This is a genomic window from Cedecea sp. P7760, assembly GCF_013386425.1.
Classification (GTDB): domain Bacteria; phylum Pseudomonadota; class Gammaproteobacteria; order Enterobacterales; family Enterobacteriaceae; genus Cedecea; species Cedecea selenatireducens.
In genome coordinates this window covers 1-57671 of the sequence record NZ_JACARU010000065.1, presented here as the reverse complement: position 1 = coordinate 57671, position 57671 = coordinate 1, and the positions used below count along the sequence as shown (strand labels likewise).

Genomic DNA, 57671 nt, shown 5'->3' with positions numbered 1-57671 from the left:
CTTCAGCGCTGGACGCGCTTTAAAAGCCAGACGCTGATTGAGTTCACCCGCACGCTGACCGCCGCGGTGCGGAATATTCGTGGCCCGCAGATAAAAACTGCCCGAAATATCTTTGCGCTGCCGATTCTGGAGCCAGAGAGCGAGGCGTGGTTCGCCCAGAACATTGACGATTTTCTGGCTGCCTACGACTGGACGGTGCCGATGGCGATGCCGCTGATGGAGTCGGTGCCGCTGGAAGAGAGCAATAGCTGGCTGGAACGACTGATCAAGGCCGTGGCGGTGAAGCCTTCGGGAATGAATAAAACCATTTTTGAACTTCAGGCCCGCGACTGGAACCACAAAGCGCAGAAAGGCATAGCCGATAAACAGCTGGTGGAGTGGATGCAGCTGCTGCAGCTGAACGGCGTGAAGCATTATGGCTACTACCCGGATGACTTCATCAATAACCAGCCCGATATCTCGCACATCAGGCCTGAAATTTCCTCTTACTGGTACCCAAACAATGACTGATCGTCTTCTCTCCTTGCTGATTCTGGGCCTGGTCTTTGGGCTGCCGCTCGGCATGGCGGCGGTGTTTACCGGAAAAATCTTGCTCGACTTCGTGTTCTTCTGGCCGCTGTTCATGTCGGTGCTGTGGATGACCGGTGGGCTCTATTTCTGGTTCCGGCTGGAGCGCCACTGGCCGTGGGGCAAAGACGTGCCGCCGCCGCAGCTGGAAGGCAATCCGCTGATCTCTATCCTTATCCCTTGTTTTAACGAAGGCAAAAATGCCCGCGAAACGATAGAGGCCGCGCTGGCCCAGCGCTATAGCAATATCGAGGTTATCGCCATCAACGATGGATCGCGGGATAACACCGCTGAGATCCTGAACCAGCTTGCGCAGGAATACCCGAAGCTGCGGGTGATTCATCTGGCCGCAAATCAGGGCAAAGCTGTGGCGCTTAAAGCCGGTGCCGCCGCCGCGCGCGGGGATCTGCTGGTGTGTATTGACGGCGATGCGTTATTGGAGCGGGACACTGCGGCTTACCTTGTGATGCCGCTGATTCGGCACCCAAACGTGGGCGCCGTTACCGGAAATCCTCGAATCCGCACCCGCTCGAATCTGATTGGCCGTATCCAGGTCGGTGAATTCTCTTCGATTATCGGGCTGATTAAACGCACTCAGCGCATTTATGGCCGCGTATTTACCGTTTCCGGCGTGATTGCCGCCTTTCGCCGCCAGGCGCTGGCGGATGTGGGCTACTGGAGCCCGGATATGATCACCGAAGACATTGATATTAGCTGGAAGCTACAGCTGCATCACTGGACGCTCTATTTTGAGCCGCGCGCGCTTTGCTGGATCCTGATGCCCGAAACGCTCAAAGGGCTGTGGAAGCAGCGGTTGCGCTGGGCACAGGGCGGGGCAGAAGTTTTTCTGGTCAACCTGCGTCGGTTGTTCCGCTGGGAGCATCGCCGGATGTGGCCGCTGTTTATGGAGTACGTGCTTTCGACGGTGTGGGCCTTCGCCTACGCGATAACCATCCTGCTGTTTATTGCCAGCCACCTGGCTACGCTGCCCGCCAATCTGGTGGTTGAAACGCTCTTTCCGCCGGAGTTTACCGGGCTGCTGCTGGGGGTGATGTGCCTGATGCAGTTCCTGGTCAGCCTGTTCATCGAGCGGCGTTATGAAAAGCGGATAGCCGGATCGCTGTTCTGGATCGTCTGGTTCCCGCTGATGTACTGGATGATAGGCCTGTTAACCACCCTGGTGTCATTCCCGAAAGTAATGCTTAAACGCCGCCGCGCCCGCGCGCGCTGGGTAAGTCCTGACCGTGGAAAAGGAAGAATATGATGCAGACCAACACGCTGATATTGACCGAAGACCGACTGGGGCCGCGCCTGTTCGACGGCCTGTTAACCGCGATTGCCTGGGCCGGCTTTCTGTTCTTTGTGTGGAAAAATCTGCTGCTTCAGCTGATGCTGCTGCCCGGCCAGCGCGGGGAAATATTCGCGCAGTCGCTCAATTCCGTGCTGCTGTATTTGCTGATTGCGGGGATAAACGGCTGGCTGCTGATCCTCTGGTATCAGTACAGCCTGCGCCGGTACAGCGACCGATACCACGACGAGCATAGCCCGCTTCAGCTTAGCGAGCTGGCCCGCAGTTTTAACCTGTCGACGCAGCTCGTTTCGGAGATGAGCCAGTACAACCAGCTCACGGTTTATCACGATCAGATTGGGCAGATAATCAATCTTAAAAACAATCGGGCAGAGAGCGAGGCGGACTTCGCGGCAGAGGACCCTGTTTAGGCCTCGACGGGCGGGCGTATCATGCGCCCGTTTGCTTTTTAGCCTGCCGCCTCATGATATTGCCGATGATTGGCCCGAAGGCGACCAGAATAATAAAGCGGGTCATCTGCATCGACATCACAAAGGCGATGTCAATGTGCTTGCTGGAGGCGGCAATAATCGCTATGGAATCCGCGCCGCCGGGGCTCATCGCTAAATAAGCGGTGAGCGGGTCGATATCGGTAACTTTCACCAGCACCGCCGCCATCACCCCGCAAAGGGCAATCAGAATCACAATGCTGATCGCGATGCGGGGCAGTACCTGGGCGGCATGTTTTAGCAGCGGGCGGGTGAATTTCAGCCCAATACGCCAGCCGACAATGGTGTACGCGAGGACCAGCACCCACTGCGGCAGGGCTATCTCTATCCAGTTATTTTGTGAGAGCACCACGCCAGCCACCAGGGTTATCAGTAGCGCCCCGGCGGGGAGGCGTAGCAGTCTGGCCGCAATACAGCCGAAGGCGATAAGCCCGAAGGTTTCTGCCATCGCAACGTAAGAGCCGTGTGCAAAAAGATCTATCGCCGCCGATGTGGCAGGGACGTGCTCGCCTGAGACTTTCATCAGCACGGAAGCGACGCTTGCCACCATGATCACGCGCAGATATTGCATGGCGGCGACAAGCTGTGTGTCCGCGCCGTTGGCTTCGGCCATCAGCGTCATGGCCGTTGCGGCGCCGGGGCTTAATCCCCAGAACGCGGTGGTGCCTGGCAGGATACGCATGCGGGTTAATATCCAGCCGAGCAGCATACAGATAAAAATCACCGAAAAGACGCAGACGATAAACAGCAGCCAGTGAGCGCCAAAGGTGTCGGCGAGGCTGTGGGGCATTTTGCTGGCAATCATGCAGCCGATGATGCCTTGGGCGATGAGAAACAGCGTGCCGTTGGGCTGAATTCTGGCGCCGTTAAGGGAGATAACGATCCCGGCTATCATCGGCCCCAGCAGCAGGGCGGCAGGGATGTTCAGCCAGGTCAGCAGCCCCCCGCAAAGCGCGGTGGCAATAATCAGCGTGCTCCACTGCATACGCTGGGGTGACAGCAGGCGATTACCGTTGGGTTGAGCAGGATCTTGTTTCTTCATCGTTCCATAGCCGCCCGCAGCGCGGAAGAATATTCGGTTTAAGCTGGCTCGCGCCAGAGCCGTGGCTTAAACTCATGGGAAGTTACATTATGCGAGGGAGTCCTCGCATAACTCAGGATTCTAGAGGATGTCCTCGCATATCTCAATCGATGCATGCGATTAAATGTTAGCGGATGGAAACGAAATACTTTTATGACAAAACCAGCGCCCTTAACGCCCACACCGCCTAAACGCCTGCGTGGCCATCTCCGCGTGGCGGCTATCACCGAAGCGGCAACCCGGCTCTTCGCCGAAAAGGGCTTTGATGCCGTGACTATGACCGAGATCGCCGCCAGCTCCGGCACGGCTATCGGTTCGCTGTATCGGTTTTTCCCGAACAAAGAGTCGCTGGCCGATGCGTTGCTGCTGGAGTACACCCGCGAGGTGATTGACCGGCTGGAGGTGCTGGAGGCCAGCGTGACCGGGGTGGATATTCCGAAGGCGGCAGACCTGTTCACCCGCTTTGTGCTGTCGCTTCAGTCACAGCGCACCTTTGCCCTCAGGCTGGTGGAAGAGCGCGGCGAGCATCAAGCGGCCCGACTTCAGTTCAGGGATGCCATGCGTGGCGGGTTTTCCAGCGCGCTCCAGATTGTTATCCCTGGTTTATCCGCCGAACGAGCCGGCCTGATGACTATTGTGATTCTGCAAATGCTCAAAGGCGCGGCGGCGGCCAATCTTCAGAATGAAAAGGAGCGTAAGGCGGTGCTCGCCGAGGCGCAGGCGCTGCTGGTTTTATACCTTTCAACGGAACAGGTGAGGCTTAACTCACCTGCGGGCGAGGTATAGCGGCTAATCAATAAAAGAATGCCAATGAACGTTTGAACAGCTGCTTCGCTTCACTTCCGCCCATGCGTGTAGCTGAGTGCCACCTCAGCGCTGAATAATATCAACCCGGTGATTTTGCCCGTCATCAAGTAGCGGAATGTTGTCGTCCGGCAGCGTCACACCGTCAAGGGCAACCTGGTAATCTTCACCACCTCGAGTAATAGTTATCTCATACTTGCTTGATTTGTATTGGTAATTCATAAAAATAGACGGCCAGTGATGCGGCAGCCGAGCGTGAACAGTAAAGGTGGTGGCGTAACATGTAATCCCCAGTAGCTCCTCCGTAAGGAGCCGATATGCCCAGCCAGCGGAACCGGTATACCAGCTCCATCCCGCCCGCCCTGTATGTGGCTTGACGCTATAAACATCCGCGCTCATTACATAAGGTTCCGCTTTATATATGCCGACTGAGGCGGAGTTTCCTGTGTGATTTATCGGACTGATAAGCGACCACAGCCGCCAGGCTCGCTCTGCATTGCCCATTCTGGCAAACGCCATAACTGCCCAGATAGCTCCGTGCGTATATTGCCCGCCGTTTTCCCTCACGCCCGGCAGATAACCCTGGATATAGCCAGGGTTAGGCCCATGGCCGTCGAACGGCGGCGTTAACAGTTTAATCAACCCGGCATCTTCATCCACAAGGTACTTGTCCAGGGCCTGCATGGCTTGCTCGCTGCGTGCCGGACTGGCGGCTCCGGACAGCACCGACCAGCTCTGTGCGATAGCGTCAATTCGGCAGTCCTGTGAGGCTTTAGAGCCAAGAGGGGTGCCCTCGTCAAAATATCCTCGCCGGTACCATTCTCCGTCCCAGGCGGTGGCCTCAAGCTGTTGCTGCAAACGTAGCGCTTGCGTGCGGCACAGTGAAGCAATATCAGCGTCCCGACGCTGCTCTGCAAGGTCCGCGAAGCGCTGTAAAATGTCATACAGGAAGAACCCAAGCCAGACGCTTTCACCTCTGCCTTCAATGCCCACCAGGTTCATGCCGTCATTCCAGTCACCTGCGCCCATTAGCGGCAGGCCATGCGGGCCAAACCGCAGCCCGTGCTTAATGGCTTTTACGCAGTGCAACCACAGCGTTTCTTCGCAGGTGCTGGTCACAGGCCTATCGTACACGGACTCTTCGCCAGGCTGGAGCTGGCGGCCTTCCAGATAAGGGATGCGTTGTTCCAGCACGACGTTATCTCCCGTGGTTGTCACATAGTGGCAGACGGCCAAAGGGAGCCAGAGGTAATCATCCGAACAGCGTGTACGAACGCCGTTGCCGTGAGGAGGGTGCCACCAGTGCTGGACGTCGCCCTCGATAAACTGCCTCGAGGCACACAGTACGATTTGTTCGCGCAGCCGTTCCGGCGCAGCATGACTCAGAGCCAACGTATCCTGCAACTGATCGCGGAAACCAAATGCGCCGCCTGACTGGTAGTAACCGCTGCGCGCCATCAGGCGACAGGCTATGGTCTGGTACAGCAACCAGCCGTTGACCAGTAAATTAACGCCGCTGTCCGGGGTATGGACAACGATTTTATCGAGCACATTGTGCCAGTATCGGTGAACGTTGTTCAGCTCTTCCCGGGCCGTATCTTCATGCAAATAGCGGGTGAGTGTCGCCCGGGCCTGCGTTTGATCCTCGCCAATGCCCAGCACGAAAACAAATGTCTTCTGATCGCCATCGATTAACGTCGCTGCAGATTGCACCGCACCGCAAGGATCCAGGCCGGCACCGGTTTTATCAGACAGCCTGCGCATGTGCATTGCGGCGGGATTTTTCAGGGAGCCATTGCGGCCAATAAACTCGCGGCGATCGCCCGTTAGCGAGCAGTGTGGGCCGGTAACGGCAAAAAATGCGGTTCGTTCTGCACCATTACCGCCGTAAAAGTTATTTGCCATGATGCCGCAAACGCCCGCGAGGCCAGTCGGCTGGGTAACGATATGAAGAGCGGAGCGGGTGCGCGACTCGCCTAACGTCCACTCTACATAACCGGTGACGGAGAGTTTACGAGTGCGTCCTGAGTTGTTACTGAGCGTCAGGATTGCGAGCTTAACCGGGGCCTGCCCGGCGACCAGCACCGTGAGCTCACTGTCTATGCCTTTCTCGCGATGGGCAAATACGCTGTAGCCAAAACCATGGCGGGTCAGATAGTCTCCCTGGCCGCGTATCGGCAGTGGGGTCGGTGACCAGCACGCGCCGGTTTCTTCATCGCGTAGATAAAAAGCTTCGCCGCTGCGGTCGCTGACGGGATCGTTTTCCCACGGGGTCAGGCGATATTCATGCGCATTTTCATACCAGCTGTAGGCTTGCCCTGCCTCTGACAGCACGCTACCAAAGTCTCGGTTTGCCAATACGTTGGACCAGGGGGCGGGCGTAGGCGAATTTTCCCTGAGTACAATTTGGTACTCCCGGCCATCCTGAGAAAAACCACCGAACCCATTGAAATGAAGCAGTTGGCTGGTATCTGGTGACCATGGAGTATGCTGATTCACGCCGGGCGCCACATGCGGAATAAACGCCCTCGGGGCCGTTTTAACAATATGAATACGGCGATCGAGCTGCTCGTTAAGCTCGCCTGCGCGATCGTCCAGATACAGGTGCGCCACGCTCATAAGCAGCAGCTTGTCTTCTGCAGAAAGGTGCTCGGCATTACGGACAAAAATACCGCCCGACTTATCGAGCAGGCTGGCTTCGGAGCCGGCATAAATCAGGTCCATAATCTGATTTTGCAACACTTGCTGATAGCCACCGGGGCCGTCATTTAGAATAACCAGGTCTACTGCCAGTCCTTTTAGTCGCCAGTAGCGGTGGGCCTGAATAAGCGTGGTGATGGAGAGAATACTCTCCTCGCTGGTGACGTTGAGCAACACAATCGGCAGATCGCCAGAAATTGTCCACCCCCACAGGCCAGACTGACCGCGTCGGTTACGGCAGAGGATCTGGCCGTCAGCACGCAGTTCCGGGCAGGGGAAAAGCACGGCGCTGGCAAGACGGTTAAACAGTGCGGCATCATCTTCGTTGGCGTTAATTTGCCGTAATACTACCCGACTGTGGGACCACGCCAGCTCAAAAACACGGTCCGCAATACGGCGATCGCGATATTTTTCCAGGAGGGCCAGGCTTTGCTGACGGTTTTCGCTGATACCGTAGATGATATCAACGGTTACCTGCTGCCCTGGCTGCAGGATGATGGACTGCCGGATAGCCAGGATGGGATCAAGTACAGGCCCGGAGGTGTTGCTGAGAGGGCCGTTTTCTTCGGCAGCCAGGGCATTGGCTGCATCCCTGCCGCGCCCGAGGAATTTTGCCCTGTCGGTTTCAAACGAGGCGCTCTTGCGGCTGCCGCCATGCACCACCATCATGTGGAACAGGACCGGGCTTTTTTCGTTCTGAGAGCGCGGTCTGCGATGGCACAAAATGGCGTCCTGCGCGGGAATCAGCTCCGTTTGGATAAACAGATTGCTGAACGCAGGGTGTGCCAGGTCGCTGTCGGCAGGAGCCAATACCACTTCTGCGTAGGTCGTCAGCTCCAGGGTACGTGGCTGACGCCCCCGATGCTGCAGCGTGATCCTCCTTAATTCTATATTGTCTTCGGGTGACACAACCACCTGAGTCCGGACGCCAAGCGTACCGAGGGTTCGTTTAAATTCCGCGCCAGCATCGGTAAAGATCGCTTCATCACCGGCATATGCTTCGTCCATAGGCTGGCAGGTGTTACTCCATATCTCGCCGGTTTGCGGATCGCTGATATAACAGAACGTTCCCCAGCAGTCGCTTGTGCTATCGCTACGCCAGCGGGTAAGGGCGATGTCGTTCCAACGGCTGTAGCCTCCTCCCGCGGGGGTTATCATCAGGTGATAATGTCCGTTGGATAACAGCTGAACCTCGGGCGCAGGGCCCTCAGCCGCGGTGAAACAGCGGGGTTCATAGCGAACAGGCTTCACTCTGCCTTCGTGGGACTCAAAGTGGCGGCGCGGGCTGTAAAGATCGACTGAATCAGGTACCCGCTCCTGGAGGAGAAGGCTGGCAGAGCGAAAGGCGGGACTGGACATAAAGCGGTCCGCCATCGGGGCATCCAGCAGCACGTGAGCCAGCGCCTGAAACGCCATACCCTGGTGGTGTGCCATCCATGACTGCACCACGGCGTACAGCTGGCCGGTTGCCAGCCGGGACGCGGTATAGTCCAGCGCCTCATAGAAACCGTATTCTCCGCGGGCGCCGTTTTTTTCCAGTGCAGCCAGATTTTCGCAGGCTTTTTGCGGGGAAACCATCAGCGCCAGTAGCGTGGCGTAAGGGGCAATCACCATATCGTCTGCCAGCCCGCGACGCAGGCCCAGGCCGGGAACGCCAAACGCCTGATATTGATAGTTTTGTTGAACATCAAATGCATGGTAGCCGGACTCTGACACGCCCCAGGGCACGCCACGCTCTTTTCCCCAGTGGATCTGGCGCATCACTGCCGACTGGCTCATTTTTTCTAGCAGACTGCCGGACCAGCCCGGCATCACCAGATTGGGCATCAGATACTCAAACATTGAGCCGCTCCAGGACATCAACGCGGTATCGTTATCAATGGTGGTGAATAGCCTCCCGAGCGCATACCAGCTTTTAAGCGGGAGCTGGTTAGTGGCGATGGCAACAAAACTGGTCAGGCGAATTTCAGATGGCAGCAGGTCGTACTGGCTTTTATCCAGCGAATTACCGTCGCTGTTGTAGCCGATGCTGAGCTGATTGGTGACTTTGCTATAGAGGAAGGTAAAGTCCATTCGCGCATGCTCGCTCAGCCGCTGTTCAAGCTCGGTGATGATGTCCAGCCGCAGACGTGCCAGGGCGATAGCCGAGGCGGGGGGCGTGCCTTCACCGGCAAATTTCGCACGGGCAAGCCAGTTCAGAGACGGCAGCGTAGGGTCGCTATAACTCTGCGGTAACCAGGCCAGAAGATGTGACCATTCCTGGCAGTGTTGTACGAGCTGGCGCTTTAAATGTTCGAGCCAGCGGAGCACCAGCTTGTTGTCCTGATGATACGACGCAGACAGGTGATTGCTTTGACTGCGCATGTTTTTAAGCTCGGCTAACAGGCGCGCCGGTGGCAGTAAGGCCGCGCTCAGGCAGTGCTTACGCAGTAGTCTCAATTCAGTTGGGGCATGCTGGCCCCAGTGTTTTTCAAGAATTCCTAGCGTGTCGTCAAGCCCCGCCAGCAGCCGTGACGCATTTAATACAGGCATATCGCGCAGGGCGGAGAGTCCTTCACGCAGGGTCAGTAAGTGGCCTGCCATATTGCCGCTGTCTACGCTTGAAACATAGCGAGGATTGAGCGGGGCAAGGGTTTGGGTGTCATACCAGTTATACAAATGGCCGCGAAAATGCTCCATCTTATCCAGCGAGTCGAGGGTAAGGGTTATGCGCTGCAGAACATCCCCGGACGGTAGATAACCAAAATCCCAGGCGGTAAGGTTGGCCAGCAATGAGAGGCCAATATTGGTGGGTGAGGTGCGGTGTGCTACTCGCGGCTGTGGAATTTCCTGATAGTTGTCCGGCGGCAGCCAGTTTTCCTCCTCAGTGGCGAAGGTTTCAAAAAAGGCCCAGATTTCACGACTGGTCTGACGTAGCAGCAGCGTTTGTTCTTTATTTGCTGAAAATGCCTGGCGTACAGGCTGCCGGCTCATCCAGCTCAGAAGCAGCGGCGCGAGACACCAGGCAATGCTGAGCGGCAGCGAGATGACCGAGAGAGAGGGAGAAAAATGGGCCGTCAGCACCGTTAAGGCCACGCCGCTCGCCAGGTTTAGCCACATGGCACGGTAAAAGCGGATCGGGGAGATTTTTGACGGTTCATTGTCCGGGTTGAAACTGGCCCATTGGTTCAAATTGCGCTTGCTGAACCCCAGCCGCCACAGGGTGACTGCAATAGCGTACAGCGAGTACCCGGCCTCATGCGGTAGCGTGACGATACTTAGCCCGCTGCGGGAAAACCGCCTCTGTGCTCCGCCTGCGACCTGCAGCAGGTGCCGGCTTAAAGATCGTTGGGCCGGCTTGGCGATCAGATCCTGGCTAACGGCCAAAGCCGTTGGCAGTAGCCACGCCAGCGCCAGTACGCCCAGCCAGTACAGAGGATTGGGTACCCATAACAATGTGCAAAACAGCAACGCCAGAAACGAGGGGGCCACCAGGCTGCGGCGCAGGTTATCGAATAATTTCCAGTAAGAGAGGGCGGATAATTGGTTTTTATCGCGGGTGCCATCCGCTTTTTTAACATGGAGCTTCAGCCAGTTCAGCAATTGCCAGTCGCCGCGGATCCATCGGGTACGACGCATGACGTCCGACAGATAGTTATTCGGATACTGCTCATACAGCAACACTTCGCTCAGCAGCCCTGAACGGGCATAGCAGCCTTCCAGTAAATCATGGCTGAGTACCAGATTTTCGGGGCAGGTATTTTGTGTGGCTAGCACAAAAATATCGACGTCGTAAATGCCCTTGCCAACGAACGAACCCTCCCCGAACAGATCCTGGTAGATATCTGATGACATCATCGAATAAGGGTTATTACCCGGTATGCTGCTGCACATTGCGGCATAGCGCCCCTGGCCATTGCGAGGCATTTCTTCCGCCAGCCCAGGTTGTAAAATGCCGTAGCCTTTAACCACCCGCTGGCGCTGAGGATCATACTGCGGGCGGTTCAGCGGGTGACTCATCGTGGCGACCAGCTTATGCGCTGTGTCACGGGGCAGGAGTGTGTCGCTGTCCAGCGTAATGACATATTTGACGCTCTCCGGTAGCAGGTGGGCAGGCATACCGGCCATGCTGGAGAATTGTGCATCGGGGTGGCGTAACCAGCTGTTCAGCAACGCCAGCTTGCCTCGTTTGCGCTCATAGCCCATCCACACCTTTTGCTGCGGGTTCCACTCCGGCGCCCGGTGAAGCAAATAAAAGCGTGGGCGGCTGGCCGGATAGCGCCGGTTGAGATCCGCTATCTGTGAGCGAGCAAGCTCAAGGAAGGCTGCGTTTTCCGGCGAGTCTTCATGCGTCGAATCTGCAAAGTCGGTCAACAGGGCAAAGCAGAGGTTTTCGCTGGGATTACCGATCTGGCAAACCTCCAGGCTGGTCACGAGTTTGCTGATGCCTTGCCGACTGGTCAACAGGCAGGGAATAACGACCATGGTCGCCGAATCCGCAGGGATCCCGGCAGAATAATCCATTCGCGGTAGCGGCCGGGGCGTACGAAAGCGGGTAGTCATTTCACTGAGCAGGTCACTCATTACCTGGCTTACCGCGATGATAAGCGGTGCGGCCAGCGGTATCAGTAGCCAACCTGTTCCCTGTTCTGAGGTCTGGTACAAAATTTCGGCCACCGCCGCGGTGGTCAATAAACTCAGGCTGCCAAGCCACGAAAGCAGAGGGATTTGGGTGAAGCTATGCCGTAGGCGGATGAGGAGTGAGGTATCTGCAGACAGTTGTCTTTCAAGGTGCTGACGGCCTTCACCCACCAGATAGTAGCCAATATGATGGCCTGACATGTTGGCCGAAGCCTGGCGGGACAGGTCAAGTACAAGCTGAGCGACTTCCTGTTCGCTGAAACGGCTATCCCTGGCGAGGATCTCAACCACATGGCGATAATTGTCGCGGGTATCAAAATGCATCAGGGGATAGATAGCGGCGGGATCCTGGCGCAGGGTCTGTTCCACGATGCTCATGGTCTCGGCAAAATCCTCCCAGTTGGTTTCGCTGAGTAAACGCAAACCGGCAATACTGTTGCTGACAGAGAGCTGACTGGCGGCAAGCTGCTGATTAAAGTTATGGATCAAAATATCGGGAGTGACACCTTGTGCGGCAAGTCGTTGCTCAATCCAGCTCAGGGGCAGCGCCAGCATATTGCCGTGTCCCTGCAGGCGACGTACCAGCTCGGCGACAAAGGCGCTGCTCAGCGGCGGCTGGGAACGCGCCATGTCGGCAACAACCATGATCACGTCCGCAGGAGCATTCTCTGCACACTCGAAGATTTTGCTTACCCAACTGTCGGCCAGGTCGCGTTCCTGCTGAGCTTTTACCACATCGATACTTACCCGGCGGAGGTTCTCAATTAAGGCCAGCCTAAGCATGCCGGGTAACGCCCAGATCTCTCCAAGCGTAAGAGGCGTTTCCTGCTGGTAGGCGGTGATATAGCCGGTCAGGCTGGCTGTGTCCCAGCGCCCATCTCCGTGGGCAATGGCTTCGGCCGCGATATCATAAATACGCGGGCAATGATGCGGCGGAGCCAGCGCCGGTAGCCCTTTACCAAAGTTATTCGGCAGATGCTGGCGTACGATGCGGATCTGTTCCTCAATCAGATAGTAATTGTCCAGCAGCCACTCTCCGGCGGGCATTACGCTGGCTTTTTTCCCGGCATTTAGCAGATAGCAGTTTTGCGTAATGATTGTCTCATTGTCGCCAAGCCGTTTAAGCAGGTAGTAAGGCTGTCTGTCAGGAGATAACTTATGTGAACGGGCTAGCTTCTGCCCGTAGCGCTCCATTTGCGGCGTGGAAAAAAGTTCGGATTCAACCGTAGGGTCGTTGGCCGGGAACGGGACGAGGCCGGCTGCTGGTGGCTGGGCACGGGTGCGGCTAAGCCACGCCTTAGGATTCATTTTCATAGGTTTGCTCTGATGCGACGTAAACGCGCAGGAGCAGTTGCGAAATCAGTTCAGAAACGTTCTCTCAGGATGGGCGTGAGGCATCAGGGATTTTACAGCTGCTGTATCAATCTTTAAGTATAGAACACGAATTTTGTAATAAAACGAGCCTGAAGATCAGCGAGGCGCGACAAATAAGGACTTACATCCAGGGCAAAGCATGGCCTGCTTCAAACGAATTTTTGAACGGGGTTGCGTAGATTTAAAGCCGCATACAGGGCAGGTTACCGTAGCTGTTGACGCCCCCCCGGCGAGGAGCTTCATTGCGTAATCGATAAAAGACATGATGATCAACCTTTCAATGAATGTTTTCTATCCTACCACGTGTGATTAAAAAGTGCGCAGGCCATCGCATTGTCAATGGCCTGCCGTCACTTTACCAGCCGACGATCCGCTGCCAGACCTCGTGCCCCTGACCATCGTCGCTCAAAACCTGATATTGCAGATGCATAGCGGCGGTGGCACACGCGTGGTTGGGCAGAATACGTACCCGGCTGCCGACGGGGAAATTCTCGACGGTAAAGGCAGCGTTTGGCGGCAGGGCAATAATCCCGTGTTCCTGGTTGGTGGTGGTAACCAGCAGGTTTTCGTAGGGATCGCCGCTCAGGCTGCACACCAGCCCATAGCCGTAGTCCTGGCTTTGGCCTGCCGTACCCCTGTCACGGGAAAGCGCCATCCATCCGGCATCGATAAATACCCAGCCTTTTTCTTTATTGTGCCCGATAACCGTGGTGACGATGCTAATCGCAATATCCTCCAGGCGGCAGACGCCGACGTTTTTCATCACCAGGTCGAAGGTGGTAAACACCCCGGCTCTGACTTCGGTTATGCCGGAAAGATCGTCCGCAAAGTGGGCGGTCGGCGTCGCGCCAACGCTTAATATCGGGCAGGCGTAACCGTGTGCTCGTAGGCGGTCACCGGCGGTTTTGATCGCGGCGCATTCGGCTCTGGCGGCGGCTAAAATAGCTTCGTCGGTGCGGCAGCTATAGGATTCCCCGGCGTGAGCCAGCAGCCCGGTCAGCGTTGAACCACTTGCCTCAATTAGGCGGGCCAGCGTCAAAAGTTCGTCGCTGTGCGGCGGCAAACCGCCGCGATGACCGTCGCAGTCAACTTCAATAAATACCGAAAATTTGAGGCCATGCTCTTTGCCAAATGCGGCTATGGCGTCGGCCTGCGGCTCGCTGTCGAGCAGAATATGCAGGTTCACGCCTTTAGCCATCAGCGCCGCAACGCGAGCAAGTTTATGGGGGGCGATGCCGACGGCGTAGAGCAGATTGGTGTAGCCCGCGGCGGCAAATGCCTCAGCCTCGGCAAGCGTCGAAACCGTGGACGGAGAATCGCCTTGTGCAAGCAGATAGCTGGCGGCCTCAATAGAGCGCAGCGTTTTCAGATGCGGCCGGACCACGCTTCCTAAGGCGTGAATGCGGGAGTAAAGCCGCTCAATATTGCGCAGGTATTTGCTTTTCTCGATCAGCAAAAAAGGGGTATCAAGGGTGGTCATCCAGTTAGCGGGCATAGGGTGTCTCCTGTCGTGGGAAAGGCCATGTTGCCATCCGGCTGATTAGGTATAAATTAATATAAAAGCAATGAATGATTAGGTTTCAAGTTAATGATAAGCAGCGACGATCTCTCTTTCTTCCGCACCATCGCCACCCACAGCACGCTGGCCGCCGCCGCAAGGGCGCTGAACGTCACGCCGCCCTCGGTCACCCAGCGGCTTCGCGGGCTGGAGCGCAAGCTTGGCGTCGATCTTATTCTGCGCCCCTCGCGGCAGGTATCGCTCACCGATGAAGGCTCGCTGCTGCTAAGCCGGGCGGAGAAAATTCTTGCCGAGCTGGCTGGCCTGCAGTCGACGCTGGACGACAGGCGGCAGCAGGTAAGAGGCAAACTGCGCGTGCTGGCTCCGCTGGGGTTTGGCAACGATTATATTGCTCCACTGCTGGGGGAATATGCCGCGCAGCATGAAAACCTCGAAATAGAGCTGACGCTGTCCGATGACCCGCACTGGGCGACGCTGCACAAATGGGATCTGGTGATTTTCATCGGTGAGCTGCGCGACTCAAGTATGCACTGCATTAAGCTTGCGCCGAACCAACGCTTTATCTGCGCTTCCCCGGAATACCTGAACCGAAAAGGTACGCCGCTGACGCCGGAACAGCTTGTAGATCACGACTGTATTGCGCTGCGGGAAAACAGCGAAGACGTCACGCTGTGGCGTTTCTCCGGTCCACAAGGGGACTGCCCGCAGCGTATTTCGCCAAAGCTGGCAAGCAATGAGGGACGGGTGGTAAAAGAGTGGGCGCTGGCGGGCAGGGGAATCATCATGCGCTCCGAGTGGGACGTGCTGCCGCAAATTCACCGCGGCGAGCTGGTGAGACTGCTGCCGGAATATACGCTGCCGGATGCCGACATCGTGGCGCTGAGCGGCGCCTCACAGGCAGAAAGAAGTCCAAGGGCGCAGAAGTTTATCGAGCTGCTTAAGGCTCGGATTGCGGGGAGGCCCTGGGGACAGCATGCGTATCCATTGACGCTAAAGCATAGGAAATAGGGTAACCATCATCAACCATGTCGAGGGTAGCAAACCCGGTTTGGTCCAGATGCATGCCAGCAATCAGCAATTTTTCCCTCGCGGATTGCTGCAGCACATTTTTCCTTGTTTCTGCGGCTTGCATCGGATCAACATCAAAAAGAATGGAAACGTTCGGCTGCGCTGACTGAATTTGCGGGTAATGAACGATGTCGCCCCATATGAGTAAGCCTTTATCGTCCGCATCGATGCGAAAGCCGGTGTGACCGGGCGTGTGGCCCGGTAACCATACCGGGAGAATGCCCTTCGTTATTTCACCCCCGGTAAAAAAATGCAGATTTGATGCGTACGCCTCTAGTGTTTGGCGGGCCAGCCTGAAGTTAAGTTTTCCCCGCTCGTTAGCGCCTCTTTGTTTTTCATCATCCCGCCAGTAATCTGCTTCAAGCGGGTGCAGATGAAGTTCCGCCTGCCGATAGACAGGGTTTCCTTCAGCATCCAGCAGGCCACCAATATGGTCGGGGTGGCAGTGAGTCAACAAGACAGCGTCTATATCATCAGGGTAGATCTTAAGAGCCGCAAGGTTGGCTCTCAGTTGCCCGCCCACATTATTTCTCCCGCCAGTACCCGCATCCACCAGAAGGGTTCGCCCCTTGCCGCGAATCAGATAACAGTTGATATGAATATGGCCAGGCTCAGCGAGGCCAGCACTCTGCTGGATGGCTTCGGCTTCAGCGATGTCGATGCCAGAGAGTAAATCCAGGCTCGCTGGCATAGCGCCATCACTTAGGGCGGTAACCAGAAAATCGCCAATCTGGCAGGATGGAAAAGATAAATGTTTCATACAGGCCTCAGTGATTTTTTATCATGCTACCGGCTGTATTTTCGCTAATGAATCGATATTATTTCATCATTCAGTGACATTTAGTCATTAAGTGTTCGTTGCCTGTCCCCCATCTGGAGGCGTATGCGTAGAAAAATTCCCAGCAGCACATCCCTGCAGGCTTTTGAGGCGGCTGCCCGGCACGGTAATTTTGCCCGAGCCGCCGAGGAGCTTTCGCTGACAGAAGGGGCTATTAGCCGCCAGATTGCGCGCCTTGAATCTTTACTGGACTGCAAATTATTTGACCGGGCAGGGAGCCGCGTAAAACTCAACCCTGTCGGCACGCGTTATGCCTGCCATGTTCGCGAAACGCTTGAGCGAATTGAAAGAGATACTCAGTACATAATGGGGATGCCCAGGGACAGCCGGAGCCTGGATATTGCCGCGCTGCCAACATTTTCGAGCCGGTGGCTTATCCCCCGGCTGAGCCGTTTTACCGCCTTACATCCGGACATCACGTTAAATATTGCCGCCAGAACCGATCCTTTCGTTCTGAGCGGAAGCGGTTTTGATGCCGTCGTGCATTTTGAGCATGCCGCGTGGGCCGGAATGCGCGTGCAATTCCTCTTTGAGGAAAAACTGGTTCCGGTCTGCCACCCGGCTTTGTTAACAGGCCATGAGGGAAAGGGGCAGTTGAAGGATTTACCAAGAATTCACCGACGATTGAACCCGGACGCATGGCATCACTATGCCCGTGAAACGGGAATAAGCCTTGATAATCTGGCGCAGGGCGCCCGGTACGATCTTCATGAAATGGCTATTGCTGCCGCATTGGCCGGGCAGGGCGTTGCCCTGGTGCCGCGCATGTACGTTGCACAAGAACTCGACAACGGCAGGCTGGTTGGGCCGTGGCCGGAATCAGACTCGTTGAGTAAAAAATTCTGTTTAGTTCAACCGGTAGACACGGGAATCAACGACTCTGCATTAAGAGATTTTGAACGCTGGCTGCTGGCCGAAATAAAGACACAAACAGGGACATTCGGCTAAGGTTATTCACGTCACCTATGATGTTATGTTGCAACGTTTGGCCTGAATGAAAAGAGCCTGTATACGGTGTGGCAATGTCGACAAGCTCTAAGGACTCCAACATGAACCCCTTTCATCAACTGACGGCCACCAGCCTCACCGGCCAACAGATTTCCATGTCTGATTATGCGGGCAAGCTGGTTCTGGTGGTGAACACCGCCAGCCAGTGTGGCTTTACGCCGCAATACGCGGGCCTTGAAGCGCTCTATAAGAAGTACGCCGCGCAGGGGCTGGTGGTGCTTGGTTTCCCCTGTAATCAGTTTGGTAAGCAGGAACCCGGCGACGCCGATGACATCGCGCGGACCTGCCATATTAACTACGGTGTTAGCTTCCCGATGTTTGCAAAAGTCGAGGTCAACGGAACCGCAGCGCATCCGGTGTTTCGTTATCTGAAAAATGAATTGCCGGGCGTGTTGGGGGGACGAATCAAGTGGAACTTCACCAAGTTCCTGATTGGGCGTGACGGGAAGCCGCTCAAGCGTTTTGCACCGCTTACGACTCCGGAGAAAATGGAAGCTGCGATCGTTGCTGCACTTGAAATCTGAGCGGTATCTGGATTCATCAGTAGATGAATGAAGCTATATCACTCGCCAAAACTATCCTGTCCATAATATCTAAAGACAGGATAGTTTCTTCGGTATCTATAAATTAAAGATTAGTGCATTGGCTGGAGTTTTTACCCCGCCAGGATTTACCCCCGGAGTTTTTGCAGTTATGCGCATCCTTATTATTTAGGATCTTGCCGCTACAATTTCTGGCTGACCAGCATTCATTACGATCGGCATTTGCCTTGCTGGCTTTATGTTCGTCGTCTGTCTGAACAAGTGGTGGTTTTTCATTAGCAGGCAAAGCCCCGGATGCCGGGTTTTGCGTATCCGCCAGGGCCATGCCCTGGAATAGAATAGCGGTGAGTACTGCCATAACGAGTGTTTTCATGACGCATCTCCAGATTCAAGTTTGAACAGGGTTTGTACTCTGTAGCTTTTAAAGAATTGCATTTGCGCCCATTCGGAGACGGCGACCAGGCTGACGTTACCTTTTTTAGTGCGGCGATAAATCACTACCGCTGTGCTAAATACCCAGGGAACAATCAGTACATCGCTGTCTGGCGGCGCGGTGAAGGACTCTTCTACGATTTTTTCGGTTACGGATTCACGGCTTACTTCCAGCACATTGGTCACGCCGAATTCCATATCCATACTGGAAGCCACTTCTGATCCTGTAATAGGGTCTGCGGCTTTTTCGGAAAGAGAAGTCTTGAGTGACCAGTTGACGGTCAGAACATTTTTAATGGCTGAAGTGACCGTAACTTTCTCACTGGTGCTGCGTGTTGAGCCAGCAGGAACGTTAATAAAGGTACGCGGGTTATTTCCCACGCTGTAAATTGCCACGGCAAAATATTCGTCGATAAACAGGTCTTGCGCATAGGGCGTGGGGTAATCCACATCGCCAATACCTTCCCAAAGCGCGGGTTCTACCACCAGAGGCTCTGAGCGAGCCAGCAGTCGCTTCGTCAGGTAAGGTCCGTCAGGGATGTACTGCAGCGGGTTGAAATCATCAATGGCCTGTAAATCTTTCTCGACGTCGCTCCAGTTGCGAACGTCCGGGTTTTTTGCCGCCAGCTCAAGCAGCCAGGTACGATATTCTTCCTCGACAGCATCGGTCTTTTGTACTTTCACCGGGATTACTCCTTCATCCAGTATCAACAATTTCTTGTCTCGCCCGGCTCGGATCGTTATAGAACGACTAAAGTCATGGCCTCCGCCGGGTAAATCCGTCCATCCGGTTGTGGTCAGGGCTCCGCCTGCAACCAGGCTTGAGTCGTTAGAGCCGCTAAAAGGAACATCGATCATGAGAGAAACTGCGCCATAGCCTTTTTGCCCGGGAGGTACTTTGTCTTTCCATTGCGCGTGGCATTCATACCCCGTCCATGTTCCCCTGGCCGCACGGATACCCAGGGCCTGAACGGTAGCGTTAGGTTCAATGCTAATGGGGCCCCGGTCATCTACGGAGTTCCGGTACCAGGTTCCCCATTCGATAGAACTACTGTCGACTTCAAGCACCCTGTCCGTGGCATTCGTTATTGTTAGATAAAAGGTCCAGGCCATATTTCTACTCCTCATTAAAAGCCAGCTAATTAAATAGCGGGCAGAGCAAACCTAAAAGGCGAGAGAATTGCTGAGTGAGTTAGAAAGTTAGAGTGGTACTGTTTTTTTGTCAAAACCACTATTTTTGATGTGGGAATATATTCCTTATAAAACACAGAGGCTATTTTATGCGGATTTGTAGCGTTAATGGCCTTGACAGCAGTCTTGTAGGGTTGAATTATTTTTGGCTGATTTTTTGTGCTGACATGAACAAAATAAGGGTGATATTTATCTTATTTTAGTGCGGGCTGGTTTTTTAAATCTCAAAGATGAAACGTGGAATATAGAATGCAACATATTTAAAATATTTGCTCAGCTAATTTATAATATATTTATACGAGTAATGCTGCATGTTAGCAGATTAATAATACATGTCTGAATAGTTTGATGGGTTGCGTATTGGAGCATTAAATAACTTGCCAGGGCGGGCATTGGCGGGATAGGGCGCTGGCAGGGCGAAAAAAGCCTGGCGATTTTTCAACCGCCAGGCTGGCAACATAAACTTCCGGTTATTTACCCAGAATCTCTCTGCGAACGATCTCGGCCCCTGCGCTTAGCGCGTGCAGTTTGCCTCTGGCTACCTGACGCGGCAGCGGAGCCATGCCGCAGTTGGTGGAAGGGTAGAGATTTTCGGCATCGACGAACTGCAGCGCTTTACGCAGCGTGTTGGCGACTTCTTCCGGCGTCTCAATGGCGTGGTTTGCCACGTCGATAGCGCCAACCATCACTTTCTTGCCACGGATCAGTTCGAGCAGATCCATCGGCACGTGAGAGTTGTGGCACTCCAGCGAGATGATATCGATGTTCGAAGTCTGCAGCTTTGGAAACGCCTCTTCGTACTGACGCCACTCGGAGCCCAGCGTCTTTTTCCAGTCGGTGTTGGCTTTGATGCCGTAGCCGTAGCAGATGTGCACGGCGGTTTCGCACTTCAGGCCTTCGATGGCGCGTTCCAGCGTGGCAATGCCCCACTCGTTAACTTCGTCGAAGAACACGTTGAAGGCTGGCTCATCGAACTGAATGATGTCCACCCCGGCGGCTTCCAGCTCTTTCGCCTCCTGGTTCAGGATCTTGGCGAATTCCCAGGCCAGCTTTTCACGGCTTTTGTAGTGGTTGTCATACAGCGTGTCGATCATGGTCATCGGCCCAGGCAGCGCCCACTTGATCGGCTGTTTGGTCAGCTTGCGAAGATACTTCGCGTCTTCCACAAATACCGGCTTCTGGCGAGCCACGGCGCCAACAACGGTCGGGACGCTGGCATCGTAGCGGTTACGAATGCGCACGGTTTCGCGTTTCTCAAAATCCACGCCGTCCAGGTGCTCGATGAAGGTGGTGACGAAGTGCTGACGAGTCTGCTCGCCGTCGCTGACGATATCGATATCGGCCAGCTGTTGTTCGTGCAGCGACAGGCGCAGGGCGTCCTGTTTACCCTCAATTAATTCCTGATCCTGCAGTTTCCACGGCGACCACAGCGTTTCAGGCTGAGCCAGCCAGGACGGTTTAGGCAGGCTGCCGGCGGTGGACGTAGGCAATAATCTTTTCATAGCGGATGACCTTGTATTTGGTGTCTCAAAGAGGGTAGTTAGCAGACCACTGCTCTAAAATTGTTTGGTACGGTTTGATGAAGTGCTCTTCAGTAAACTTCCCTTGTTCGATGGCCAACCGGCTGCGTTCTTCTCGATCGTAAACAATTTGAGTAAATGAATGATCCTGGTGGTTCAGGCTCGGCTGGTAGCACAGCCCGGCCGGGGAATTCGCGTTGTAAATCTCAGGGCGATAAATCTTCTGGAACGTCTCCATGGTGCTGATGGTGCTGATAAGCTCGAGATTCGAGTAATCATTCACCAGGTCGCCCGTGTGGTAGAACGCGAAAGGCGCCACGCTGTTTGGCGGCATGAAGTAGCGAGCCTTCAGCCCCATTTTGTTGAAATAGATATCGGTCAGGGAAGACGCATCCTGCTCGTATTCGATGCCGAGCACCGGGTGGCGATTACCCGTCTGACGGTAGACGTTCTTGCTGGATACGCTCAGGCAAATCACCGGCGCTTTGTTGAAGTTTTCTTTGTAAGTGTCCGAGCTGACGAAGTGTCTGAACAGGTTCCCGTGCAGGTCGCCGTAGTTCTCCGGGATGCTGAACTCAGCGCGATCCTGGTTGTACGCCGGCAGCAGAACGCTGAAGTCGTAGTCGCGCACGTAGGAAGAGAAGTTGTTCCCCACGATACCTTCGATGCGCTGATTAGTTTTTTTATCCAGAACATGTGTTTTAAGGATTTCAATCGCCGGGAAGGTTTTACCCTGGCCTTCGATATCCAGCTCAACGGAAACAATTTCAAGTTCAACGGCGTAGCGATCGGACGTTGGGTTGTCCCAGCTTGCCAGCGAATTGAAGCGGTTATTCATCATGATCAAAGCGTTACGCAGGTTCTCCTGACGCTTCTCGCCGCGGGCCAGGTTAGCAAAATTGGTTGTGATGCGCGTATTCCCTGATGGGTTGTAATTCTCATCAAAAACAATGCTCTTAAGAGTAAAAGTAAACGCTTTAGTCATGGTAATCCGGCACCTTAATTCTGTTTTTTGGCCTGTTCTACTGCTTGATTTCACACAGATAACCTTTGGTTAGCTGTGGTTTTACCTGTCAGTAATGTTCATATCGCATGTCATTAACAATTTGCGTGTTGTTAACAATATTGCATCTTTTATGCCTGAGTCACAGTTTTAGTAAAAGTGATTTAATTTCATTAGAACATGAGCGCCGTTCATGATTTGGAATATGGCCCGCAGAGAGGTTCAACGGGCCGAGGGAATAGGTTAGCTTTTGGCCTTTTTCGGGCGAATTTTGAACCAAATGGCATACATTGCGGGCAGGAACAGCAGCGTCATACCCGCTAGTGGCCGAACAGCTGTATAAAGCGTTTCACCGACGGCGAGCGTTCAAACTGCCGCCAGGCGAGGGCGACGTCCGTTTTCACCTGGTCACCGCGAATCGCATGAAAAGTCACGTTCGGGCTGCTGATACAGGTCATGGACTGTGGCACTAAAGCAAAGCCGAAGCCTGCGGCCACCATGCTCAGAGAGGAGGAGATTTGTGAAGCCTGGCGAGCGTTCTTCAGGTTAATGCCGGCCCGCAGGCAGGCGTTGTACATCAATTCATAAAGCCCCGGGGCGACTTCCTGAGGGAAAAGTATCGGTGGAACATCAACCAGCGCCTGTAGCGCGAGTTCGCTCTCCCCGGACAGCGGATGATCTTTATGCAGGGCGATCGTCATCGGCTCTTCGGCGATCGGCTTGAGATTGAATCTTTTGCTGCTTTCACAGGGCAGGCGCACAAACGCCACGTCCAGCAACCCTTCATCCAGTTCCTGCATTAACCCGGCCATATTGGTTTCCCGCTGGCGCAGCTCAATGGCAGGGTAATGCGCCTGAAACTGGCGCAGCAGGGAAAAGATCTTCGGATGAAAAGCGTTAGAGCTGGCGATACCCAGCGACAGCTTGCCGTTAATGCCGCGTGCAATACCGCGCGCTTTTTCTAGCGCCGCATCGCTGTGGGCCAGAATCTGGCAGGCATCCTGGTAAAACGCTTCTCCGGCATCGGTCAGCTCAACGCCGCGCGTTAGGCGATGCAGCAGTGGGGTGCCTACTTCACGTTCAAGTCTTTGAATTTGCTGGCTAAGTGGAGGCTGGGAAATACCCAATAATTCGGCGGCTCGGGTGAAGTTGTGCGTCTGCGCGACGGCGACGAAGTAGCGGAGATAGCGAAGTTCCATATCAAAAACGTCTCAAACCAGAAGGGCTTTTATATTGGAACTGTGAGCTTGATCACGTCAACATTTAATTAATGTTTCTTAACCTTTAGCAAGAGAGGGCGGGCGCCATGAGCGATCTAACTCTATGTTCCTGTGAAGAAAGTCTATTGGAAATGGTCGAGACCTTCGGCAAAGCCAATAAAGAAAATATGATATATCAGACTTCATTGATGAGCGCTCTGCTGAGCGGCGTCTATGAAGGAGAAACCACCATGGCCGACCTGCTGAAGCGCGGTGACTTTGGCCTGGGGACGTTTAACGAGCTGGACGGCGAGATGATCGCCTTTAATAGTCAGGTTTACCAGCTACGTTCAGACGGCAGCGCCAGGGCGGCCAGCCCGCAGCAGAAAACGCCGTTTGCGGTGATGACCTGGTTTAAGCCGCAGCACCGCCTGCAGATTGACAGCACCACCAGCCGCCAGAAGCTGCACGAGATTATCGATGCAAAAATCCCTTCCGATAACCTGTTTTGTGCGCTGCGCATCGACGGTCACTTCCGCCATGCCCACACCCGCACGGTTCCTCGCCAGAAGCCACCTTATCGCGCCATGACGGACGTGCTGGACGACCAGCCGGTGTTCCGTTTTAACGGTCGGGAAGGCGTCCTGGTAGGGTTCCGCACGCCGCAGCATATGCAGGGCATTAACGTCGCGGGCTATCACGAACACTTTATTACCGATGACCGCCAGGGCGGCGGGCATCTGCTCGATTATCAGCTGGAGCATGGCGTGCTGACCTTCGGCGAGATCCACAAACTGATGATCGACCTCCCCGCAGACAAGGCATTTCTTAACGCCAACCTGCACCCCGAAAATCTCGACGCCGCGATTCGTGCGGTCGAAAACTAGCGTTCCCTGAAGGAGATGTGAGCAATGAATAATAAAAAACCTTTGCGTCAGTGGGCGCATGGCGCAGACATGGTGGTCGGCCAGTTGGAAGCGCAGGGCGTGAAGCACGTCTTTGGGATCCCCGGGGCGAAGATTGATAAGGTTTTTGACTCACTGAATGATTCGCCGATTGAGCTTATTCCGGTGCGCCATGAGGCCAACGCCGCCTTTATGGCCGCGGCGGTTGGGCGCATCACCGGAAAAGCGGGCGTTGCGCTGGTGACGTCCGGCCCTGGCTGTTCAAACCTGATTACCGGCATGGCGACCGCCAACAGCGAAGGCGACCCGGTTGTGGCGCTGGGTGGGGCGGTGAAACGTTCGGATAAAGCCAAGCTGGTGCATCAAAGCATGGACACGGTGGCGATGTTCAGCCCGGTCACCAAATATTCGGTAGAGGTTTCTTCTTCGGATGCGATTGCTGAGGTGGTGTCGAATGCTTTCCGCGCCGCCGAGCACGGTCGCCCCGGCAGCGCCTTTGTCAGCCTGCCGCAGGACATCAGCGACGGCCCGGCAACCGGCAATATCCTGCCTGCTAACGGCTCAGTTAAAGCCGGTGCCGCGCCTGATGCCGGCATTGCAGAAGTTGCGAAGCTTATCGCTGGCGCTAAAAACCCGATTTTCCTGCTGGGCCTGATGGCAAGCCAGGACGAAAACAGCGCCGCGCTGTTCCATCTGCTGGAAAAAAGCCATATCCCGGTGACCAGCACCTACCAGGCCGCTGGCGCGGTGAATCAGCAGCACTTTGCTCGCTTCGCCGGGCGTGTAGGGCTGTTTAACAATCAGGCCGGTGACCGACTGCTGCAGCTTGCCGACCTGGTGATTTGTATCGGCTATAGCCCGGTAGAATATGAGCCGGCGATGTGGAATACCGGCGATGCCACGCTGGTGCATATCGACGTGTTGCCCGCCTATGAAGAACGTAATTACGTGCCGGACGTTGAGCTGGTGGGCGATATTGCCAGCACGCTGGACAAACTCACCGCTCGCATCGATAAACCGCTGATTCTTAGCCCGCGGGCGTCCGAAATTCTTGTCGACAGGCAGCATCAGCGCGAGCTGTTGAGCCGCCGTGGCGCACAGCTAAACCAGTTTGCGCTGCACCCTCTGCGTATCGTGCGTGCGATGCAGGACATCGTGAACGACGACGTGACCTTAACCGTCGACATGGGCAGCTTCCATATCTGGATCGCCCGTTACCTGTATAGCTTCCGTGCCCGTCAGTTAATGATTTCTAACGGCCAGCAAACCATGGGCGTGGCGCTGCCGTGGGCCATCGGTGCCTGGCTGGTGAACCCCGGCCGCAAGGTGGTTTCGGTTTCCGGCGACGGCGGTTTCCTGCAGTCCAGCATGGAGCTTGAAACGGCGGTGCGCCTGGGGGCAAACGTGCTGCACATCATCTGGGTGGACAACGCCTACAACATGGTGGCGATTCAGGAAGAGAAAAAATACCAGCGCCTGTCGGGCGTTAACTTCGGGCCGGTGGATTTCAAAGCTTACGCGGACGCCTTTGGCGCACGAGGCTTTGCGGTGGAAAGCGCCGAGGCGCTGGAGCCGACTTTACGCGCCGCAATGGACGTTAACGGCCCGGCGGTGGTAGCGATTCCGGTTGATTACAGCGACAACCATCTGCTGATGAGTCAGCTGCATCTCAGCCAAATTCTTTAAATGACAGAAGGATATTGTGATGAAAAAAGTAGCATTGGTTACCGGTGCCGGTCAGGGGATCGGTAAAGCTATCGCGCTGCGTCTGGCCAAAGACGGTTTTGCCGTCGCCGTGGCTGACTTTAACGCGAAAACAGCCAAAGAAGTGGCGGACGAAATTAACCGCAACGGTGGCCGCGCGCTGGAAGTGACCGCAGACGTTTCCGACCGCGACCAGGTGTTTGCCGCCGTTGAAGCTGCCCGTAAAGGACTGGGTGGGTTTGACGTTATCGTGAATAACGCGGGCGTGGCGCCTTCTACGCCGATCGAAGACATTACCCCGGAAATCGTCGACAAGGTTTACAACATCAACGTGAAGGGCGTGATTTGGGGCATTCAGGCGGCGGTTAAGGCCTTCAAAGCGGAAGGCCACGGCGGGAAAATCATTAACGCCTGTTCCCAGGCAGGGCACGTGGGCAACCCGGAACTGGCCGTTTACAGCTCCAGCAAATTTGCCGTTCGCGGCCTGACCCAAACCGCCGCCCGTGACCTGGCTCCGCTCGGTATTACCGTTAACGGCTACTGCCCGGGGATCGTTAAAACCCCGATGTGGGCTGAAATCGACCGCCAGGTCTCCGAAGCTGCAGGCAAACCGCTGGGCTACGGCACCGCCGAGTTCGCAAAACGCATCACCCTGGGCCGTCTGTCTGAACCAGAAGACGTCGCCGCCTGCGTGTCTTACCTGGCCAGCGCCGACTCCAACTATATGACCGGCCAGTCGCTGCTTATCGACGGCGGGATGGTCTTTAATTAAAAAGAGTTTTAATGTGGAGTACCTTTTGGCCTGGCGGGGAACCGTTGGGCCTTTTTTATTTGCCGCTGTTTATCTGAAGTTTTTTATCCACCTCTATACTTTGTCATGGCAACTGCCAGAAAAATCACCGAAAGGATTGTGCATGACAAACCAGCCGCAGACGGCCGGCGCGGAAGCCTCCGGGACAGCGCCGCATCAGTTTATTCTCGCCGGGAGCGCGCTCGGCGTGGTGTTCGGCGATATCGGCACCAGCCCGCTTTATACCCTGAAAACGGTACTGCTGCTTTCCGGGAACAACCCAACCCCGTCGGTGATATTGGGGCTGCTGTCGCTGATTATCTGGACGCTTATCCTTATTACCTCGGTGAAGTATGCGATGTTCGCCATGCGCATCGACAACCACGGCGAGGGCGGGATCATGGCGCTGATGTCGCTGCTGGTGGCTCGAGATAAAGGCTCACGCTGGGTGGTGTTGGCGGCTTTGTTAGGGGCGGCGCTGATTTATGGCGACGGGGCGATTACGCCGGCGATTTCGGTGCTCTCCGCAATCGAAGGGCTGAACATGATCCTGCCGGAGGCAGAAACCTGGGTGCTGCCGATTGCGGTGACCATTCTGGTGCTGCTGTTTGCCGTACAGCCTTTCGGGACGGCGAAGATCGGCAAAGTCTTCGGGCCGATTATGGCGCTGTGGTTTATTTCTATCGCCGGGCTGGGGATTTGGGGCATCGCGCAGCATCCTGCCGTGCTGCTGGCTATCAATCCGTGGTACGGCCTGCAGTTTCTCGTCTCCAATGGTTTTGTCAGCTTTATGGTGCTGGGCGGCGTGTTTCTGTGCGTTACCGGGGCGGAGGCGCTGTATGCCGACATGGGGCATTTTGGCAAAAAGCCTATCTGGCTGGCGTGGTACGGCGTGGTGTTTCCGAGCCTGCTGCTCAACTATGCCGGGCAGTCGGCGCTGATCCTTTCCGGGGCCGATATCACCCAGAATATCTTCTTCCGCCTTTGCCCACCTGTGTTGCTGATCCCGCTGGTGATTCTGGCCACGCTGGCCACGATTATTGCCAGCCAGGCGATTATCACCGGGGCATTTTCGATGACCCGGCAGGCAATACAGCTGGGCTGGCTGCCGCGCCTGCGTATTCGCCAGACGGCAGCGGAGAGCTACGGGCAAATTTATATCGGCACAATCAACTGGCTTTTGATGGGCGTTACGCTGTTCCTGACGGTGTTCTTTAAGTCCTCTGAAAATCTGGCGGCTGCCTACGGGATTGCCGTTTCCCTCACCATGCTGATGACCTCCGGGCTGCTGTATGTCGCGATGCGCCATATCTGGCAGTGGCGGCGGCTGACCAGCGCGCTGGTGGCGGGGGGCTTTTTAATTGTCGATACCTGCTTCCTGATAGCGAACCTGATCAAAGTCCTGGAAGGCGGTTATATTCCGCTGCTGCTGGCGGCGGTGGTCTGCACGACGATGCTGGTCTGGCACCGTGGCGCGGCAGCGGCGTCCAACGCGGTGAACGAAAAAGTTATCGACGTGAACACGTTCTTTGCCGCACTAAAAGAGCGTAAGGTGCCGCGCGTGCAGGGCTCGGCGGTGTTCCTGACCAAAACCCGTAACGGCATTCCCCCGGTGATGCGCTGGCACGTGGCCCGCAACCACGCGCTACAGCAGCAGGTGCTGTCGCTGACGATTTCAATCATGAACGTGCCGCGCGTGCCGGCGGGTGAAAGGCTTGTAATCGTGGAACAGGCGGCGGGCTACTGGCGCGGCATCGCCCAGTACGGTTTTATGGAGCGCCCGGACATTCCGGAGCTGATGTCGAGGTTAGGGGAAATGGCCTGCGACTTTAGCGTTGAGGACGTAACGTATTACCTTGGGCACGAAACCATTGTTGCCCGTGAGGACGGGCAGGGCATGGCGAGCTGGCAGCGGAAGTGCTTTGCCTTTATGGTGAGAAACGCCACGCACGTGACGCATTATTATCGTCTGCCAGGCGATCGGGTGGTAGAGATAAGCCGCAGGATAGCGATTTAGCCCGCGCGAAGCAGCAGGCGGATAAAATCGTCAATATCGTCCAGCGCCAGCTGCCTGTCGGCGGGCGCTGAGGCGACCAGCAGTTTGTCGGCATAGCCGTTTAGCAGGGCGCTAAACTGGCGCGTAATTCTTGCCGCATCCACCGCTTTAAACACCCCGGCGGCAATACCGTCATCGACGATATCGGCCAGCACTTTTTCCCATTTCTGCGTCATCACCAGCGCCAGTTCGGCCCAGAGGGTACTGTGTGCCGCCTGGTGCCAGAGTGTGCCGTAGAGCTGCCAGACCGCGTCCGGAGCATGAGGAAGATAGGTGTGGATCAGCCGCTGCAGTTTATCTGCTGGGGAAAGCGAGTCGGTCTCAGCGGTAAACCTGTGCAGGTCGGCCATTAAAAACTCGGTCATCGCCTCGATGCACAGCGTTTGCCAGTCGCGAAAGTAGTGATAGATATGGCTGCGCGAGATGCCCACCCGCTCGGTGAGTTCGCGGGTGGTGACTTTCTCGATGCCTTTCTCAATGAACAGCTCAATGGCCCCGCTCAGGATTTTGCTTCTCAGCGTGTCCGGTGCTTCTTTCATGACGTATCCACGGTTATCTGAACGCTAGCGGGGCATCTTATCAGCTTTTAGCGATCTGGCTGGATTGCTTTCCTGACTGACGCAGCACATATTTCAAGACCAAGGTACTCGCCGCGACCAGGACCGCAGCGCAGATAACCACGGTGAGATAGGCCTGGCTGAACGCGATACGCGCCAGCTCCGTCAGCATTTGGGCGCTCGCCGTGCTCATTGAGCCTGCAAGATGCAATGCTTCATCGAGGCTGTCGTAGGCGCTGTTCCCGGCGACTAACCCTTCCGGCAGCACCAGGCTTGCGCTGTAGACCGCGGTCATCAGGCCGCCCAGCAGGGTGACGCCGAGCACGCCGCCCATTTCCCAGGACACGTCTTCAATCGCGGCGACCATGCCGGCTTTCTCTTCCGGCGCGTTGAGCATGATTGAGGTCGAAGCGGCGGTAAACGCCACGCCAAGCCCAAGCCCGATGACAAACAGCGCGCCGAGCTGCGGCGTCAGGCTGTAATCGGCCAGCAAAGCCATGCCGCTCATGCCAATCGTCGTGACCAGCAGGCCAAAGACCATTAATTTTGCACCTCCCCAGCGCGGCAGCATGACGCCCGCCAGCGGTGAGGCAAGGGCGGAGCCAATCGGGATGGGTAAAATTGACAGTCCCGCTAAAAGCGGCGTCAGGCCCAGAACGAGCTGCAGGCGCTGGGTCAGCACCAGCTCAATGCCCGTTAACGCGATCATGGTGATAATCGCCACGCTAATGCCGCTGGCAAACATGCGGTTACGGAACAGAGAGAAGTCGATCATCGGCTGCGCCGAACGCTGCTGGCGGCGAACAAACAGCGTTAAAAATACCACGCCAGCCAGCAGGGAACCCACCGCGATAAGCAGCGAGGCGTCCATTTTGCTGAGTTCCTTCAGGGCATAAATTACGCCCACCAGGCCAAGCATAATCAGCAGCGAAGCGGTGAAATCGCACGGGCGGCTCGCGTTCCCGGCGTCACGTGGGATCAGGAACCAGGCAAAGACGATAACCAGCAACACGACCGGCACGTTGATGAGGAAGACCGAGCCCCACCAGAAGTATTCCAGCAGCACGCCGCCGATAACCGGGCCAAGCGCGGCAGCCGCCGAGGCGACGGCAGACCAGATGCCGATAGCCAGCGCGCGCTCGCGTTCGTTGGTAAAGACCTGACGCACGATGGCAAGCGTGGCGGGCATCATCATGGTTGCGCCAATAGCCAGAAATACGCGTGAAGCGATCAGCAGCTCGGCCGTGGGCGAATAAGCCGCGCAAAGCGAAGCTATGCCGAAAACCGGCAGCCCGGACATAAACATCAGTTTGTGGCCGAGACGATCGCTCAGCATTCCCGCGCCCGGCAGGAGGCCCGCCGCCACAAGCGGATAGGCGTTAATGATCCACAGCTTTTCTGACGCGGTTGCGTTTAAAGCCTGGGTGAGGCGCGGCAGCGCGGTATAGAGCACCGTCATATCAATAATGATAAGAAACAGGGTGCTGGTCAGGATCGCCAGAATCAGCCAGCGATTAGTGAAGCGCATGGTTAATGCCTCTAAAAAGAACAAATTTGAGCGGTTGCTCAAGCGCGAAATATACTTGAGCAGTTGCTCAAAGGCAAGTGCGGTTCTGGCACCCGGTTAGCTGCGGTTTACTTGTTCCGTGGGGTGTGACCAGGATAAGGTAAGCGCCTGAGAAGCAGTCAATACCGGTTTTAGCAGAAGGCAGGGACATGAAAAAACTGATCGTTATGTTGCACGGCGTAGGAAGTTCAGGGGCGGATCTGGAAGGGCTGGGGCTCTTCGTTCAGCAGGTGATGCCGGAAGTATTATTCGCCTCACCGAACGGCAGCGAGCCGTTTGACGGCGGCGGCGATGCCTGGCAGTGGTTCAGCCTTGCGGACGTTACCGAGCAGAACCGGCCGCAGCGAGTGGTTGACGCCCGCGCCGCGTTTGACGCTAAGCTGCAGGCGATTTTTGAACAACATGATGTGACGCCGGGTAAAGATCAGGTCATCCTGCTCGGTTTTTCGCAAGGTTCTATCATGGCTCTGGATGTGCTGGCCACTTCCCGGTTCCCACTGGCGGGCGTGGTAGCATTTTCAGGACGTCTGGCGTCGCCAAAACCGTATCAAGTCGCGGCAGATGCATCGGCGTTGCTGATTCACGGTATGGCCGACCAGGTTATTCCGTGGTCTGAAAGTGAAGCGGCGGCCGCTGCGCTGACGGAGGCCGGGGCAGAGGTCGAAACGCTGTTTGAGCCGGGCGTGGTGCATACCATCAGTGCGGATGGGGTGTCTCAGGCGCTGGGGTATATTGCGGAGCGTTTTGAGTTAGATCCGGAGTAGTTTTTACCCTCACCCTAACCCTCTCCCAGAGGGAGAGGGAATAAACAATGTTTCACGTTGGCTGTTTTCCCCCTCTCCCTCTGGGAGAGGGAACAAACAATGTTCCCCATCGTCTGTTTTCCCCCTCTCCCTTTGGGAGAGGGCCGGGGTGAGGGTCACAACCTTCAAGACTTACTCATATCACTCAGCAGCACCGCAATACTCTTGCCGCCTTCCGTTTGCTCAAGCGCAATTTTCACCGCAATGGTCAGCGGAACGGAAAGCAGCATTCCCACCGGGCCGAGCAGCCAGCCCCAGAAGATTAACGACAGAAACACCACCAGCGTCGACAGCCCGAGCCCGCGGCCCATCATTCGCGGCTCGAGAATGTTGCCGAACACCAGGTTAATCAGCAGATAACCCGCCACGACGATCAGGGTTTCATACAGTCCGCTAAATACCAGGACCTGCACCACGGGCGGGATAGCGGCCAGCACTGAGCCGATGTTTGGAATGTAGTTCAGCGCAAAGGCCAGCAGACCCCAGATAAAGGCAAAACGAACGTCGAGCGCGGCGAGCATGCCCCAGACCACCAGCCCGGTTACGATGCTGATCGCCGTTTTCAGCACCAAATAATGGCTGACGCTGTCCAGCGCTCGCTGAATGGCGCCCATCCCTTCTTCGGGGCGAGACATCAGCTGCTGCAGTTTGCGCGGCAGTTGAGGGACTTCAATCAGCATAAACACCACGGTGAGCAGCAGCAGGAAGATGGAAGACATCGCGTTGGAAAGCTGGGTCAGCAGGCTGGTCACCAGCGTCATCAGGGCGTTAGGATCGACATACTTCATTAATTCGTCGACGGAAACTGAGATCCCCACGCGCTGCAACCAGGGCTCAATCGTCTTTAACGGCACCACCAGCGAAGAACGATATTGCGGCAGGGTTCTCGCCAGCTCGTTAAGCGAGGTGCCAAGATAGGCCAGCAGCAGTACCATGCTCAGAATAATCACCACGATAACGAGGCTAATTGCCAGTACGCGTGGCACCCGCAGTCGTTCGAGGCGACGAATCAGCGGGTTAAGAATAACGGCAATAAACAGTGCCAGAATAAAAGGCACGATGATATCCGCTGCGGCTTTTATTCCCACCAGAATAATGACCAGCATGCCCAGCATAATCACGGCCTTCAACGCCTTGAGAGTAATGATCGGTTTTGCCATTGTTGCTGATTCTCCAGTGTGACGGGGCAAAAAAAATAATACACCGCCAGTAAAAAGTTCATCCATTAATTACGCTATTTTAACCGTTGAAAACAGTTTAATACATTACGGCATGGGCGATGCGCAGCGTAAAGGAGTGTAAATGTCAGGCGCTAACATACCGAATTATGGTATAAAATCGGCGTGTTTAACTACCGAGGACAATTTTCTATCCGCAACTGACGAGAAGCAACAACGCGGATAAGTTGGAAATATTATGGACAATATGTTCAGCACTTCATTAAATCAGCATTCTATTTTTATCACTTCTACTTCTTCACTCTCTGGTGAGCAGCACTGGCGCAACGCGCTTTAGTCCCTTTCTTCTGACAATTTTTCTGGTTTTTTAATTTGCCCTTGCTCGTCGTTTGACGTGTCTTGCAGGCTTTGTGCAGCACTATTTTCTCTGTCAGGAGAGAAATCATGATTTACTGGATTTTACTGGGATTAGCTATCGTCGCCGAAATTACCGGCACCTTATCCATGAAATGGTCAAGCGTCAGCGAAAATAACACAGGTTATATTTTCATGCTGGTCATGATCGCGCTTTCTTATATTTTACTGTCGTTTTCGGTGAAAAAAATCGCCCTTGGCGTGGCCTATGCCATGTGGGAAGGGATTGGTATTCTGTTTATTACCTTATTCAGCGTTCTGCTGTTTGATGAGTCCATTTCTCCGCTGAAAATACTCGGCCTGACCACGCTGGTTGTCGGTATTGCGCTGATTAAATCGGGTACGCGAGCGAAAAAATCTCGTCCGGTGACGTCAGAGAAGGGGGATCATCATGCCGTCGTTTGAGTGGGTTCACGCTCTGTGGCTGCTGCTGGCAATCGTTCTGGAAATCGCCGCCAATATATTATTAAAACATTCGGACGGTTTCCGTCGCCCGCTGTACGGCGTCCTGTCTCTGCTGGCGGTTCTGGCAGCATTCAGTGCCCTGGCACAGGCGGTTAAAGGCATCGAATTATCCGTGGCTTACGCGCTGTGGGGCGGCTTTGGTATTGCCGCGACCGTGGCGGCGGGCTGGATCCTCTTCGGCCAGCGCCTCAACCGCAAAGGTTGGGTTGGCCTTGCTTTACTGCTGGTCGGGATGATTATTATCAAAATTGCCTGATCTATCACGCTGCCCGTTAATTATCGGGCAGCGCTTTCCTCAAGGTGTATTACGCTTATTTAACGGCAATAGAAATTCTCTAAATTAAAAAGCCGGAAATCTCCATATTATTTCACTGAGAAGAGAGATGAAATTGCGTAATCCTCTTAGCTGGAAAAGTACGCCCGTTGCCGGAACCCTGTTTGCCATGGTTTTTATGGCAGGGATCGGGCTGATCGTTTCTACCCTCGCGCTACTCTACCTGTCACTTCACCTTATCAGCAGCAAAACCAATGAGATAGATGAACACCGCAGCGCGCTGTCGGTGCAGGGGGCAATTCAGACCTCGGTAAACCGCGTGTGGGCGTTGGTGATAGACAACGCCGTCTGGGATGACGCCGTGAATCAGGTTTATCGCCCGGTACTGGACGTGAACTGGCTGTATAACACCTGGGGCGCGGGCTACAAAATCAATAACCTTTATGACGGCGTTTACGTCCTGGATGAGAGCTTCAACATCCTCTGGGGTTCTTTTCGCGGCCAGCGAGTGGCGGGGCGGGATATCAGCCAGCTGGGTAAGGGTTTTGAAGCTCTGGTTCATCAGAATGCTCAAACGCTGAGGGACGATAAAAAGATTTTCGCCGGTATCACCCAGACAGAATACGGCGTGTCGTTTATCGGCATTGGCCTGATTCGCCCGATGCTGGGACGGCTTCAGGTGCGCGACGCCACGCGGCGTTATCTGGTGATTGGCCGCCAGATTAATAGCGGCATGCTTAAAGAGCTGGGTAACACGTTTCAGATTGAAAATCTGCGCTTAATGCCCGGCCCGTCGACGTCGGCCAGCGTACCGTTAAACAGTACGTCAGGCGAGACGCTGGGCTACCTGAGCTGGCGGCCAAGGCTGCCGGGCGCGGAGGCGGCACAAGCGGCGTCGGCCGACATTATGCGCATTGCCGTGCTTGCAGCAGTATTGATTCTGCTATTTATCGCCATCAGCAGCCTGGGGTTGTACAAGCTTGCTCGTGGCGAAAAGCAGGCCAGAACTATCGCGCTGACCGACTGGCTCAGCCATTTGCCTAACCGCCGGGCGTTGATCGAGCGGCTGGAAACCATCAGTAAGCGCGGTGATACCGATGAGAAAAGCGTGGTGTTTATCGATCTCGACGGCTTTAAGGACGTGAACGATATCTACGGGCACGACATTGGTGACAAGCTTATCGTCACCATTGCTCATGAGCTTCGCGACAGGGTACCGGAAAACGGCATGCTGGTTCGTATGGGTGGAGATGAATTTGCCATGATGCTCGGCGGAGAGCACGCCGGGGAACACTCTTCGGCCTTTGCCGGGTCGGTGCTGGATTATCTTAGCCAGCCGATCCCCGTGGGGGAAAGCACCATCCACATCAGCGCCAGCATCGGTATTGCTTCCGGGTCGCTGGTGGACTGCAGCAGCTCTGAGCTTTTCCGTCGCGCCGATATCGCCATGTACCATTCTAAAATTACCGGTAAAGGGCGCACCACCTACTATGATGCGGCGCTAAACAACGTGCGCGAACGTCGGTTGATTATCGAAAATGATATCCGTGCGGGCCTTGCGCGGGATGAGTTTGAGGTCTGGTATCAACCCATTATTGATGCGCGTAGCCAGGTGATGACCGGCGTTGAAGCGCTGGTGCGCTGGCCACGTCGCCCGGAAGGCGAACTGTTCCCGGATGAGTTTATCACCGTGGCCGAAACCAGCGGCCTGATTTACGCCCTGGGGCAGTTTGTGCTTCGTCGCGCGTGCCGGGATTTAGAACCTTATGAGGATTTACGGCTGTCGGTGAACATCTCTCCGGCGCAGTTCCGCGATCCGGAGTTTGAAGATAAGGTTGCCCGGGTATTGCAGGATACGCAGTTTTCGGCGCAGCGGCTGGAGCTTGAGGTCACCGAAGGCTACGTGCTGGAAAACCCGGAACGTGCGCTGGCGGCCATCCGTAATCTTAAATCTCAGGGGATGGCGGTGGCGCTCGACGACTTCGGCAACGGCTATTCGAGCATTGGCTATCTGCGCCGCTTTAATTTCGACACCATCAAAATAGACAAATCCCTGGCCGGGCTGGTGGACAGCGATGAGCAAGCGCTGGCGCTGGTCAGCGGCACGGTGCGCATTGCCAGCGCGCTGGGCATGGCGGTCACGGCAGAAGGGGTGGAAAACGAATATCAGCTTAAGCTGCTGTGCCTTGCGGGATGTGACCGGCTGCAGGGGTACTACTTTAGCCAGCCGGTGCCGCTGGACGCAGTTTTATCGCTGCGTCAGCGGCATCAGGTATAACGCTTACTGGGCCAGCGCTTCCAGCCTGTCGCGAAAGCCGGTGACAGAAATCGCACGGTTATCTGCCCGGTAACGATCTTTTGCCGCCGGGGCTGAACTTTGCACCGCAATTAGCTGCCAGCCCTGGTCCGTTTTCAACAGCAGCGGGGAGCCGCTGTCGCCGGGCAGGGTATCGCACTGGTGCGACAGCACGGAAGCCTGTGCCCAGCCCGTGACCAGGCAGTTGTTATGGGTATACAGGTCGTCCAGGTGATCCAGCGGGTAGCCGGATTGCGTGACTTTGCGATCCTGTGCCTTTAACGCTTCGGTCAGCGCGTCTTTGTCGCCGTTAAAAAGCGGCAACGGCGTGATGCCTGACGGCGGATTACGAATAATAATCAGGCCAAAGTCATAAGGCGCCGCGTTAGACGGCACAAGCCAGCCGTCGCCGTCCGGCTTAAGACGGTGGCCCAGTGATTTATCCACCCGGCCTTCAATGTCATGGATCTCATAGCGCCATTGCCCTTTATGGGAAATAAAGCGCAGCGCGATAGCCTTGTCGGCTTTGCCACGAGGCGGCTGTAACAGGCAGTGCCCGGCGGTCAAGGCCAGGTGCGGCGAAATAAGGGTGGCAGTGCATAAATTGCCGCTGGCGGTTTCCAGCTGGCCGATGGCATCCCAGGGGGCATCCTGAGGATTGGTGACGCGAACACGGTCATCTTTACCGAAGAACAGCGTTTTAACGTTAGCCGGGCTATCGTCATCATCCGCATGACCGAGTTGAGGTAAAAGGATCAAAGCTCCTAAAAACAACACAACACTTTTGCGCATAGCTTTCTCTGAAGGGGCTAATAATTATGGTTTTTATAGATGCAGTAACTATAGTCGGAACGGGCCGAAAGTGGGAGTGAAAACAGCAGACTACGCTATCAGAGCCAAAAGCTCAGCGTAATAATACCGCAGATGATCAGCAGGGCGAGGATTAACTCGAAACTGTAGCGTCGCAACATTATCCGCACTCCAGAAATAAGTACGTACTAAAGGCTGTGCCTTATTCCTAAGAAAACACCCGGCAAGCCGGGTGTCTTTGTAAACGCTTTAAGCTAACGGGTTACCCCGTCTGGCTTATGCTGCTGGCTGTGCAGCTGGTTTAGCAGCGGCTTTGTGATGTTTTTTCACGTGTTTTTTAGCAGCCTGAGCTTTCTGAGCAGCTGGTTTTACTGCTTTTTTGTGGTGTTTTTTAGCAGCCTGGGCTTTCTGAGCAGCTGGTTTGGTTGCTTTTTTGTGGTGCTTTTTGGCAGCCTGAGCTTTCTGCTCGGTCGCTGGCTTAGCGGCTTTTTTGTGGTGCTTTTTAGCAGCCTGAGCTTTCTGAGCGGCAGCTTTTTTGTGTTTTTTATGATGAGTTACTTTTGCAGCTGGAGCTTTAGCAGCAGGTGCAGCAGCGGTGGTTGCTGGAGCAGCAGCTGGCGCGGTAGCGGTAGTGTCAGCAGCGAAAGCAGCAGAAGACAGACCCATAGCAGCGGCAACAACCAGAGCTAATACTTTTTTCATTTCGACATCCTCGAATTTGTTTGTGTGTCAACCCCACTGCGGGGCCGTTGAAATGAACTATAGGCTTGTGGATCAAAGTCTTCAGTGAGTGATTGGTATCGGCGTGTAACGTAATGTACAACGCCGGGTACGGACGACCCGGCGTGAGAGGTTTACAGGTAGCGAGACTCTAAATGTTTGCGGAAATACAATGGGTTAAGGTCTTCTCCGGTAGCATTGGTTATCAGCTGTGAGGTGGTGAAACGGCTGCCGTGCTGCCAGATATTTTGTTTTAACCAGTCAAATAATGCGCCGAAATTCCCCCCGGCTATCTCCTGCTCCAGGTTTGGCAGCGCCCGTGAAGCCGCGCTGAACAGCTGGGCCGCGTACATCGCGCCGAGCGTATAAGACGGGAAGTAGCCGAAAGCGCCGTCAGTCCAGTGAATATCCTGCATGCAGCCGTTGCGGTAGTTGCCTTCGGTGGACAGGCCGAGCCAGGACTGCATTTTCTCATTCCACAGCGCAGGGATGTCGTCGACTTCGATATCGCCGTCGATAAGCGCCCGTTCAATCTCATAGCGCAGAACAACGTGCGCCGGGTAGCTCACCTCATCAGCATCAACGCGAATATAGCCACGCTCAACCTGCTGGTTAACGTTGATAAAGTTGTTTAGCTCAAACGCCGGCTGCGGACCAAAACGCTCAATAACCTTCGGCAGAAGCAGCTTCAGGAAAGGCGCGCTGCGGCCAAGCTGCATTTCAAAGAACAGGCTCTGCGATTCATGGATGGCGGTAGAACGGGCAAGGGAAACCGGCTGGCCCAGCCATTCACGCGGCAGGTTTTGCTCGTAGCGCGCGTGGCCGGTTTCGTGAATCACGCCAAACAGCGAGCTGAACAACTCTTCTTCGTTATAGCGCGTGGTGATACGCACGTCTTCAGGCACGCCGCCGCAGAACGGGTGCGCGCTGACGTCCAGACGCCCGCCGTTGAAGTCAAAGCCCAGCAGCGCCATGGTATCAAGGCCCAGTTGACGTTGAGTTTCGGTGGCAAAAGGCCCCTGCGGGGTCAGCGTTTTTTCTTTGGACTGCTTGTCGACGACCTTCTGTAGCAGGTCCGGCAGCCAGTCACGCAGATCGCCAAACAATACGTCGAGCTTGGCGCTGGTCATGCCCGGCTCGTAGATATCCAGCAGCGCATCGTAGCGGGAAATACCTTTGGCCTCCGCACGCAGGCGAGCTTCTTCGCGACTAACGCGAACCACTTCTTTCAGGTTCGTGGAGAAACTCTGCCAGTCGTTGGCCGGGCGCTGGGTGCGCCAGCCGTGTTCACAGCGGGTGCCGACCAGCGACTTTTCTTCCACCAGCGCGTCAGGCAGCAGCACGGCTTCCTGATAATGGCGGGTCATTTCGCGCAGGTTGGCGCGCTCAACGTCATTAAGATCTTCCTGAGCGGCGGCCTGTAGCAGGGTGGCAATTTTCTTGTCGGTCAGGATCTGGTGCTTAAGCACGCTAAGTTCAGCGAGGGCCTCGCCGCGAGCCTGACTGCCGTTGGCCGGCATCATGGTGGACATATCCCAGCCTGCAATGGCAGACAGGTGATCAAAACGGGACAGACGCTGGAAGGTTCGGGTCAGGTGATTATAGTTTTGCTTTTCCATATGGCCTCGTGAACAGGTTGTTAACGCCAAAGAAAATAGCATTAAGCTTACCTGAACACGAGAGCGGCAGCAGGTTAGTGTGCCTTGTGGTGCAAACGCGTGGCGACCAGCAAAGCCACCAGCAGCAGCGAGCCGATAAATGCCGCTACGCCGTTCCAGCCAAACTGGTGCCAGAACACGCCGCCGAGGGTGCCCGCGAGGCTGGAGCCAAGATAATAGCTAAACAGATAAAGCGAGGAGGCCTGGCCTTTTGCCCGCCGGGCGCGTGGGCCAATCCAGCTGCTGGCAACCGAGTGGGCGGCAAAAAATCCCGCAGAGAACAGCAGCATCCCGGCAAAAATGACGATCAGCGAGGAGAAGACGGTCAGCGTCAGGCCAAGAAACATAATGGCGGTGAAGCCAATCAGCACCGGGCCACGGCCATATTTCGCGGTCATGGCGCCCGCTTTTGGCGAGCTCCAGGTGCCGGTGAGGTAGGCCACGGAGAGCAGGCCCACAATGGCCTGGCTGAGGAACCACGGCGCTTCCATCATCCGGTAGCCAATGTAGTTAAACAGCGTGACAAACGCCCCCATCAGCAGGAAGCCCTCGGCAAACAGCAGCGGCAGCCCTTCATCACGCCAGTGCAGGCGGAAGTTAATAAACAGCGTTTTTGGCCGCAGGCTGGATGCGCGGAAATGCCGGGACTGGGGCAATATTTTCCAGAACATCAGCGCCGAGGCGAGGGCAAAACAGCCGATAGCCGCCACCGCCACGCGCCAGGTAAAGAAGTCGGTCAGGACGCCGGTGATAAGGCGGCCGCTCATACCGCCGATGGAGTTCCCGCTAATGTATAAGCCCATCGAGAAGGCCACCACGCTGGGGTGCATCTCCTCGCTAAGGTAGGTCATGCCGACTGCCGCAACGCCGCTTAAAGAGAGGCCGATAAGGGCGCGCATAATAAGAATGCCGTGCCAGCTGGTCATCAGCGTCGACAGCAGGGTACAGCAGGAGGCCAGCAGCAGCGCGGTCACCATCACCTGTTTACGGCCGATGGCGTCCGAAAGTGGGCCGGTAAACAGCAGGCCAATGGCCAGCATGGCGGTAGAGACCGAGAGCGAGATACTGCTGCTCGCCGGGCTGACGCCAAACTCATGGGATAGCACCGGCAAAATAGGCTGCACGCAATAAAGCAGGGCGAAGGTAGCAAGGCCGGCGGAAAACAGCGCCAGCGTGACGCGCATAAACTGGGGAGTACCTCGTTTGATATAGCTGACAGAGTGGGAAGCAGGGCTTTCGTCGGCATCCTCTGTCGGGGCGGTGCTGACGGTAGTTGTACGACTCAAGATAAATCCTTACGCGGGCGTTAACTTATTCTTTACAGAGTAGAAAAGTGTAAATGTTCTGTCTAATATATTAATAATCTCAAATGATACTTTAAACATATGAATATTGAGCTGCGCCATCTTCGCTATTTTGTCGCCGTCGCCGAAGAGCTGCATTTTGGCCGGGCGGCTGCCCGGCTGCGGATCTCCCAGCCGCCGCTTAGCCAGCAAATTCAAATCCTCGAAGAGCAAATCGGTGCCCGACTGCTGGCGCGCACTAATCGTAGCGTTAACCTCACCGCGGCGGGGCAGCAGTTTCTCAGCGATGCCCGGCAAATTCTCAGTCAGGTTGATGCCTCTGCCGCACGTGCCGCACGCCTGCATCAGGGGGAAACCGGCGAGCTGCGTATCGGTTTTACGTCCTCCGCGCCGTTTATTAAAGCAGTTTCAGACAGCCTGTCCCGCTTTCGCAAGCGTTACCCTGACGTGCATCTCCAGATGCGTGAAGTGAATACCCGCGAGCAAATTGCCCCTTTGAATGAGGGCGAGCTTGAGCTGGGGCTAATGCGTAATACGCGCCTGCCGGATACCCTGAACTGGACGCTGATTTTGCGTGAACCGCTGCTGGCGATGGTTCATCGCGACCATCCGCTGGCCAGCAGCCGCTCGGTATCGCTTAAACAGCTTGCGCAGGAGCCGTTTGTTTTCTTTGACCCGCACGTTGGTACCGGGCTGTACGACGACATTATCGGCTTACTCCGACGTCATCATATCGTGCCGTACATCACTCAGGAGGTCGGTGAGGCGATGACCATCATTGGTCTGGTTTCTGCCGGGCTGGGGGTATCGATTCTTCCTGCTTCGTTTCAACGCATTCGCCTGAGCGATGTGGTGTGGCTGCCCATTGACGAACAGGAAGCGCAGTCTGAACTTTGGCTGGTCTGGCCGAAGCACCGGGAGCTGTCGGAGGCGGCAAAGCGTATCTCGGCGCTGTTAACCGAAGCCTCATGGGCGTTAAAATAGGCCTAATGTGGCGGGATTATGTGCGGTAAATCACATCCCTACCTAAATATTTGACGACCCTGCGGGAAGTGTTTCACCATAGCCTGAAAGTTTATTTCGAAGCGCGAAAATAAAGGGAGTACCACGTGGTTGCTGATAGTCAACCGGGCCATATCGATCAGATTAAACAAACCAATGCCGGCGTTGTTTATCGCTTGATTGATACCCACGGCCCGGTGTCGCGGATCGATCTTTCCCGCCTGGCGCAGCTGGCCCCGGCCAGTATCACCAAGATTGTGCGAGAAATGATTGAGGCGCATCTGGTACAGGAAACGGAAATCCAGGATCCCGGCAGCCGGGGCCGCCCTGCGGTGGGCCTGATGCTGGAAACCGAAGCGTGGCATTACCTCTCCATACGCCTGAGCCGGGGCGAAATCTCCCTTGGCCTGCGCGACCTCAGCAGCAAGCTGGTGGTAGAAGACTCGGTGGACCTCCCGACGGATGACCAGCAGCCTCTGCTGGAACGCATCGTTTACCAGGTTGACCAGTTCTTTATTCGCCATCAGCATAAGCTTGAACGTCTCACCGCCATCGCTATCACGCTCCCTGGCATTATTGATACCGTGCACGGCATTATTCATCGCATGCCGTTCTACGATATCTGCGATATGCCGCTGGGCGAGGCGCTGGAAAAGCACACCGGCGTGCCGGTATTCATCCAGCACGACATCAGCGCGTGGACCATGGCAGAAGGGCTGTTTGGTGCCTCTCAGGGAGCCAGGGATGTTATTCAGGTAGTGATTGATCATAACGTGGGGGCCGGGGTGATCACCGATGGCCGCCTGCTTCACGCCGGCAGCAGCAGCCTGGTGGAAATTGGTCATACGCAGGTCGACCCGTATGGCAAACGCTGCTACTGCGGCAACCACGGCTGCCTGGAAACTATCGCCAGCGTGGAAAGCGTGCTGGAACTGGCGCAGCAGCGTATGAGCCAGTCTATGGGCTCGATGCTGCACGGCCAGCCGCTGAGCGTGGAATCGCTGTGCGACGCCGCGCTGAACGGTGATCTGCTGGCCAAAGACATTATCACCGGCGTCGGGCAAAACGTTGGGCGCATTCTGGCCATCATGGTTAACCTGTTTAACCCGCAAAAGATCCTTATCGGTTCGCCACTTAATCGCGCCGCCGCGATCCTTCATCCGGCCATCACCGACTGTATCCGCCAGCAGGCCTTACCCGCCTACAGCAGCCACACCGTGGTGGAAGGGACACAGTTTAATAACCGCGGCACCATGGCCGGGGCGGCGCTGGTAAAAGATGCAATGTATAACGGCTCTTTACTAATTCGCCTGCTGCAGGGCTAATCTTAGGCCCTGATTCACCAAAAATTGCGCTATCTCAATCTGGCTAAAGCGCCATTCTTTTAGACTTCCCGAGTTAATTTTTCTCTTTACTTATATGGCTAGCATTACCTCGGGAGACAGTCATGCTTAAGCGTTTCTTTATAACAGGTACCGATACCGCCGTGGGGAAGACGGTGGTTTCACGAGCCTTGCTGCAGGCGTTGTCGGCCAGCGGGAAAAGCGTCGTCGGTTACAAACCGGTCGCGAAGGGCAGTAAAGAGACGCCAGAGGGGCTGCGCAACAGGGATGCGTTGGTACTGCAAAGCGTCTCGACGATCAAACTGCCTTACGAAGCCATTAACCCCATTGCGCTGAGCGAAGAAGAGAGCAGCATCAGCCATCACGGGCCGATTAACTATTCGCTGCTGTCGAGCGGGCTGCAAAGGCTTTCCGACCAAATGGACCACGTCGTGGTGGAAGGCACGGGCGGCTGGCGCAGCCTGATGAACGATCTGCGCCCGCTGTCTGACTGGGTTGTTCAGGAGCAACTGCCGGTGCTGCTGGTGGTGGGCATTCAGGAAGGCTGCATCAATCACGCTTTACTGACCGCGCAGGCGATTGCTAATGACGGGCTGCCGTTTATTGGCTGGGTGGCTAACCGTATTAACCCAGGCCTGGCGCACTACGCGGAAATCATCGAGGTGCTGAGTAAGAAACTGCCAGGGCCGCTGGTCGGTGAGCTACCGTATCTACCCCGAGCAGAACAGCGCGAACTCGGGGCGTATATCGATTTATCCCGGTTGCGCAACGCTCTGACGGTAGACCGACTGCGGGCGTAACCAGCGCGACAGCGTTGAGGCGATAACGCAGGTCAGCAGTAAACCGGGGAGCAGCGTAAACTCCCCGGTCATTTCGCAAATCATCAGCGTCGCCATAATCGGCGCATGCGTGGTCGCCGCCAGCAAAGACGCCATTCCCGTTAGCCCCAGCAGGATAATCAGCGGTTCGCCGCCTCCCCAAAGCCCGCAAATCTGCCCAAACAGCATGCCCAGCGCCGCGCCCATAAACAACGTTGGCGTAAAGACGCCGCCCGGTGCCCCGGACCCGCTGCTTGCCATCACCGCCAGCAGCTTGCACAGCAATACGCCAGCCACAAACAGCAGCGCGGGCGGGCTGGAAAGAAACGACTGCACCACGCTGTACCCGTTGCCCCAGGCGGTTGGCGTCACCAGCGAGAGCAGGCCGACAATCAGCCCGCCGAGCGCCAGCTGCAGCGGCGGCGACAGCCGAAGACCGCGAAATAGCGCGCTGCTTTTGGCCAGCAGCCACAGCATGAGCGGCCCGGCGACACCCGCCGTTAACCCGAGCAGCGCCATCAGCCCGTAATGGGCAGGCAAAGGCGGATCGAGCAGGGTGACGATGTACAGCGGGGCCTGGCCGCCGTTCAGCAGGTGGGTCATCAGCAGGGCGCTGACGGCGGCAATCACCACCGGCCCCAGCGAGGCAAGCATCAGCGAGCCAAATAAAATCTCCGCGATAAACAGGCTGCCCGCCAGCGGCGCATGGTAGGCGCTTGCCATCCCGGCGGCGGCTCCGCAGGCCACCCATAGCTTCCATTCTTTGTCTGGGGTAAAGCGCTGCGCAAATACGGAGGCAAAAACCGTTGCCAGCAGGATCATCGCCCCTTCACGGCCGATGGCGCTGCCGCTTGACACGACGATCAGCGATGCGGCGGATTTGACCAGGCTGGAAGGAACGTCCAGCCTGCCGTCGCCTGTTTCAATGGCTTCCATATAGTCGGTTGGCGCAGAAGGGCGCTGGCGGGTAGCTCTCTGCCAGCCCCATAGCAGAAGCCCGGCCAGCAGGCCGCCTGCCGCAGGTGTTAATACGCGTCGCCATGGCGCGAGCGCGGACGCCGCCGCAACAAGGCTGCCGCCGTGGTCGCCCAGGAAGACGTTTTCCAGCAGATACATAGCCTGACGAAATAGCCACACAACCAGCGCGGAGGCCAGGCCAATAAAGATCGCAATCACCAGGCGGCGAAGCATTTCTCTGATGTCCGGAAAGGCGTGTAAACGGTGCATAGCGCAAAAGGTAGCGGGGGAATGGCGCTATTGTGGGGGAGAACGCCGATAAGCTCAAAAGGAAAATGCGCCACCGGGAGGCAGCGCATGAAGTTGCTTAGCTCTGCTGAATATTCAGCGCCCGGCGCGTTCGGCCCGAGCTGAGATAATCGGCAATATAATCCTGCGAAATTTCCCCACTGTAGCGGCCATCTTCATCGGTGATCGGCATCCAGACCATGTTGTGCTCATACAGCTTAGAAAGCACGATGCGCAGGTTTTCCTCCGCGCGGCCTGTTACACGGAACGGATGAAGCAGGTCGATACAGCTGCCGGTTGTGCCTCGAGCTTCGCGACGCTTAACGAAGCCCAGGGGTTTGCCGTCGGCGTCAACCACGGTTATCGAACGCATGTCGTTATCGTCCATGGTGGCGAATGCTTCCGCCAGAGGCGTGGATTCTCGCGCCGTAATGGTAGGCTGCTGGTCGGTGACGTCCCCGGCCTGCACCAACAGCAGGCGCTTCAGCGTGCGGTCCTGGCCGACAAACGAGCCGACGAAGTCATTGGCCGGTTTCGCCAGCAGCTCATCCGGGCTGGCGCACTGGACGATTTTGCCCTGGCGGAAGACCGCAATCCGGTCGCCCAGCTTCAGCGCTTCATCAATATCGTGGCTGACCAGCATCACCGTCTTTTTGAGCTGGCGCTGCATATCCAGAAATTCGTTCTGGATGGTTTCGCGGTTAATCGGGTCGACCGCGCCAAACGGCTCATCCATCAGCAGCACCGGAGGATCCGCCGCGAGGGCGCGGATCACGCCAATTCGCTGCTGCTGGCCACCCGACATTTCACGCGGGTAGCGGTTAAGGAAGCGGTTGGGGTCGAGCGCCACCATGCTCATTAGCTCGCTGGCGCGCTCTTTACAGCGGGCTTTGTCCCAGCCCAGCATGCGCGGCACGACGGTAATGTTTTCTTCGATCGTCATGTTGGGGAACAGGCCGATTTGCTGGATAACGTAGCCGATATTACGCCGCAGGGTGACGGTATCCAGATCGTTGGTGTCCTGGCCGTTGATTAAGATTTTGCCGCCGGTCGGTTTTATCAGGCGATTGATCATTTTCAGCGTGGTGGTCTTGCCACAGCCGGAAGGGCCGAGTAGGACACACATTTCTCCTTCGGGCACGTTCAGGCTGATGTTGTCGACGGCGTTAAAGGTCTGGCCGTTTTTCTGCACAAATTGTCGCGTGAGATTTTCAAGTTTTATCATTATTAACTCTCCTTTGAATACGGCTTCACGGTGGGGCTACCACTTAGTGAAATGCAGCTGCAGGCGATGCAGCAGCCAGTCAAGTACGATGGCTAACAGGCAGATCATCACCGCGCCGGCAATCAGCATGCGGATGTCACTCCCGCCGATGCCGTTGAGCAACAGCAGGCCCAGGCCGCCCGCGCCGATGACGGCGGCAATCGCCATGACGCCAATGTTCATGACTACGGCGGTGCGGATGCCGCCAAAAATCACCGGCAGCGCCATGGGAATTTCCACCCAGCGCAAGCGTTGCCAGAATGTCATGCCGATGCCGCGTCCGGCTTCACGCAGCCCCGGCGGCAGGCTGTCCAGCGCGGTGTGGGTGTTGCGCACAATCGGCAGCAGGGAATAGAGGAATACCGCCGTGACGGCAGGCACCACGCCAATACCCTGACCGATCAGCGAAAACAGGGGGATCATCAGGCCAAACAGCGCCACGGACGGAATGGTGAGCAAAATCGTGGCAAAGCCCAGAACCGGCGTAGCAAGCCATTTATGACGCACGATGAGAATACCCAGCGGCACGCCAATGATGATGGCCAGGCCGACGGCAATCAGGACTAACCAAAGGTGGTGCAGGGTAAGGGAACCAATATACCCCGCGTTATCAATCATATAGTGTAACGTTTCCACGATACCTCCTTAGAGCAAGCCTTTCTGCTGCAGGAATTCTCGAGCGACCTGCTGCGGGGTTTCATGGTCGATATCAACTTTGGCGTTCAGGGTTGTTATCACCTCATTGTTCAGCTCGGACGAAAGGGTGTTCAGCGCCTCTTCAAGCCCGGGATGAGAGTCCAGTACGTCTTTACGCACGACGGGCGTGACAGCGTAACTTGGGAAGAAGCCCTTATCGTCCACCAGCGCTTTCAGGTCAAAGCCCTTCATCCGTCCGTCGGTGGTGTAGATCAGCCCGGCATCGACAAAACCGTCGCGGATGGCGTTATAGACCAGGCCAGGGTCCATCTGGCGGATCTGCGGGCGGTCCAGCGGCATGTTGTAAACCTGTTGCAGAGGCTTCAGGCCGTCGCTGCGTCCGGCGAATTCGAGATCCAGGCCGAGCATCCAGTTATGTTTCGGGTCGGTCTGGCGAATATGCTCGATGCGTTCAACCAGCTGCGACATCGTGGTGATGCCTTCTTTTTCTGCCCGCTCGCGCTTCATGGCGAAGGCGTAGGTGTTATTCATTTCGGCCGGTTTAAGCCAGACGAGGCCAAGTTTTGCATCCAGCTTTTTGACCGTGTTGTACGACTCTTCGGGCGTCATGCGCTTATTAATATGGTTGAAGATAATCAGCGAAGTACCGGTGTACTCCCAGGTCATATCAATCTGTTTATTGATCATCGCATTACGAGAAATCACCGTCGCGATGTTGGTCTGGGGCGTAACCTGAAACCCTTTTTTAGCCAGAAACTGGGTGGTCATGGCCGACAAAATATGCTGCTCGGTAAAGCTCTTGGTCGCCAGAATCAGCGGCGCGGCCTGGGCCTGTGAGGCGATAAGTGATGCTGCGGCAAACGCCGCCGTCAGCACGCGTGAAAGCAGTCTCATAAACGCTCCTTATTGTTGTTATTTAGCGGTATGGGGGCTAAGCGCCCGGCCCAGGCTGGCGAGCGCCAGGTCAAGGATCAGGGCGAACATCGCTGTCGCCACGGCGCCGAGTATCAGCGTCGGGAAGTCGTTCAGGTAAATCCCCGGGAAGATAAGCTCGCCGTAGCTGCTCGCGCCGATAAGAAAGGCCAGCGGCGCCGTACCGACGTTAATGGCGGTGGCAATACGCACGCCGGAAAGAATCACCGGCCAGGCGTTAGGGATTTCTACCTGACGTAGCCGCTGCATTTTGGTCATGCCAATCCCGTTGGCGGCCTCTATTAGCGAGGGGGGAACGCTGCAAAGTCCGGCATAGGTATTGCGTACGATGGGAAGCAGCGAGGCGAGGAACAGGGCGATAATGGCCGGCTTGTCGCCGATGCCGATAATAACCATCGCCAGCGCCAGCACCGCTAGCGGCGGCAGCGTGTTGCCAATGTTGAAAATTTGCATGACGTACTCTGCCCAGCGGCGAGCCGCAGGTCGGCTGAGCAAAATCCCGCTGGGAATACCGACCAGCAGGGCGAGAGCCATAGAGCTGAAGACCAGAATCAGGTGTTGCTGCCCGAGGTAGAGTAAATCGACCTGGCGGGCTTTAAGGGTGTCGAGGCCGATGCCCCAAACCAGTAGACCGAGCACTAAAAAAAGCGCAAGCAGTCCGAGCAGGAACCGTGTTGCGAAGGATGCGTTTTGCATTGCAGTGTGTCTCCCTGGGTGCACGCGTTATCGCCGCCGGAGGGGCGGCCTGTTGTTATGCCATGTGTCGGCAGGGTGTCTGGAGCTATAGCAACGCAGCGGGAAGGATTCCAGCTTTGGGGACAATTAAGTGGCTAATGGTTTATCAGGTAAAGTAATGCCCAGGCCTTATGGCTTCTGGTCTGAGGGAGAAAAGTAAAGATTTGTCTTAAAAATGTTAACGTGAAGTGACGTTGTCACATTTGTGGTGTGAGGAAATCAGCGATTTTTCAGGAAACCGGTCGCGCCCGGCCTCCTGAAAGTCCAGGATTCTTAGAAGTGCAGTTCTTTGCGGGCAACGGGCATCAGCATGCCTTGCTGCCAGCCTGAAAGCGTCATTCTGGTCAGTAAACCTAGCCCACGATAGAAATCATTCGCCGCGTTTTCGGTAAACAGGTTCAGATAACGATCGGCCCAGGGCAGCAGGTGCCAGGCAAGCAGCTCGTCAAGCTGCGGCTGTTGCCCCTGGTCGGCAAGCCAGGCCGCCAGCATCAGCATTAAGCCAAAATGATCTTCTGGCTCGTTTTGCTCCGTTTGCGGGGCAAAGCCCTGCGCGCGCATCCACTGGCGAAGCTCAAGCATCGAGTCGCCAAACAGCACGTTTTCTTTATCCAGATAGACGGAACCCCAGGGCGGCGCGGGCAGCGCGTACGGGCCAATAAACAGGCGCTGATATTCTTCGCCTACCGGCGTGTCGCTGTCCGCCAGGCCTGTGGCCATCATCGAGGCTATTTCCGCAAGTTCGGGAGCCTGTACCGGCCATTCTTTTACCCACTCAGGGGCTGAGAGCATCCCGAGAAGCGAGGCGCAGTCCGGGTGGTTCGGCGCATGGTAAAACAGGGCTCCGAGCACCCGGCCGCTAAGGGCTACCGCCGACAGGCGTTGTTGTTCAGAGGTCATGATTGATTCCTTCTTAGATCTTTTTAATCTCAACGAGATTGGTGTGCTGCGGGTTGCCCTTTGCCAGCGGCGACGGGCGATGCGTTGTCAGCGTATTGATGCAGGCCCCGTGGTCGATTCGATCGCCCCCCATATCGGCATTATGCCAGGCACCCTGGCCCATCGCCGCAACCCCAGGCATGATGCGCGGAGTGACTTTGGCCTCAATACGCACCTCACCGCGCCCGTTAAACACGCTGACCTTGTCGCCGTTGGTTATTCCGCGCCGTTTGGCGTCGAGCGGGTTAATCCAGACCTCCTGACGCGCTGCGGCCTGCAGGACGTCAATATTGCCATAGGTTGAGTGTGTTCTGGATTTGTAGTGGAAGCCAAACAGCTGGAGCGGAAACTCGCGGCGTTGCGGAGAGTCCCAGCCTTCAAACGTTGAGGCATATACCGGCAGCGGGCTGATGGTTTCGTCTTTTTCCAGCTCCCAGTTGGCGGCAATATCGGCCAGCTTGCTGGAGTAAATTTCAATTTTGCCGGACGGCGTTTTGAGCGGATTGGCCTGCGGATCTTCACGGAATTTTTTGTAAGCCACGAAATGACCCGCCGGATCTTTACGCTTGTAAATGCCCATTTCACGCAGGGCCTCATAGGCTGGCAGTGCCGGGTCTTTTGCCAGCATTTTCGCGTACAGATATTGCAGCCACTCGCGCTGGGTTCTGCCTTCCGTAAAGGCCTGATGCACATCGCCGCCCAGCCGTTTTGCAACCTCGCTCATCATCCAGTAAATAGGCTTGCGTTCGAACTTAGGCGCGGTGGCGGGCTGGATGAAAATCAGGTAGCCCATATTGCCCGCGTAATCGTTAGGAATGATGTCCTCCTGCTCAACGGTCATCAGGTCCGGCAGCAGAATGTCGGCGTATTTCGCCGAAGAGGTCATAAAGTTCTCGATCACCACAATCATCTCGCACTGCTTGTCGTCCTGCAGAATGGCGTGGGTCTTATTAATGTCGGAATGCTGGTTGATGATGGTATTGCCCGCGTAGTTCCAGATGAACTTAATCGGCACGTCCAGCTTATCTTTGCCACGCACGCCGTCGCGTTTGGCGGTCATTTCCGGGCCGCGGGTGATGGCATCGGTCCAGCTAAAGCAGGAGATTTGCGTTTTGATCGGGTTTTCCAGCACCGGCATGCGTTCGATGGTAATGGTGTAGGTGGATTCGCGAGCTCCGCTGTTGCCGCCGTTAACCCCCACGTTGCCGGTCAGAATCGGCAGCATAGCGATGGCGCGTGAGGTCAGCTCACCGTTAGCCTGGCGCTGCGGACCCCAGCCCTGGGCAATGTAGGCCGGTTTTGTACCGGCAATTTCACGCGCCAGCTTGATGATTCTGTCAGCAGGAATGCCGGTAATTGCGGAGGCCCACCGCGGGGTTTTCTCCACGCCGTCGTCGCCTTCGCCCAGAATATAGGCCTTATAGTGCCCGTTACGCGGGGCATTTGCCGGCAGGGTGTTCTCGTCGTAGCCGACGCAGTATTTATCCAGGAAGGGCCGATCGACCAGATTTTCGCTAATCATTACGTGGGCGAGACCCGCCACAAGCGCCGCGTCGGTGCCGGGACGAATGGGGATCCATTCATCTTCGCGACCGGCGGCCGTGTCGGTGTAGCGCGGGTCGATAACGATCATTCTGGCGTTTGAACGCTCGCGGGCTTGCTCAAGGTAATAGGTGATGCCGCCGCCGCTCATGCGTGTTTCCGCCGGATTATTGCCGAACAGAACGACCAGCTTGCTGTTTTCGATATCCGACGTGCTGTTGCCGTCATTGCTGCCGTAGGTATACGGCATCGCGCAGGCGATTTGAGCGGTGCTGTAGGTGCCGTAATGGCTCAGAAAACCGCCGTAGCAGTTCATCAGGCGAGCCACCAATGAGGCGTAAGGGGACGAGCGGGTAATGTTCCCGCCGACTACGCCGGAAGAGTAGTTAATGTAAACCGCTTCGTTGCCGTATTTTTCGACGGTTTGTTTCAGGCTGGCGCTGACGATGTCCAGCGCTTCGTCCCAACTGATGCGTTCAAACTTGCCTTCGCCTCGGGCGCCTACGCGCTTCATCGGGTAATTCAGGCGTTCCGGATGGTTGATCCTGCGGCGAATAGAGCGCCCGCGCAGGCAGGCACGGACCTGGTGGTCGCCGTAGGTGTCCAGCCCGGTATTATCCGTTTCAACCCAGAAGACTTCCTCGTCACGAACGTGCAACCGCAGGGCGCAGCGGCTGCCGCAGTTTACCGAACAGGCTCCCCAGACAACTTTGTCTTTGCTCTCCGGCGACAGGGCGTCAGCGACCGCGGCTGCCGCGCTACGCATGCCAAAAGGCAGAGAAATGCCGCCAGCGGCGAGCGCCAGGCCGCCAATTGCAGAAGATTTTACCAGGCTACGGCGGCTGATCCCGCCTGGATTATTGAGGTTCGACATCGCTCTCTCCATGACTTTTTGTCGTGTGGAAGACGTTATTATTTGTGTTTTGAGTTTTGGTGATTGCTAAGGCTGCCCGCTAACGGGCTCTTTCGGGGGAAGAGTGTTACTTATTTAGGAGTAGAGGTTATTAACGCCAATCAAAGTTGCGGCTGTTGAAGGCAAATAGGCAGGTATACAGGGGGAAGCAGGGCGCCAGGCACCCTGCCAACGTTTATTGCGGTTCATTTTCCGGCGCGGCGCCGCCGGCAATGCGGGTATAGACAATTTTTTGCGTATCGTTAGCGCAGTGACCAACGACCTGACCGCCGGCTTTATCCGCCTGATCGTTCGGGACGATGGTGAGCGAGAAGCCTGACTCCGGTACGCCGTTATTGATAATTTTCTGCTGAATGTCAGCTTTTACCTTTTCGCAACTGCCCTGTGCGGCCAACGCCGGGGTGGCAGCGATCAGCAGTATCGTGCTTAACCAAACGGTACGTTTCATCATCTCTTCCTTATGTTGAGGCGAACTATAAGCTTGATGTCAAACGGCCGAAAAACGTGGTTTTCGGCCGTTTGGGGCAAACCAGAAAACATTATTCATTGTTTCTATCAGACCATAAGCCGGACTTAAAGAAACAATGAACATTGCCGTTACCCTTTCTATAAGAATAGCGCTTCTAGTGTAAAGTGTTGTATTTGCTTATATCATGTTATGACATGAAAACAAGAGAGCGGCAAAACGTGAAGAAAATCATTATCCTCGGTACGCTGGCTTTAGGGCTTGTCGGATGCGACAACTCGACGTCACCGCAGGCGTACACCCCGGAAATGGCCAGTTTTTCTAACGAGTTCGATTTCGATCCTATGCGCGGCCCGGTCAAAGAATTTAGCCAGACCTTGATGAATGAGCAGGGGCAAGTGCTGAAAAGGGTCAGCGGCTCGCTGTCTGAGGAAGGGTGTTTCGACAGCCTGGAATTTCACGATCTTGAAAACAACAGCGGCGCTTCGCTAGCGCTCGACGCTAACTACTATGTTGATCAAGTCAGCCGTGAAAAACGGGTGAGGCTGCAGGGCAAATGCCAGCTTGCAGAGTTGCCCGCCGCAGGCATCAGCTACGACACCGACGACAATGATTTTGTGATAGCCGCGAAGGGCAAAGACGTGCTGGTGACCTACAAATACGACAGTGAAGGCTATCCGCTGGGAAAGGTGACTAAATCAAAAGACAGCGAGCTTGCCATCGTGGCAACAGCCGGGGTCGATAAAAAGAAAAAGTTGGATTACAGCGCAACCACCAGCCTGAACGGTAAAATCATCGGCGTAGCGAAGCAAACCTGTGATTACGACAGCCATTTTAACTCGCTGTCCTGTGACCTGGAAATGACGGATGACTCCGTCACGCCGCCAACCGTCACGCATTACACCATCAAAAATACGGTGGAGTATTATTGATCTCGCGGGTATCACGAAGTGCCGGACGTCCAGCGACCTCCGGCATGTGAAATTAACTAAGCAAACGGGATAACCAGCTGCGTTTCGGTTGTTCTGGTGGGGTTGAGGGCGTTTCTCCCAGCCCCTGGTCAATGCCTTGCCCAATGGCAGCAAGTACCCGGCGGGCGTCGGTACCACTCGCGGTAAACCGCATACGGTGGCCCATTTTTGCCCCTAACGAAACCACCTTCATCAGGTTCTTACCATCAACGGGCCCGGCAGCGCTGTCCATATTTTCAACGATGACACGACTTTGAAACTGTTTGACCAGTTTCACCAGCACGGCGCTCGGACGGGCATGCAGCCCATGAGGATTGCGGATCACAAACGTGGCCTGTTCTCCTTCTATGGGGGATTCTTGTGTTGCGTTTTCGGCGCTGTTGCCGGTCAGAATGGCTAAAACCTCCGCTGGCGTAGCCGCCTGCGCCAGCGCGAGCGGCACACTCTCGTCGCTCAATGCGCGGGTTAGCTGGCGCAGAATATCGAGATGCTCGTTTGAGCGTGCGGCAATACCAGTGACCATCCGCGCAACGTTGTTTTCTCCCCAGTCTACGCCTGGCTGAAACACAATGACTTTCACGCCGGTATTAATCACTGCATGGCGAGTTTCTGGCGTACCGTGGGGGATAGCGATACCGTTCCCCAGATAGGTTGAGATTTGCGCTTCACGAGCCAGCATTCCCTGCAAATATTCCGGCGTTGTATTTCCTGCCGCCACTAACTTTTCGCAGACGAGCTGGAGCGCCGTAAGCTTATCGACACGCTCATGGCTGATGAAAATATCCTGTTCACAGAGTTGCATTTTGACCTCCTGCCTGAAGAGCTGCGGTGGGTTGCTTGCGGCTATTCCACAACCGCCATGATCCCAGCATTACTGCCCCGCAGACGGAGCCCGCCAGAATACAGAGCACCCACGTGAGCGGTTTGCTGACCAGCGGAAGAATCAAGAAGCCGCCGTGCGGGGCTGGCACTTCAATGTGCAAGCTGTAGCTGAGCACGGCTGAGATGGAAGAGGCGATCATCATCATTGGAATAACGCGGAGCGGATCTTTCGCCGCAAAGGGGATTGCCCCCTCGGTAATATGCGTGCAGCCAAGAATGTAGTTCACCATCCCGGCCGCGCGTTCTTCTTCGCTAAAGCCTTTGGGGAAGAAGGTCGTCGCCAGGGCGATAACCAGCGGCGGAGTAATACAGGCCGCAGAAACGCCGGCCATAAAGAAGAAATTCCCCTGGCCAAGCAGCAATGTTCCCGTGACATACGCCGCTTTGTTGACCGGGCCACCAAAGTCGAAAGAACACATCGCCCCGACAACAATGCCAAGAAGAATAGGGTTGGCCTGCTGCAGCGAGCTTAACCAGCCCATCATACCGTTGTTGATGGCCGCGACGGGTTTGCCGAGCAGCACCATCAGCACGCCGATCGCTAACACACCAATGAGCGGCATGATGAAGATCGATTTTAGACCTTCATACTGGCGCGGTAGCCCGTCGAGCAGGCGACGGACAAGCAGCATAAAGTAACCGGCAGCGAAACCGGCGATAATCCCGCCGAGAAACCCCGCTCCCGTCGCGTTTGCCAGCAGGCCGCCAACGAACCCGGCTACCATGCCCGCGCGCCCGGAAATCGACCACGCAATGTAGGCCGTAAAGACCGGCACCATGATTGAGAACGCCTGCTGCCCGACCTGCATTAAGGTCGCCGCGATAGCGTTGTACTGCGGGGAATTCGGGTCAGCAGAGTAAATCCCCCACAAAAAGGAGATAGCAATCAGAATGCCGCCTGCGACCACGAAAGGCAGCATGTTGGACACGCCGCTCATCAGATGTTTATAAATCTGCCTGCCGAACGATTCTTGTTCATATTTCTTCTTTTCTGCTGCGGGTACGGCGGATATTCCCTGACGAAGGGAAAGTTGCCCGTTGACGACTTTATTGATTAACTCGACCGGGTGGTGAATGGCTTCTTTAACCGGCACTTCAATAACCGGGAGTCCATTAAAACGTTCGGCGTTTACGTCTTTATCTGCGGCAATAATAACCCCGTAAATATCATTCAGATCGTCTGGCGTGATTTCATTCTCTACGCCGGAAGCACCGTTTGTTTCTATCTTTATTTCAAAGTTTAATTTTTTTGCTGCATTCTTTAAGGCCTCTTCAGCCATAAACGTATGGGCAATACCTGTAGGGCAGCCGGTAACGGCAATGATCTTTTTCATAATCGGGCCTTTATAATTGGACGATTTGAACCTGCTGTAATAATTCTTGTATGCGATCGAGTTTTCCCAGACCCGCTGAACCTGCCACGTTAGCGCCGGTGGCGCTGGCAAGAGCTAGCGCAAGGGAGATATCTTCCCCGTTGAGCCACTGGCTGAGAAACGCGCCGAGCGCTGCGTCCCCTGCGCAAGCTGAACTGACAAGTTCCACTTCTGGCGCGGAAGCAAACCACAGATCGCTGCCGTTGGAAAAATAGAGCCCTTTTGCGCCAAGCGTTAGCAAAACATTACGGGCACCAAGCTGATGTAACGTTCGCATCGCAGTCCGAACCTGAGGGACATTCTCGACCTTGAGATTAAATATTTCTTTTAATTCATCGTCATTGGGTTTGATCAGCAGGGGATTAAGCTCAAGTAATTGCCGCAGTGCAGGATGGCTGATATCAAGAATGACTTCTCCCCCGCGCTGTTCGCACAGCGATATAACTTCCGCATAAAACAGGCTTTCAATACCCGGCGGCAAGCTGCCGCTAATCACTAAATAATCCCCGGGACGGATGCAGTCCAGATGCTGGATGATCTGTTGTTTACATTCATCATCGATAGGGGCACCGGTGTTTACCAATTTATATTCATTGCTGCCGTCATTAATAAAAACATTAATTCGTGTAGCTGCCTGCACCCAGGAAGGCGTCACGTTGATTTTTTGTTTTTTAAGTTCCTCCACAATATAGCGCCCGGTAAATCCGCCAAATATGCCCATGACGTGGGTCGGCTGTCGAAAGTGATTAAGGACTAAAGAAACGTTAACGCCTTTGCCGTTAGGGCAGTATTCCGTGCGCTGGGTGCGGTTCACGGTAGAAGGTTGTAGAGAGCCGCAAAAAATATTCATATCAATGGCGGTGTTTAAAGTCAGAGTATGGATCACGACATTGCTCCTTGCGCCGTTGGTTAGAGTTGCCCTTCACAACCACAGACATGAATGACTTTACGGACGACTTCTTTCATCGCCTCTTTGGCGGGCTGCATGTAATGTCGAGGATCGTTCGCCCCAGGCTGCTCGATGAAGTACTGTTTCAGCGCGTCTGAGAACGCGATTTTAAGTTCGGTGGCGACGTTAACCTTACAGACGCCGAGCGAAATAGCCCGGCGAATATCCCCCTCAGACAGACCGGAAGCGCCGTGTAACACCAGCGGAACATCCACGCATTCACGGATAGCGGCCAGGCGATCGAAATCGAGCTTCGGCTCGGCGGCATACAGCCCGTGAGCCGTCCCGATAGCTACCGCCAGCGAATCGATGCCGGTGCGGGAGACAAATTCACTAGCCTGCTGCGGGTTGGTGTACAGCGCATCCTTCGCGTCAACGACCAAATCGTCCTCTACGCCGCCAAGTCGACCAAGCTCCGCCTCTACGCTGGCATCATAGCGATGGCTCAGCTCTACAACGCTTTTCACCAGCGCGATGTTCTCTTCAAAAGCATAATGTGAACCGTCAATCATCACCGAGCGAATACCGGCCTGTACCTTGCGAGTAATATCCGGCAGATCTTCGTGGTGATCGAGGTGCAGCGCCAGGGGATGATCCCAATGTTTTGCCAGGTCTCTGGCTATTGCCACAACGTTGCCCGTTCCCGCGTAGCTATAGGTTCCCGGCGTGCCGGCCAGGATCAGCGGCGAACGCATTTCAGCGGCCGTTTCCACCACCACCTGCATCGTTTCCAGATTGTGAATGTTAAATGCCGGCACGGCATACCCCTGGTTCTGGGCTTTTAACAACATGTTTTTACTGGAAATAACATACATATTCGCTCCTTTCGGTTGCAAAATATAAAAAATTAACTAACTATCTCTTACGTTTGTAAA

Annotated in this window: 48 protein-coding genes (1 of these 48 running past the window's edge); 19 read left to right on the top strand and 29 right to left on the bottom strand. The window is 55.6% G+C overall.

The window, feature by feature from the left end; all coding sequences use genetic code 11:
* The 3 genes in view from pgaB to pgaD are tightly spaced (each overlapping or abutting the next) and all read left to right on the top strand, a layout consistent with a single transcriptional unit that may run on beyond the window.
* Window positions 1-510, top strand: the end of a protein-coding gene (gene pgaB, locus HX778_RS20520) for a poly-beta-1,6-N-acetyl-D-glucosamine N-deacetylase PgaB (protein ID WP_176982906.1). 1506 nt of this gene lie to the left of the window's left edge; the window shows 510 of its 2016 coding nt (coding positions 1507-2016); the start codon falls outside the window, past its left edge; it ends in the stop codon at window positions 508-510.
* The gene (pgaC, locus tag HX778_RS20515) at window positions 503-1831 is read left to right on the top strand and encodes a poly-beta-1,6-N-acetyl-D-glucosamine synthase (RefSeq protein ID WP_176982905.1); all 1329 of its coding nucleotides are present in this window, start codon (window positions 503-505) and stop codon (window positions 1829-1831) included. The genes pgaB and pgaC overlap by 8 nt, the downstream gene beginning before the upstream one ends.
* Window positions 1831-2286, top strand: a complete 456-nt coding sequence (gene pgaD / locus HX778_RS20510) for a poly-beta-1,6-N-acetyl-D-glucosamine biosynthesis protein PgaD (RefSeq protein WP_176982934.1) — start codon at window positions 1831-1833, stop codon at window positions 2284-2286. The genes pgaC and pgaD overlap by 1 nt, the downstream gene beginning before the upstream one ends.
* 19 nt (window positions 2287-2305) lie before the next feature.
* Here the strand turns inward: pgaD and HX778_RS20505 are convergent, their stop codons facing one another.
* Window positions 2306-3406: an AbrB family transcriptional regulator gene (locus HX778_RS20505; RefSeq protein WP_176982904.1), complete on the bottom strand. Its 1101-nt coding sequence runs from the start codon at window positions 3404-3406 to the stop codon at window positions 2306-2308.
* A gap of 192 nt (window positions 3407-3598) precedes the next feature.
* Here HX778_RS20505 and HX778_RS20500 point away from each other — a divergent pair, with 192 nt between their 5' ends.
* Window positions 3599-4231: a TetR/AcrR family transcriptional regulator gene (locus HX778_RS20500; protein WP_176982903.1), complete on the top strand. Its 633-nt coding sequence runs from the start codon at window positions 3599-3601 to the stop codon at window positions 4229-4231.
* A gap of 84 nt (window positions 4232-4315) precedes the next feature.
* Here the strand turns inward: HX778_RS20500 and HX778_RS20495 are convergent, their stop codons facing one another.
* The 3 genes from HX778_RS20495 to HX778_RS20490 all read right to left on the bottom strand — a co-directional run bounded on the left by HX778_RS20495 (window position 4316) and on the right by HX778_RS20490 (window position 14438).
* Window positions 4316-12883 carry a GH36-type glycosyl hydrolase domain-containing protein gene (locus HX778_RS20495; RefSeq protein WP_176982902.1) on the bottom strand — a complete coding sequence of 2856 codons (8568 nt, stop codon included), beginning with the start codon at window positions 12881-12883 and terminating at the stop codon, window positions 4316-4318.
* Between the two features lie 156 nt (window positions 12884-13039).
* Window positions 13040-13207 carry a YnfU family zinc-binding protein gene (locus HX778_RS25050; protein ID WP_218167218.1) on the bottom strand — a complete coding sequence of 56 codons (168 nt, stop codon included), beginning with the start codon at window positions 13205-13207 and terminating at the stop codon, window positions 13040-13042.
* 91 nt (window positions 13208-13298) lie between these two features.
* On the bottom strand, window positions 13299-14438 hold the full coding sequence (locus tag HX778_RS20490) for a DSD1 family PLP-dependent enzyme (RefSeq protein WP_176982901.1): 1140 nt from the start codon (window positions 14436-14438) through the stop codon (window positions 13299-13301).
* A gap of 93 nt (window positions 14439-14531) precedes the next feature.
* Between HX778_RS20490 and HX778_RS20485 the strand changes: the two genes are divergently transcribed.
* Window positions 14532-15470, top strand: coding sequence for a LysR family transcriptional regulator (locus HX778_RS20485; RefSeq protein WP_176982900.1), 939 nt, complete (start codon window positions 14532-14534; stop codon window positions 15468-15470).
* Here the strand turns inward: HX778_RS20485 and HX778_RS20480 are convergent.
* Window positions 15400-16290, bottom strand: coding sequence for an MBL fold metallo-hydrolase (locus HX778_RS20480; RefSeq protein WP_176982899.1), 891 nt, complete (start codon window positions 16288-16290; stop codon window positions 15400-15402). The genes HX778_RS20485 and HX778_RS20480 overlap by 71 nt on opposite strands.
* Before the next feature lie 123 nt (window positions 16291-16413).
* Here HX778_RS20480 and HX778_RS20475 point away from each other — a divergent pair, with 123 nt between their 5' ends.
* Entirely contained in the window at window positions 16414-17316 is a 903-nt protein-coding gene (locus tag HX778_RS20475; protein WP_176982898.1) for a LysR substrate-binding domain-containing protein, read from the top strand.
* Window positions 17317-17417: 101 nt separating this feature from the next.
* Complete coding sequence (locus tag HX778_RS20470; RefSeq protein WP_176982933.1) at window positions 17418-17900, top strand: glutathione peroxidase; 483 nt, start codon at window positions 17418-17420, stop codon at window positions 17898-17900.
* Window positions 17901-18003: 103 nt separating this feature from the next.
* Here HX778_RS20470 and HX778_RS20465 read toward each other — a convergent pair whose 3' ends face one another.
* From HX778_RS20465 to HX778_RS20445, 5 genes are all read right to left on the bottom strand, one after another.
* Entirely contained in the window at window positions 18004-18291 is a 288-nt protein-coding gene (locus HX778_RS20465; protein WP_176982897.1) for a hypothetical protein, read from the bottom strand.
* Window positions 18288-19463: a hypothetical protein gene (locus HX778_RS20460; RefSeq protein ID WP_176982896.1), complete on the bottom strand. Its 1176-nt coding sequence runs from the start codon at window positions 19461-19463 to the stop codon at window positions 18288-18290. Before HX778_RS20460 ends, HX778_RS20465 begins: the two co-directional genes overlap by 4 nt.
* A gap of 548 nt (window positions 19464-20011) precedes the next feature.
* A complete protein-coding gene (locus tag HX778_RS20455) occupies window positions 20012-21043 on the bottom strand; it encodes a methionine synthase (RefSeq protein ID WP_038472952.1) in 1032 nt (343 codons plus the stop codon).
* A gap of 25 nt (window positions 21044-21068) precedes the next feature.
* On the bottom strand, window positions 21069-22046 hold the full coding sequence (locus HX778_RS20450) for a DUF1852 domain-containing protein (protein WP_176982895.1): 978 nt from the start codon (window positions 22044-22046) through the stop codon (window positions 21069-21071).
* Window positions 22047-22384: 338 nt separating this feature from the next.
* Complete coding sequence (locus HX778_RS20445) at window positions 22385-23263, bottom strand: LysR family transcriptional regulator (protein ID WP_176982894.1); 879 nt, start codon at window positions 23261-23263, stop codon at window positions 22385-22387.
* A 107-nt stretch (window positions 23264-23370) separates the two neighbouring features.
* Between HX778_RS20445 and budA the strand changes: the two genes are divergently transcribed.
* From budA to HX778_RS20425, 4 genes are all read left to right on the top strand, one after another.
* A complete protein-coding gene (budA, locus tag HX778_RS20440) occupies window positions 23371-24150 on the top strand; it encodes an acetolactate decarboxylase (RefSeq protein WP_038472943.1) in 780 nt (259 codons plus the stop codon).
* 24 nt (window positions 24151-24174) lie between these two features.
* Window positions 24175-25854, top strand: a complete 1680-nt coding sequence (alsS, locus tag HX778_RS20435) for an acetolactate synthase AlsS (protein WP_038472941.1) — start codon at window positions 24175-24177, stop codon at window positions 25852-25854.
* A 19-nt stretch (window positions 25855-25873) separates the two neighbouring features.
* Window positions 25874-26644, top strand: a complete 771-nt coding sequence (locus HX778_RS20430; RefSeq protein WP_038472938.1) for a (S)-acetoin forming diacetyl reductase — start codon at window positions 25874-25876, stop codon at window positions 26642-26644.
* 142 nt (window positions 26645-26786) lie between these two features.
* Window positions 26787-28679 (top strand): potassium transporter Kup, encoded by a 1893-nt coding sequence (locus HX778_RS20425; RefSeq protein WP_176982893.1) that lies wholly within the window; start codon window positions 26787-26789, stop codon window positions 28677-28679.
* On the opposite strand, the gene HX778_RS20420 is transcribed toward HX778_RS20425, so the two are convergent.
* Together HX778_RS20420 and HX778_RS20415 are read right to left on the bottom strand one after the other, a co-directional pair.
* Window positions 28676-29257: a TetR/AcrR family transcriptional regulator gene (locus HX778_RS20420; protein ID WP_038472934.1), complete on the bottom strand. Its 582-nt coding sequence runs from the start codon at window positions 29255-29257 to the stop codon at window positions 28676-28678. The genes HX778_RS20425 and HX778_RS20420 overlap by 4 nt on opposite strands.
* Window positions 29258-29297: 40 nt before the next feature.
* Window positions 29298-30803 (bottom strand): MFS transporter, encoded by a 1506-nt coding sequence (locus HX778_RS20415; protein ID WP_176982892.1) that lies wholly within the window; start codon window positions 30801-30803, stop codon window positions 29298-29300.
* Between the two features lie 161 nt (window positions 30804-30964).
* On the opposite strand from HX778_RS20415, the gene HX778_RS20410 reads away from it, so the two are divergent.
* Complete coding sequence (locus tag HX778_RS20410) at window positions 30965-31606, top strand: alpha/beta hydrolase (RefSeq protein ID WP_268747105.1); 642 nt, start codon at window positions 30965-30967, stop codon at window positions 31604-31606.
* A 164-nt stretch (window positions 31607-31770) separates the two neighbouring features.
* Here HX778_RS20410 and HX778_RS20405 read toward each other — a convergent pair whose 3' ends face one another.
* Window positions 31771-32805: an AI-2E family transporter gene (locus tag HX778_RS20405; RefSeq protein WP_038472926.1), complete on the bottom strand. Its 1035-nt coding sequence runs from the start codon at window positions 32803-32805 to the stop codon at window positions 31771-31773.
* A gap of 459 nt (window positions 32806-33264) precedes the next feature.
* On the opposite strand from HX778_RS20405, the gene mdtJ reads away from it, so the two are divergent.
* From mdtJ to HX778_RS20390, 3 genes are all read left to right on the top strand, one after another.
* A complete protein-coding gene (gene mdtJ, locus HX778_RS20400; RefSeq protein WP_148307293.1) occupies window positions 33265-33642 on the top strand; it encodes a multidrug/spermidine efflux SMR transporter subunit MdtJ in 378 nt (125 codons plus the stop codon).
* Window positions 33629-33958 (top strand): multidrug/spermidine efflux SMR transporter subunit MdtI, encoded by a 330-nt coding sequence (gene mdtI, locus HX778_RS20395; RefSeq protein ID WP_038472920.1) that lies wholly within the window; start codon window positions 33629-33631, stop codon window positions 33956-33958. The genes mdtJ and mdtI overlap by 14 nt, the downstream gene beginning before the upstream one ends.
* Window positions 33959-34085: 127 nt before the next feature.
* Window positions 34086-36254, top strand: coding sequence for a putative bifunctional diguanylate cyclase/phosphodiesterase (locus tag HX778_RS20390; protein WP_370527407.1), 2169 nt, complete (start codon window positions 34086-34088; stop codon window positions 36252-36254).
* Window positions 36255-36257: 3 nt separating this feature from the next.
* Here the strand turns inward: HX778_RS20390 and HX778_RS20385 are convergent, their stop codons facing one another.
* The 4 genes from HX778_RS20385 to HX778_RS20370 form a co-directional block, all read right to left on the bottom strand.
* A complete protein-coding gene (locus tag HX778_RS20385) occupies window positions 36258-37064 on the bottom strand; it encodes a serine protease (RefSeq protein WP_038472918.1) in 807 nt (268 codons plus the stop codon).
* A 294-nt stretch (window positions 37065-37358) separates the two neighbouring features.
* Complete coding sequence (gene asr, locus HX778_RS20380) at window positions 37359-37784, bottom strand: acid resistance repetitive basic protein Asr (RefSeq protein WP_176982891.1); 426 nt, start codon at window positions 37782-37784, stop codon at window positions 37359-37361.
* 152 nt (window positions 37785-37936) lie between these two features.
* Window positions 37937-39421, bottom strand: a complete 1485-nt coding sequence (locus HX778_RS20375) for a carboxypeptidase M32 (RefSeq protein ID WP_176982890.1) — start codon at window positions 39419-39421, stop codon at window positions 37937-37939.
* 74 nt (window positions 39422-39495) lie between these two features.
* Window positions 39496-40746, bottom strand: a complete 1251-nt coding sequence (locus tag HX778_RS20370; protein WP_038472909.1) for an MFS transporter — start codon at window positions 40744-40746, stop codon at window positions 39496-39498.
* Window positions 40747-40845: 99 nt separating this feature from the next.
* Between HX778_RS20370 and HX778_RS20365 the strand changes: the two genes are divergently transcribed.
* From HX778_RS20365 to bioD, 3 genes are all read left to right on the top strand, one after another.
* A complete protein-coding gene (locus HX778_RS20365; RefSeq protein ID WP_038472907.1) occupies window positions 40846-41748 on the top strand; it encodes a LysR family transcriptional regulator in 903 nt (300 codons plus the stop codon).
* A gap of 125 nt (window positions 41749-41873) precedes the next feature.
* Window positions 41874-43091, top strand: coding sequence for a sugar metabolism global transcriptional regulator Mlc (gene mlc / locus HX778_RS20360; RefSeq protein WP_038472904.1), 1218 nt, complete (start codon window positions 41874-41876; stop codon window positions 43089-43091).
* A gap of 122 nt (window positions 43092-43213) precedes the next feature.
* Entirely contained in the window at window positions 43214-43909 is a 696-nt protein-coding gene (gene bioD / locus HX778_RS20355; RefSeq protein ID WP_038472900.1) for a dethiobiotin synthase, read from the top strand.
* Here the strand turns inward: bioD and clcB are convergent.
* The 8 genes from clcB to HX778_RS20315 all read right to left on the bottom strand — a co-directional run bounded on the left by clcB (window position 43862) and on the right by HX778_RS20315 (window position 52603).
* Window positions 43862-45154 carry a voltage-gated ClC-type chloride channel ClcB gene (gene clcB, locus HX778_RS20350; protein ID WP_038472898.1) on the bottom strand — a complete coding sequence of 431 codons (1293 nt, stop codon included), beginning with the start codon at window positions 45152-45154 and terminating at the stop codon, window positions 43862-43864. The genes bioD and clcB overlap by 48 nt on opposite strands.
* A gap of 97 nt (window positions 45155-45251) precedes the next feature.
* Complete coding sequence (gene osmV, locus HX778_RS20345; RefSeq protein WP_038472895.1) at window positions 45252-46397, bottom strand: osmoprotectant ABC transporter ATP-binding protein OsmV; 1146 nt, start codon at window positions 46395-46397, stop codon at window positions 45252-45254.
* A gap of 36 nt (window positions 46398-46433) precedes the next feature.
* Complete coding sequence (osmW, locus tag HX778_RS20340) at window positions 46434-47072, bottom strand: osmoprotectant ABC transporter permease OsmW (protein WP_038472891.1); 639 nt, start codon at window positions 47070-47072, stop codon at window positions 46434-46436.
* Window positions 47073-47081: 9 nt separating this feature from the next.
* The gene (locus HX778_RS20335; RefSeq protein ID WP_176982889.1) at window positions 47082-47987 is read right to left on the bottom strand and encodes a glycine betaine ABC transporter substrate-binding protein; all 906 of its coding nucleotides are present in this window, start codon (window positions 47985-47987) and stop codon (window positions 47082-47084) included.
* Window positions 47988-48005: 18 nt separating this feature from the next.
* Entirely contained in the window at window positions 48006-48722 is a 717-nt protein-coding gene (gene osmY, locus HX778_RS20330) for an osmoprotectant ABC transporter permease OsmY (protein WP_176982888.1), read from the bottom strand.
* A 312-nt stretch (window positions 48723-49034) separates the two neighbouring features.
* Window positions 49035-49661, bottom strand: coding sequence for a Tat proofreading chaperone DmsD (dmsD, locus tag HX778_RS20325; RefSeq protein ID WP_176982887.1), 627 nt, complete (start codon window positions 49659-49661; stop codon window positions 49035-49037).
* 13 nt (window positions 49662-49674) lie between these two features.
* Window positions 49675-52116 carry a selenate/tellurate reductase subunit YnfE gene (gene ynfE / locus HX778_RS20320; RefSeq protein WP_176982886.1) on the bottom strand — a complete coding sequence of 814 codons (2442 nt, stop codon included), beginning with the start codon at window positions 52114-52116 and terminating at the stop codon, window positions 49675-49677.
* 214 nt (window positions 52117-52330) lie between these two features.
* Complete coding sequence (locus tag HX778_RS20315) at window positions 52331-52603, bottom strand: DUF1161 domain-containing protein (protein WP_176982885.1); 273 nt, start codon at window positions 52601-52603, stop codon at window positions 52331-52333.
* Window positions 52604-52842: 239 nt separating this feature from the next.
* Here HX778_RS20315 and HX778_RS20310 point away from each other — a divergent pair, with 239 nt between their 5' ends.
* Entirely contained in the window at window positions 52843-53553 is a 711-nt protein-coding gene (locus HX778_RS20310) for a YnfC family lipoprotein (RefSeq protein ID WP_176982931.1), read from the top strand.
* Between the two features lie 52 nt (window positions 53554-53605).
* On the opposite strand, the gene HX778_RS20305 is transcribed toward HX778_RS20310, so the two are convergent.
* The 4 genes from HX778_RS20305 to HX778_RS20290 are packed head-to-tail and all read right to left on the bottom strand — an operon-like array spanning window position 53606 to window position 57611.
* Complete coding sequence (locus HX778_RS20305; protein WP_176982884.1) at window positions 53606-54394, bottom strand: HPr family phosphocarrier protein; 789 nt, start codon at window positions 54392-54394, stop codon at window positions 53606-53608.
* Window positions 54381-55808: a PTS fructose transporter subunit IIC gene (locus tag HX778_RS20300; protein WP_176982883.1), complete on the bottom strand. Its 1428-nt coding sequence runs from the start codon at window positions 55806-55808 to the stop codon at window positions 54381-54383. The genes HX778_RS20305 and HX778_RS20300 overlap by 14 nt, the downstream gene beginning before the upstream one ends.
* Before the next feature lie 10 nt (window positions 55809-55818).
* The gene (pfkB, locus tag HX778_RS20295) at window positions 55819-56733 is read right to left on the bottom strand and encodes a 1-phosphofructokinase (RefSeq protein ID WP_176982882.1); all 915 of its coding nucleotides are present in this window, start codon (window positions 56731-56733) and stop codon (window positions 55819-55821) included.
* 23 nt (window positions 56734-56756) lie between these two features.
* Complete coding sequence (locus HX778_RS20290) at window positions 56757-57611, bottom strand: tagatose bisphosphate family class II aldolase (RefSeq protein WP_176982881.1); 855 nt, start codon at window positions 57609-57611, stop codon at window positions 56757-56759.
* Window positions 57612-57671: the final 60 nt, after the last annotated feature.

Bases quoted from the DNA above. Each gene is read 5' to 3' on its own strand.
- pgaC (WP_176982905.1), top strand. From the start codon at position 503: ATGACTGATCGTCTTCTCTCCTTGCTGATTCTGGGCCTGGTCTTTGGG.
- pgaD (WP_176982934.1), top strand. From the start codon at position 1,831: ATGCAGACCAACACGCTGATATTGACCGAAGACCGACTGGGGCCGCGC.
- HX778_RS20505 (WP_176982904.1), bottom strand. From the start codon at position 3,406: ATGAAGAAACAAGATCCTGCTCAACCCAACGGTAATCGCCTGCTGTCA.
- HX778_RS20500 (WP_176982903.1), top strand. From the start codon at position 3,599: ATGACAAAACCAGCGCCCTTAACGCCCACACCGCCTAAACGCCTGCGT.
- HX778_RS20495 (WP_176982902.1), bottom strand. From the start codon at position 12,883: ATGAAAATGAATCCTAAGGCGTGGCTTAGCCGCACCCGTGCCCAGCCA.
- HX778_RS25050 (WP_218167218.1), bottom strand. From the start codon at position 13,207: ATGTCTTTTATCGATTACGCAATGAAGCTCCTCGCCGGGGGGGCGTCA.
- HX778_RS20490 (WP_176982901.1), bottom strand. From the start codon at position 14,438: ATGCCCGCTAACTGGATGACCACCCTTGATACCCCTTTTTTGCTGATC.
- HX778_RS20485 (WP_176982900.1), top strand. From the start codon at position 14,532: ATGATAAGCAGCGACGATCTCTCTTTCTTCCGCACCATCGCCACCCAC.
- HX778_RS20480 (WP_176982899.1), bottom strand. From the start codon at position 16,290: ATGAAACATTTATCTTTTCCATCCTGCCAGATTGGCGATTTTCTGGTT.
- HX778_RS20475 (WP_176982898.1), top strand. From the start codon at position 16,414: ATGCGTAGAAAAATTCCCAGCAGCACATCCCTGCAGGCTTTTGAGGCG.
- HX778_RS20470 (WP_176982933.1), top strand. From the start codon at position 17,418: ATGAACCCCTTTCATCAACTGACGGCCACCAGCCTCACCGGCCAACAG.
- HX778_RS20465 (WP_176982897.1), bottom strand. From the start codon at position 18,291: ATGAAAACACTCGTTATGGCAGTACTCACCGCTATTCTATTCCAGGGC.
- HX778_RS20460 (WP_176982896.1), bottom strand. From the start codon at position 19,463: ATGGCCTGGACCTTTTATCTAACAATAACGAATGCCACGGACAGGGTG.
- HX778_RS20455 (WP_038472952.1), bottom strand. From the start codon at position 21,043: ATGAAAAGATTATTGCCTACGTCCACCGCCGGCAGCCTGCCTAAACCG.
- HX778_RS20450 (WP_176982895.1), bottom strand. From the start codon at position 22,046: ATGACTAAAGCGTTTACTTTTACTCTTAAGAGCATTGTTTTTGATGAG.
- HX778_RS20445 (WP_176982894.1), bottom strand. From the start codon at position 23,263: ATGGAACTTCGCTATCTCCGCTACTTCGTCGCCGTCGCGCAGACGCAC.
- budA (WP_038472943.1), top strand. From the start codon at position 23,371: ATGAGCGATCTAACTCTATGTTCCTGTGAAGAAAGTCTATTGGAAATG.
- alsS (WP_038472941.1), top strand. From the start codon at position 24,175: ATGAATAATAAAAAACCTTTGCGTCAGTGGGCGCATGGCGCAGACATG.
- HX778_RS20430 (WP_038472938.1), top strand. From the start codon at position 25,874: ATGAAAAAAGTAGCATTGGTTACCGGTGCCGGTCAGGGGATCGGTAAA.
- HX778_RS20425 (WP_176982893.1), top strand. From the start codon at position 26,787: ATGACAAACCAGCCGCAGACGGCCGGCGCGGAAGCCTCCGGGACAGCG.
- HX778_RS20420 (WP_038472934.1), bottom strand. From the start codon at position 29,257: ATGAAAGAAGCACCGGACACGCTGAGAAGCAAAATCCTGAGCGGGGCC.
- HX778_RS20415 (WP_176982892.1), bottom strand. From the start codon at position 30,803: ATGCGCTTCACTAATCGCTGGCTGATTCTGGCGATCCTGACCAGCACC.
- HX778_RS20405 (WP_038472926.1), bottom strand. From the start codon at position 32,805: ATGGCAAAACCGATCATTACTCTCAAGGCGTTGAAGGCCGTGATTATG.
- mdtI (WP_038472920.1), top strand. From the start codon at position 33,629: ATGCCGTCGTTTGAGTGGGTTCACGCTCTGTGGCTGCTGCTGGCAATC.
- HX778_RS20390 (WP_370527407.1), top strand. From the start codon at position 34,086: ATGAAATTGCGTAATCCTCTTAGCTGGAAAAGTACGCCCGTTGCCGGA.
- HX778_RS20385 (WP_038472918.1), bottom strand. From the start codon at position 37,064: ATGCGCAAAAGTGTTGTGTTGTTTTTAGGAGCTTTGATCCTTTTACCT.
- asr (WP_176982891.1), bottom strand. From the start codon at position 37,784: ATGAAAAAAGTATTAGCTCTGGTTGTTGCCGCTGCTATGGGTCTGTCT.
- HX778_RS20375 (WP_176982890.1), bottom strand. From the start codon at position 39,421: ATGGAAAAGCAAAACTATAATCACCTGACCCGAACCTTCCAGCGTCTG.
- HX778_RS20365 (WP_038472907.1), top strand. From the start codon at position 40,846: ATGAATATTGAGCTGCGCCATCTTCGCTATTTTGTCGCCGTCGCCGAA.
- bioD (WP_038472900.1), top strand. From the start codon at position 43,214: ATGCTTAAGCGTTTCTTTATAACAGGTACCGATACCGCCGTGGGGAAG.
- clcB (WP_038472898.1), bottom strand. From the start codon at position 45,154: ATGCACCGTTTACACGCCTTTCCGGACATCAGAGAAATGCTTCGCCGC.
- osmV (WP_038472895.1), bottom strand. From the start codon at position 46,397: ATGATAAAACTTGAAAATCTCACGCGACAATTTGTGCAGAAAAACGGC.
- HX778_RS20335 (WP_176982889.1), bottom strand. From the start codon at position 47,987: ATGAGACTGCTTTCACGCGTGCTGACGGCGGCGTTTGCCGCAGCATCA.
- osmY (WP_176982888.1), bottom strand. From the start codon at position 48,722: ATGCAAAACGCATCCTTCGCAACACGGTTCCTGCTCGGACTGCTTGCG.
- dmsD (WP_176982887.1), bottom strand. From the start codon at position 49,661: ATGACCTCTGAACAACAACGCCTGTCGGCGGTAGCCCTTAGCGGCCGG.
- ynfE (WP_176982886.1), bottom strand. From the start codon at position 52,116: ATGTCGAACCTCAATAATCCAGGCGGGATCAGCCGCCGTAGCCTGGTA.
- HX778_RS20315 (WP_176982885.1), bottom strand. From the start codon at position 52,603: ATGAAACGTACCGTTTGGTTAAGCACGATACTGCTGATCGCTGCCACC.
- HX778_RS20305 (WP_176982884.1), bottom strand. From the start codon at position 54,394: ATGCAACTCTGTGAACAGGATATTTTCATCAGCCATGAGCGTGTCGAT.
- HX778_RS20300 (WP_176982883.1), bottom strand. From the start codon at position 55,808: ATGAAAAAGATCATTGCCGTTACCGGCTGCCCTACAGGTATTGCCCAT.
- HX778_RS20290 (WP_176982881.1), bottom strand. From the start codon at position 57,611: ATGTATGTTATTTCCAGTAAAAACATGTTGTTAAAAGCCCAGAACCAG.